The sequence below is a fragment of the Serratia ureilytica genome (genome assembly GCF_013375155.1).
In the GTDB taxonomy this organism is placed as follows: Bacteria; Pseudomonadota; Gammaproteobacteria; order Enterobacterales; family Enterobacteriaceae; genus Serratia; species Serratia ureilytica.
This window is the reverse complement of record NZ_JABXOF010000007.1, coordinates 1-57,134: the sequence shown is the minus strand read 5'-3', so window position 1 is coordinate 57,134 and position 57,134 is coordinate 1. Positions and strand designations below refer to the sequence as shown.

General features: G+C 60.1%; 53 protein-coding genes and 1 tRNA gene. 29 read left to right on the top strand and 25 right to left on the bottom strand.

Annotated features, from left to right (window positions below):
* Positions 1-121: 121 nt before the first annotated feature.
* The 3 genes from gluQRS to folK all read left to right on the top strand — a co-directional run bounded on the left by gluQRS (position 122) and on the right by folK (position 3,142).
* Positions 122-1,033, top strand: coding sequence for a tRNA glutamyl-Q(34) synthetase GluQRS (gene gluQRS, locus HWW83_RS13975; RefSeq protein WP_033644703.1), 912 nt, complete (start codon positions 122-124; stop codon positions 1,031-1,033).
* Between the two features lie 61 nt (positions 1,034-1,094).
* On the top strand, positions 1,095-2,642 hold the full coding sequence (pcnB, locus tag HWW83_RS13970) for a polynucleotide adenylyltransferase PcnB (protein WP_176589398.1): 1,548 nt from the start codon (positions 1,095-1,097) through the stop codon (positions 2,640-2,642).
* Complete coding sequence (folK, locus tag HWW83_RS13965) at positions 2,642-3,142, top strand: 2-amino-4-hydroxy-6-hydroxymethyldihydropteridine diphosphokinase (protein ID WP_060660258.1); 501 nt, start codon at positions 2,642-2,644, stop codon at positions 3,140-3,142. The genes pcnB and folK overlap by 1 nt, the downstream gene beginning before the upstream one ends.
* A gap of 5 nt (positions 3,143-3,147) precedes the next feature.
* Here the strand turns inward: folK and qseC are convergent, their stop codons facing one another.
* Positions 3,148-4,506, bottom strand: a complete 1,359-nt coding sequence (gene qseC / locus HWW83_RS13960) for a quorum sensing histidine kinase QseC (RefSeq protein ID WP_047573704.1) — start codon at positions 4,504-4,506, stop codon at positions 3,148-3,150.
* Positions 4,503-5,165, bottom strand: a complete 663-nt coding sequence (gene qseB, locus HWW83_RS13955) for a quorum sensing response regulator transcription factor QseB (protein WP_033651337.1) — start codon at positions 5,163-5,165, stop codon at positions 4,503-4,505. The genes qseC and qseB overlap by 4 nt, the downstream gene beginning before the upstream one ends.
* A gap of 166 nt (positions 5,166-5,331) precedes the next feature.
* Between qseB and panB the strand changes: the two genes are divergently transcribed.
* From panB to panD, 3 genes are all read left to right on the top strand, one after another.
* Complete coding sequence (gene panB / locus HWW83_RS13950; protein ID WP_004937548.1) at positions 5,332-6,126, top strand: 3-methyl-2-oxobutanoate hydroxymethyltransferase; 795 nt, start codon at positions 5,332-5,334, stop codon at positions 6,124-6,126.
* 23 nt (positions 6,127-6,149) lie between these two features.
* Positions 6,150-7,004, top strand: a complete 855-nt coding sequence (gene panC, locus HWW83_RS13945) for a pantoate--beta-alanine ligase (RefSeq protein WP_046687790.1) — start codon at positions 6,150-6,152, stop codon at positions 7,002-7,004.
* Positions 7,005-7,149: 145 nt separating this feature from the next.
* Positions 7,150-7,530 carry an aspartate 1-decarboxylase gene (gene panD / locus HWW83_RS13940; RefSeq protein ID WP_004937544.1) on the top strand — a complete coding sequence of 127 codons (381 nt, stop codon included), beginning with the start codon at positions 7,150-7,152 and terminating at the stop codon, positions 7,528-7,530.
* Positions 7,531-7,566: 36 nt separating this feature from the next.
* Here the strand turns inward: panD and HWW83_RS13935 are convergent, their stop codons facing one another.
* From HWW83_RS13935 to HWW83_RS13925, 3 genes are all read right to left on the bottom strand, one after another.
* A complete protein-coding gene (locus tag HWW83_RS13935; RefSeq protein ID WP_033644697.1) occupies positions 7,567-8,844 on the bottom strand; it encodes a polysaccharide deacetylase family protein in 1,278 nt (425 codons plus the stop codon).
* A gap of 177 nt (positions 8,845-9,021) precedes the next feature.
* Positions 9,022-9,792, bottom strand: coding sequence for an ABC transporter permease (locus HWW83_RS13930; protein WP_033644696.1), 771 nt, complete (start codon positions 9,790-9,792; stop codon positions 9,022-9,024).
* Positions 9,789-10,712 carry an ABC transporter ATP-binding protein gene (locus tag HWW83_RS13925; RefSeq protein WP_033644695.1) on the bottom strand — a complete coding sequence of 308 codons (924 nt, stop codon included), beginning with the start codon at positions 10,710-10,712 and terminating at the stop codon, positions 9,789-9,791. Before HWW83_RS13925 ends, HWW83_RS13930 begins: the two co-directional genes overlap by 4 nt.
* Before the next feature lie 211 nt (positions 10,713-10,923).
* On the opposite strand from HWW83_RS13925, the gene can reads away from it, so the two are divergent.
* Positions 10,924-11,580 carry a carbonate dehydratase gene (gene can / locus HWW83_RS13920; protein ID WP_015379031.1) on the top strand — a complete coding sequence of 219 codons (657 nt, stop codon included), beginning with the start codon at positions 10,924-10,926 and terminating at the stop codon, positions 11,578-11,580.
* Positions 11,581-11,617: 37 nt separating this feature from the next.
* Here the strand turns inward: can and hpt are convergent, their stop codons facing one another.
* Positions 11,618-12,154, bottom strand: a complete 537-nt coding sequence (hpt, locus tag HWW83_RS13915; RefSeq protein WP_048234659.1) for a hypoxanthine phosphoribosyltransferase — start codon at positions 12,152-12,154, stop codon at positions 11,618-11,620.
* 98 nt (positions 12,155-12,252) lie between these two features.
* Positions 12,253-13,929: a multicopper oxidase CueO gene (gene cueO, locus HWW83_RS13910; RefSeq protein WP_060660254.1), complete on the bottom strand. Its 1,677-nt coding sequence runs from the start codon at positions 13,927-13,929 to the stop codon at positions 12,253-12,255.
* Between the two features lie 219 nt (positions 13,930-14,148).
* Between cueO and HWW83_RS13905 the strand changes: the two genes are divergently transcribed.
* From HWW83_RS13905 to speD, 3 genes are all read left to right on the top strand, one after another.
* On the top strand, positions 14,149-14,496 hold the full coding sequence (locus HWW83_RS13905) for a YacC family pilotin-like protein (protein ID WP_033644927.1): 348 nt from the start codon (positions 14,149-14,151) through the stop codon (positions 14,494-14,496).
* Positions 14,497-14,619: 123 nt separating this feature from the next.
* Positions 14,620-15,483 carry a polyamine aminopropyltransferase gene (speE, locus tag HWW83_RS13900; RefSeq protein ID WP_033651332.1) on the top strand — a complete coding sequence of 288 codons (864 nt, stop codon included), beginning with the start codon at positions 14,620-14,622 and terminating at the stop codon, positions 15,481-15,483.
* A 27-nt stretch (positions 15,484-15,510) separates the two neighbouring features.
* Entirely contained in the window at positions 15,511-16,305 is a 795-nt protein-coding gene (speD, locus tag HWW83_RS13895) for an adenosylmethionine decarboxylase (RefSeq protein ID WP_004937510.1), read from the top strand.
* A gap of 32 nt (positions 16,306-16,337) precedes the next feature.
* Here speD and yacL read toward each other — a convergent pair whose 3' ends face one another.
* The 6 genes from yacL to pdhR form a co-directional block, all read right to left on the bottom strand.
* Positions 16,338-16,700 (bottom strand): protein YacL, encoded by a 363-nt coding sequence (gene yacL, locus HWW83_RS13890; RefSeq protein ID WP_004937507.1) that lies wholly within the window; start codon positions 16,698-16,700, stop codon positions 16,338-16,340.
* 139 nt (positions 16,701-16,839) lie between these two features.
* Positions 16,840-19,437 carry a bifunctional aconitate hydratase 2/2-methylisocitrate dehydratase gene (gene acnB / locus HWW83_RS13885; protein ID WP_033644692.1) on the bottom strand — a complete coding sequence of 866 codons (2,598 nt, stop codon included), beginning with the start codon at positions 19,435-19,437 and terminating at the stop codon, positions 16,840-16,842.
* A gap of 514 nt (positions 19,438-19,951) precedes the next feature.
* Complete coding sequence (lpdA, locus tag HWW83_RS13880; RefSeq protein WP_033644926.1) at positions 19,952-21,376, bottom strand: dihydrolipoyl dehydrogenase; 1,425 nt, start codon at positions 21,374-21,376, stop codon at positions 19,952-19,954.
* Between the two features lie 233 nt (positions 21,377-21,609).
* A complete protein-coding gene (aceF, locus tag HWW83_RS13875; protein ID WP_176589373.1) occupies positions 21,610-23,490 on the bottom strand; it encodes a pyruvate dehydrogenase complex dihydrolipoyllysine-residue acetyltransferase in 1,881 nt (626 codons plus the stop codon).
* 13 nt (positions 23,491-23,503) lie between these two features.
* Complete coding sequence (gene aceE, locus HWW83_RS13870; RefSeq protein WP_033632104.1) at positions 23,504-26,167, bottom strand: pyruvate dehydrogenase (acetyl-transferring), homodimeric type; 2,664 nt, start codon at positions 26,165-26,167, stop codon at positions 23,504-23,506.
* Between the two features lie 165 nt (positions 26,168-26,332).
* Entirely contained in the window at positions 26,333-27,097 is a 765-nt protein-coding gene (gene pdhR, locus HWW83_RS13865) for a pyruvate dehydrogenase complex transcriptional repressor PdhR (RefSeq protein WP_004937490.1), read from the bottom strand.
* A 631-nt stretch (positions 27,098-27,728) separates the two neighbouring features.
* Here pdhR and HWW83_RS13860 point away from each other — a divergent pair.
* Positions 27,729-29,105: an amino acid permease gene (locus tag HWW83_RS13860; RefSeq protein WP_004937488.1), complete on the top strand. Its 1,377-nt coding sequence runs from the start codon at positions 27,729-27,731 to the stop codon at positions 29,103-29,105.
* A gap of 63 nt (positions 29,106-29,168) precedes the next feature.
* Here the strand turns inward: HWW83_RS13860 and HWW83_RS13855 are convergent, their stop codons facing one another.
* Genes HWW83_RS13855 through HWW83_RS13845 form a run of 3 tightly spaced genes read right to left on the bottom strand, consistent with a single transcriptional unit; the run spans position 29,169 to position 33,741 of the window.
* Positions 29,169-30,404, bottom strand: a complete 1,236-nt coding sequence (locus tag HWW83_RS13855; RefSeq protein WP_176589372.1) for a cytochrome c — start codon at positions 30,402-30,404, stop codon at positions 29,169-29,171.
* Complete coding sequence (locus HWW83_RS13850; RefSeq protein WP_163966480.1) at positions 30,401-30,955, bottom strand: (2Fe-2S)-binding protein; 555 nt, start codon at positions 30,953-30,955, stop codon at positions 30,401-30,403. The genes HWW83_RS13855 and HWW83_RS13850 overlap by 4 nt, the downstream gene beginning before the upstream one ends.
* Entirely contained in the window at positions 30,952-33,741 is a 2,790-nt protein-coding gene (locus HWW83_RS13845; RefSeq protein ID WP_176589371.1) for a xanthine dehydrogenase family protein molybdopterin-binding subunit, read from the bottom strand. Before HWW83_RS13845 ends, HWW83_RS13850 begins: the two co-directional genes overlap by 4 nt.
* Positions 33,742-33,949: 208 nt before the next feature.
* Here HWW83_RS13845 and HWW83_RS13840 point away from each other — a divergent pair, with 208 nt between their 5' ends.
* The gene (locus tag HWW83_RS13840; protein ID WP_069100804.1) at positions 33,950-34,534 is read left to right on the top strand and encodes a nucleotidyltransferase family protein; all 585 of its coding nucleotides are present in this window, start codon (positions 33,950-33,952) and stop codon (positions 34,532-34,534) included.
* A gap of 8 nt (positions 34,535-34,542) precedes the next feature.
* Positions 34,543-35,595, top strand: a complete 1,053-nt coding sequence (locus HWW83_RS13835) for an XdhC family protein (RefSeq protein WP_176589370.1) — start codon at positions 34,543-34,545, stop codon at positions 35,593-35,595.
* On the opposite strand, the gene HWW83_RS13830 is transcribed toward HWW83_RS13835, so the two are convergent.
* Together HWW83_RS13830 and fumA are read right to left on the bottom strand one after the other, a co-directional pair.
* A complete protein-coding gene (locus HWW83_RS13830) occupies positions 35,519-36,385 on the bottom strand; it encodes a helix-turn-helix domain-containing protein (protein WP_060660249.1) in 867 nt (288 codons plus the stop codon). The two genes, HWW83_RS13835 and HWW83_RS13830, sit on opposite strands and share 77 nt — an antisense overlap.
* Before the next feature lie 151 nt (positions 36,386-36,536).
* A complete protein-coding gene (fumA, locus tag HWW83_RS13825; protein WP_033644683.1) occupies positions 36,537-38,183 on the bottom strand; it encodes a class I fumarate hydratase FumA in 1,647 nt (548 codons plus the stop codon).
* Positions 38,184-38,532: 349 nt separating this feature from the next.
* Between fumA and HWW83_RS13820 the strand changes: the two genes are divergently transcribed.
* The 6 genes from HWW83_RS13820 to ruvX all read left to right on the top strand — a co-directional run bounded on the left by HWW83_RS13820 (position 38,533) and on the right by ruvX (position 42,736).
* Positions 38,533-39,045 (top strand): SprT family zinc-dependent metalloprotease, encoded by a 513-nt coding sequence (locus tag HWW83_RS13820; protein ID WP_033644682.1) that lies wholly within the window; start codon positions 38,533-38,535, stop codon positions 39,043-39,045.
* Between the two features lie 101 nt (positions 39,046-39,146).
* The gene (gene endA / locus HWW83_RS13815) at positions 39,147-39,842 is read left to right on the top strand and encodes a deoxyribonuclease I (RefSeq protein WP_141966658.1); all 696 of its coding nucleotides are present in this window, start codon (positions 39,147-39,149) and stop codon (positions 39,840-39,842) included.
* Between the two features lie 69 nt (positions 39,843-39,911).
* On the top strand, positions 39,912-40,643 hold the full coding sequence (gene rsmE / locus HWW83_RS13810) for a 16S rRNA (uracil(1498)-N(3))-methyltransferase (protein WP_049194742.1): 732 nt from the start codon (positions 39,912-39,914) through the stop codon (positions 40,641-40,643).
* Between the two features lie 10 nt (positions 40,644-40,653).
* A complete protein-coding gene (gshB, locus tag HWW83_RS13805; RefSeq protein WP_033635939.1) occupies positions 40,654-41,604 on the top strand; it encodes a glutathione synthase in 951 nt (316 codons plus the stop codon).
* Positions 41,605-41,750: 146 nt separating this feature from the next.
* A complete protein-coding gene (locus HWW83_RS13800; RefSeq protein ID WP_033635940.1) occupies positions 41,751-42,314 on the top strand; it encodes a YqgE/AlgH family protein in 564 nt (187 codons plus the stop codon).
* On the top strand, positions 42,314-42,736 hold the full coding sequence (gene ruvX, locus HWW83_RS13795) for a Holliday junction resolvase RuvX (RefSeq protein WP_015379046.1): 423 nt from the start codon (positions 42,314-42,316) through the stop codon (positions 42,734-42,736). Before HWW83_RS13800 ends, ruvX begins: the two co-directional genes overlap by 1 nt.
* On the opposite strand, the gene HWW83_RS13790 is transcribed toward ruvX, so the two are convergent.
* Complete coding sequence (locus HWW83_RS13790; RefSeq protein ID WP_060422659.1) at positions 42,733-43,755, bottom strand: type IV pilus twitching motility protein PilT; 1,023 nt, start codon at positions 43,753-43,755, stop codon at positions 42,733-42,735. The two genes, ruvX and HWW83_RS13790, sit on opposite strands and share 4 nt — an antisense overlap.
* Positions 43,756-43,775: 20 nt before the next feature.
* On the opposite strand from HWW83_RS13790, the gene HWW83_RS13785 reads away from it, so the two are divergent.
* From HWW83_RS13785 to hemW, 6 genes are read left to right on the top strand one after another with little or no spacing between them, the layout of a single operon-like run.
* The gene (locus tag HWW83_RS13785; protein ID WP_060422654.1) at positions 43,776-44,483 is read left to right on the top strand and encodes a YggS family pyridoxal phosphate-dependent enzyme; all 708 of its coding nucleotides are present in this window, start codon (positions 43,776-43,778) and stop codon (positions 44,481-44,483) included.
* 19 nt (positions 44,484-44,502) lie between these two features.
* Entirely contained in the window at positions 44,503-45,324 is an 822-nt protein-coding gene (gene proC / locus HWW83_RS13780) for a pyrroline-5-carboxylate reductase (protein ID WP_060422650.1), read from the top strand.
* Between the two features lie 31 nt (positions 45,325-45,355).
* A complete protein-coding gene (locus HWW83_RS13775; RefSeq protein WP_019456092.1) occupies positions 45,356-45,910 on the top strand; it encodes a YggT family protein in 555 nt (184 codons plus the stop codon).
* Positions 45,907-46,197 (top strand): DUF167 family protein YggU, encoded by a 291-nt coding sequence (yggU, locus tag HWW83_RS13770; protein ID WP_033649585.1) that lies wholly within the window; start codon positions 45,907-45,909, stop codon positions 46,195-46,197. Before HWW83_RS13775 ends, yggU begins: the two co-directional genes overlap by 4 nt.
* A 17-nt stretch (positions 46,198-46,214) precedes the next feature.
* A complete protein-coding gene (locus HWW83_RS13765; protein ID WP_042785371.1) occupies positions 46,215-46,808 on the top strand; it encodes an XTP/dITP diphosphatase in 594 nt (197 codons plus the stop codon).
* The gene (gene hemW, locus HWW83_RS13760; RefSeq protein WP_176589369.1) at positions 46,801-47,943 is read left to right on the top strand and encodes a radical SAM family heme chaperone HemW; all 1,143 of its coding nucleotides are present in this window, start codon (positions 46,801-46,803) and stop codon (positions 47,941-47,943) included. The genes HWW83_RS13765 and hemW overlap by 8 nt, the downstream gene beginning before the upstream one ends.
* A gap of 38 nt (positions 47,944-47,981) precedes the next feature.
* Here hemW and HWW83_RS13755 read toward each other — a convergent pair whose 3' ends face one another.
* The 5 genes from HWW83_RS13755 to trmB all read right to left on the bottom strand — a co-directional run bounded on the left by HWW83_RS13755 (position 47,982) and on the right by trmB (position 51,454).
* The gene (locus HWW83_RS13755; RefSeq protein WP_176589368.1) at positions 47,982-48,416 is read right to left on the bottom strand and encodes a DUF29 domain-containing protein; all 435 of its coding nucleotides are present in this window, start codon (positions 48,414-48,416) and stop codon (positions 47,982-47,984) included.
* 100 nt (positions 48,417-48,516) lie between these two features.
* Complete coding sequence (locus HWW83_RS13750) at positions 48,517-49,239, bottom strand: YggN family protein (protein WP_087762575.1); 723 nt, start codon at positions 49,237-49,239, stop codon at positions 48,517-48,519.
* Between the two features lie 30 nt (positions 49,240-49,269).
* Positions 49,270-50,193 carry a glutaminase B gene (glsB, locus tag HWW83_RS13745; protein WP_060660870.1) on the bottom strand — a complete coding sequence of 308 codons (924 nt, stop codon included), beginning with the start codon at positions 50,191-50,193 and terminating at the stop codon, positions 49,270-49,272.
* A gap of 215 nt (positions 50,194-50,408) precedes the next feature.
* Positions 50,409-50,735, bottom strand: a complete 327-nt coding sequence (locus tag HWW83_RS13740) for a YggL family protein (protein ID WP_004937412.1) — start codon at positions 50,733-50,735, stop codon at positions 50,409-50,411.
* The gene (gene trmB / locus HWW83_RS13735) at positions 50,735-51,454 is read right to left on the bottom strand and encodes a tRNA (guanosine(46)-N7)-methyltransferase TrmB (RefSeq protein ID WP_004937410.1); all 720 of its coding nucleotides are present in this window, start codon (positions 51,452-51,454) and stop codon (positions 50,735-50,737) included. Before trmB ends, HWW83_RS13740 begins: the two co-directional genes overlap by 1 nt.
* A gap of 175 nt (positions 51,455-51,629) precedes the next feature.
* On the opposite strand from trmB, the gene mutY reads away from it, so the two are divergent.
* The 3 genes from mutY to mltC all read left to right on the top strand — a co-directional run bounded on the left by mutY (position 51,630) and on the right by mltC (position 54,139).
* Positions 51,630-52,730: an A/G-specific adenine glycosylase gene (gene mutY / locus HWW83_RS13730; protein WP_004937408.1), complete on the top strand. Its 1,101-nt coding sequence runs from the start codon at positions 51,630-51,632 to the stop codon at positions 52,728-52,730.
* Positions 52,727-52,999 carry an oxidative damage protection protein gene (locus tag HWW83_RS13725; protein WP_004937404.1) on the top strand — a complete coding sequence of 91 codons (273 nt, stop codon included), beginning with the start codon at positions 52,727-52,729 and terminating at the stop codon, positions 52,997-52,999. Before mutY ends, HWW83_RS13725 begins: the two co-directional genes overlap by 4 nt.
* Positions 53,000-53,062: 63 nt before the next feature.
* Entirely contained in the window at positions 53,063-54,139 is a 1,077-nt protein-coding gene (gene mltC, locus HWW83_RS13720; RefSeq protein ID WP_033644661.1) for a membrane-bound lytic murein transglycosylase MltC, read from the top strand.
* A 48-nt stretch (positions 54,140-54,187) separates the two neighbouring features.
* Here the strand turns inward: mltC and speF are convergent, their stop codons facing one another.
* A complete protein-coding gene (gene speF, locus HWW83_RS13715; protein ID WP_176589397.1) occupies positions 54,188-56,353 on the bottom strand; it encodes an ornithine decarboxylase SpeF in 2,166 nt (721 codons plus the stop codon).
* A 705-nt stretch (positions 56,354-57,058) separates the two neighbouring features.
* On the opposite strand from speF, the gene HWW83_RS13710 reads away from it, so the two are divergent.
* Positions 57,059-57,134 (top strand) — tRNA-Phe (locus HWW83_RS13710).

The window sequence follows — 57,134 nt, the reverse complement described above, 5'->3', positions numbered from 1 at the left end:
TGATTCGGGTAAGCAGGCGCAGCTAACACAGATGCAGTTTCAAGCATAACGAGTATGTTACCGCTGCGGCGTGCGCATCCGCGTGCGCCGCACAGAGAAAAGGGAACCCCTCCCCTCTGATATGCAAGAAAGTCATTATGTGGGGCGCTTTGCCCCATCGCCTTCCGGGGATCTGCATTTCGGCTCGCTGATTGCCGCTCTGGGAAGCTACCTTCAGGCTCGCGCCCAACGCGGGCAGTGGCTGGTTCGCATCGAAGATATCGACCCGCCGCGCGAAGTCCCCGGCGCCGCCGCTCGCATCCTGTCCGCGCTGGAACATTATGGTCTCCACTGGGACGGCCAGGTCATCTATCAATCCCAACGTCACGACGCCTATCGCGCCGCGCTGGATCTGTTGCAGCGCCAGGGGCTCAGCTATTACTGCACCTGCACCCGCAGCCGCATCCAGCAAATCGGCGGATTGTACGACGGCCACTGCCGCGATTTGCAGCTCGGCCCGCAGGGCGCCGCCATCCGCTTGCGTCAGACCGCCCCCGTTTACCGGTTCCACGATCGCCTGCAGGGAGAATTGCACGCCGATCCGGCGCTGGCGGGAGAAGACTTTATCATTCGCCGCCGCGACGGGCTGTTCGCTTACAACCTGGCGGTGGTGATCGACGACCATTTTCAGGGCGTGACCGAGATTGTCCGCGGCGCCGATCTGATCGAACCGACGGTGCGCCAAATTGCCCTTTATCGCCAGCTGCAGGCGCCGGTGCCCGCCTATGTGCATCTGCCGCTGGCGCTGGGTGCCAACGGCATCAAACTGTCGAAGCAAAACCATGCGCCGGCGTTGCCCGCTGGCGATCCGCGGCCGGTGCTGATCGCCGCGCTGAAATTTCTGCGCCAACCGCTGCCGGAAAGCTGGCAAGATCTTGACCTGCCATTATTATTGAGCTGGGCGATCGAACACTGGCGGTTGGAAAACGTGCCGCGTCAGGAGGCTATCCCTCTGGATGAAAACACGCCGGCATTCTCAAAGGAGCCATGGTGAGCTATGATTAGCCGCTATTTTTTGTTAGCTCCATTTTTATCAGTCACTATCGAGGTGTACCATTTTTACCCGAGTAGCCAACTTCTGTCGTAAGGTACTGACCCGCGATGACAAGCTGCCCCGCGACGACGCGGCGGCCGGCGATAAAAACGTAGTCCGCGAAGAGCGTGCCGCGGCGCCAAGCCGCCCTGGGCCGCAGCCGCGCGCCGCCGATAACGGCAGCAACGCCCCTGCCCGCCGCTCAACGCCGCGCAAGCGTCCGCCTTTCCCCCTCGCCGAGAGCAACGACTCGATGACCGTGATCCCGCGCGAACAGCACTCGATTTCGCGCAAAGACATCAGCGAGAATGCGCTGAAAGTGCTTTATCGCCTGAACAAGTCAGGCTACGAGGCTTATCTGGTCGGCGGCGGGGTGCGCGATCTGTTGCTCGGCAAAAAGCCGAAAGACTTCGACATCACCACCAACGCCACGCCGGAGCAAGTGCGCAAGCTGTTCCGCAACTGCCGCCTGGTCGGCCGCCGCTTCCGTCTGGCGCACGTGATGTTCGGGCCGGAGATCATCGAAGTGGCCACCTTCCGCGGTCACCACGAACAGAATCAGGAATCCGACAAGAATTCCTCCCAGCAGGCGCAAAACGGCATGCTGCTGCGCGACAACATCTTCGGTTCGATCGAGGAAGACGCCCAGCGCCGTGATTTCACCATCAACAGCCTGTACTACGGCGTGGCGGATTTCACCCTGCGCGATTACGTCGGCGGCCTGAACGATCTGAAACAAGGCGTGATCCGCCTGATCGGCGATCCGGAAACCCGTTACCGCGAAGATCCGGTGCGCATGCTGCGCGCGGTGCGCTTCGCCGCCAAGCTGGATATGCGCATCAGTGAAGAGACCGCCGAGCCGATCCCGCGTCTGGCTTCGCTGCTGCATGAGATCCCACCGGCGCGTCTGTTCGAAGAATCCCTCAAGCTGCTGCAGGCGGGTTACGGTTTCCAGACCTACCTGAAGCTATGCGAATATCAGCTGTTCCAACCGCTATTCCCGCTGATCGCCCGCAACTTCACGCCGAACCACGATACGCCGATGGAGCGCATTCTGGTGCAGGTGCTGAAGAACACCGATCATCGCCTGCAGAACGACATGCGCGTCAATCCGGCCTTCCTGTTTGCCGCCATGCTGTGGTACCCGCTGCTGGAGCACGCGCAGAAACTGGCGCAGGAAAGCGGCCTGGCGTACTACGACGCCTTCGCGCTGGCGATGAACGATGTGCTCGACGAGCAGTGCCGCTCGCTGGCGATCCCGAAACGCATTACCACGCTGGTGCGCGATATCTGGCAGCTTCAGCTGCGCCTGTCTCGTCGTCAGGGCAAACGCGCGCACAAACTGATGGAACATCCGAAATTCCGCGCCGCCTATGATTTGCTGGCGCTGCGTGCGGAAGTGGAAGACAATCAGGAGATGCTGCGTCTGGCCGAGTGGTGGGGTGAGTTCCAGGACGCCACGCCGGCGCGGCAGAAAGCCATGCTGAGCACCCTGGGTGACGATCCGGCGCCGCGTCGCGCACGTCAACGCCGTCCTCGTCGCCGGGCACCGCGTAAAGAAGGGGCATAATGATCCGCGTTTATATCGCGCTGGGCAGCAACCTGGCGCAGCCGCTGCAACAGGTTAACGCCGCGCTGGAGGCGCTGGAGCATCTCCCGCGCACCCGGCTGGTCACCTGTTCTTCGTTTTACCGCACCAAGCCGCTGGGGCCGCAAAACCAGCCGGACTTTCTCAACGCGGTGGTGGCGCTGGATACCCTGTTGCCGCCCGAACAGCTGCTCGACCATACCCAGGCGATAGAACGCAATCAGGGGCGCGTGCGCAAGGATGAACGTTGGGGGCCGCGCACGCTCGATTTAGACATCATGCTGTACGGTGACAAGGTGATCCATACCGATCGCCTGACCGTACCGCATTACGGCCTGAAAGAGCGCGAATTCATGCTCTACCCGCTGGCGGAAATCGCCCCCGATCTGATTTTCCCCGATGGCGAACCGCTCGCCAGCTGCCTCAAGCGCGTGCCGGAAAACGGCATGGCGCTGTGGCACTCGTCAAAACCGAAATCCTGACCCGCCTACAGCGCCAGCCGCGCGACGAACCCGCCTGTCGGGCGATTGGCGAAACTGACCTGTAAACCATGCAAGCCGGCGATACGCTGCACGATCGATAACCCCAGCCCGCTGCCGGTTTGCTCCTGTCCCGGCGGGCGATAGAAGCGTTCCCCCAACCGCGCCAGATGCTCTGTCGTCACCCCCGGCCCCTCATCCTCTACCGTCAGCGAGCGCTCGCTCAACGTCACGGTGACCGCGCCGCCCTGCGGGGTGTAACGCACCGCGTTGTCCAGCAAGTTGCGCAATAACAGTGACAGCAGCAGAGTCTGCCCCTGACGCACCGGCGGCGTTCCCTGCTGTTCATAACGCAGCGTCACGCCCGCCGCATGAGCCAGCCGATCCTGTTCCGCCAGGGTCATCATCACCAGTTCGTTCCAGTCAATGGGCGCCAGCTCGGCCAGATCCGACAGCGAATCCAGCCGCGACAACGTCAACAGCTGATCCACCAGCCGGGTGGCGCGATCGATGCCGACCGTCAGATTGTCCAGCGCGTGCTCGCGCATCGGCGCATCCTCCCCCGCCAACTGTACCACTTCGGTCTGCACCCGCAATGCCGCCAGCGGGCTGCGCAATTCGTGCGCGGCATCGGAGGTGAAACGCCGCTCCCGCACCAGCAACGCATTGATGCGGGCGAACAGCGCGTTGAGCGCATCCACCAGCGGGCGCACCTCGGTTGGCACCTGGCGCGCATCCAGCGGCGTGGCGTCATCGGGTGCGCGCCGACGCAAACCGGCGGCCACCGCACGCAGCGGCCGCAGCTCGCGCCCGACCATCAGCGCAATCAGCAACATCAGCACCGGCAGCGTCGCCAGCCAGGGCACCAATTGGCCGGTCACCATGCCCAGCGCCATATCGCGCCGGTAATCCCACTCCTGGCCGACCACGATGCGGTAGCGCCCGTCCGGGCTGGTCAACCATACCAGGCGCCAACTGTCGTCATCGCCTTTGCGTTCGCCGTCGGTAAAACCTTCACGCTCCCCGTCAAACAGGAAGTCGGCACCGTTCTCGCCGTCGTTGAGCAGCATCTTGCCTTGGCGATCGAAGATGGCGAACGCCAGCGCGTCATCATCTTGCTCGCCCCGTTTGCCATGATGCACCAGCTTCTTGGTTTTCGGCAGGCTGCGCGCGCTTTCATCGGCCAGCAGATCGCCGAGGTTGGCGGTCGCCAGCCGCTTGGCGAACAGCATCTGCTGGGTGTCGAACACTTCGTTGATGGTATTGCGCGACATCACCCAGGCCACCACGCTGGCAGTGCACCAGGTCAGCAGCGCCAACAGGCTGAAAATCAGGATCAGACGCAGCCGCAGGCTGAGGCGCTTCACGGGGCATCCCCCAGCGTATAGCCCACACCGTGGATAGTACGAATGAAGCCGTTGCCCAGCTTGCGCCGCAGGTGGTGAATATGCACCTCCACCGCGTTGCTGCTCACCTCGTCGTCCCAGTTGTACAGCTTCTCCTGGATCAACGGCCGCGCCAACACGCGCCCTTTGTTGTGCAGAAACAGCTCCAGCACCGCCAATTCGCGCGGCGTCAGCGTCACCGGTTCGCCGTTGCAACTCACGCTGCGGGTGGCGCTGTCGAACACCACGTTGCCGTGCGTCAGCTGTGGCATCAGTTGGCCGTGACGACGGCGGATCAGCGCCTGCAGGCGCGCCGCCACTTCGGCCAGCGCGAACGGTTTGCACAGATAGTCGTCGGCGCCGCTTTGCAACCCGCTGACCCGTTGCTCCAACGCATCGCGGGCGGTAAGGATCAGCACCGGCACATCCTGCCCGGCCTGGCGCCACTGGCGCAGGAGATCCAGTCCATCGAGGCCCGGCAGGCTGAGATCGAGGATCACCGCGTCATACGGCGCGCTGCCCAGGGCGTTTTTACCAACCGCGCCGTCGGTGAACCAGTCCAGATTGAAGCCGAGTTTGGTCAGCCCGGCCTTGATGCCGTCCCCGATCAGTTTGTCATCTTCGATCAGCAGAATTCGCATGAGTATCCCTTTTGAGTCATGACGCCATTGCACCACAAGGTTCTTAAGAACCGCTTAAGCATGGCGATCCGCGCTACCCACCCCGATCGGGTTACAGTAGAATGGCTGCACTTTTTTGCAGCCTGGGCCTGCGTAAGCCGCACGGCCCGTTTCAGGAGACGTTGTGATGAAACCCACCACCGTGACCCATTTGCGCCAGTGGAAACAGGAGCAACGCAAGTTTGCTACCCTTACCGCCTACGATGCCAGCTTTGCCAAGCTGTTTGAAGAGCAAGGCATTAAAGTCCTGTTGGTGGGCGATTCGCTGGGCATGACGCTGCAGGGCCACGACTCCACGCTGCCGGTCACCGTCGCCGACGTCGCCTATCACACGCGCGCCGTGCGCCGCGGCGCGCCGGCCTGCCTGTTGCTGGCCGATTTGCCGTTCATGAGTTACGCCACCCCGGAACAGACCTTCGCCAACGCCGCCGAGCTGATGCGCGCCGGCGCCAACATGGTGAAACTGGAAGGCGGCAGCTGGCTGTGCGACACGGTGAAAATGCTCGCCGAACGCGCGGTGCCGGTATGCGGCCACCTGGGGCTGACGCCGCAGTCGGTCAACGTGTTCGGCGGTTATAAGGTGCAAGGGCGCGACGAACTGGCCGCCAAACAGCTGCTGCAGGATGCGCAGAATCTGGAGCTGGCCGGCATTCAGCTGCTGGTGCTGGAGTGCGTGCCGACCGAGCTGGCACGCCAGATCACCGAAGCGCTCTCCATTCCGGTCATCGGCATCGGCGCCGGCAACGGCACCGACGGCCAAATCCTGGTGATGCACGACGCCTTCGGCATCACCGGCGGCCACACGCCGAAATTCGCCAAGAACTTCCTGGCGCAAAGCGGCGATATCCGCACGGCGGTGCAACACTACATTCAGGAAGTAGAGCAAGGCCTCTATCCGGCGGCTGAACACTCTTTTAACTAAGCGATGGTTCCAGGAGTCACCCAATGATTATTATCGAAACCCTGCCGCTGCTGCGTCAGCAGATCCGCCGCTGGCGCCAGGACGGCAAGCGCATCGCACTGGTGCCGACCATGGGCAACCTGCACGACGGCCATATGACGCTGGTCGATGAAGCGCGCGCCCGCGCCGACGTGGTGGTGGTGAGCGTCTTCGTCAACCCGATGCAGTTCGATCGCCCGGACGATCTGGCGCGCTACCCGCGCACGCTGCAGGAAGACAGCGAGAAGCTGACCCGCCGCGGCGTCGATCTGGTGTTCGCGCCGGCCCCGGCCGCGGTCTATCCGCAGGGGCTGGAGCAGCAAACCTATGTCGACGTGCCGGGCATCTCCACCATTCTGGAAGGCGCAAGCCGGCCGGGCCACTTCCGCGGCGTTTCCACCATCGTCAGCAAGCTGTTCAACCTGGTGCAGCCTGATTTGGCCTGTTTCGGCGAGAAGGACTACCAACAATTGGCGCTGATCCGCAAAATGGTGGCGGACATGGGTTACGACATCGACATCGTCGGCGTGCCGACCGTGCGCGCCAAAGACGGCCTGGCCCTCAGTTCACGCAACGGTTACCTGACCGCCGAGGAACGCAAGGTTGCGCCGCAGCTGAGCAAAATCATGAACGCGCTGGCGCAGCAGCTGGCCAATGGCGAGCGCCATGTCGAAACGCTGTTGGAACAGACCGCCGAGCAACTGCGCGCCGCCGGCTTTACGCCGGATGAGCTGTTTATTCGCGATGCCGACAGCCTGCAGCCGCTGACGGTGGACAGCCAACGGGCGGTGGTGCTGATGGCCGCCTGGCTGGGCAAAGCGCGGCTTATCGACAACCAGCAGGTTGACCTGACGCTGTAAGTCATTTTTTATACTGTCGTCATCCTGCCGCCCTGACCATAGGTAGACAATGGCGGAACGATCGGTGACGATAGAGATTGCAGGGATGCAGGAGAGATGTTCAACCCCAACGCCTGTGAAGGCCGATATTCAGTTAGGTAAAGCTATGATACGTACTATGCTGCAAGGCAAGCTGCATCGCGTCAAAGTCACTCAGGCTGACTTGCACTATGAAGGATCCTGCGCCATCGATCAGGATTTCCTGGAAGCGGCCGGCATTCTGGAATATGAAGCGATCGATATCTACAACGTGGATAACGGCCAGCGCTTCTCCACCTACGCCATCGCCGCCGAGCGCGGTTCGCGCATCATTTCGGTCAACGGCGCCGCCGCGCGCTGCGCCTGCGTGGGCGACAAACTGATCATCTGCTCCTATGTGCAAATGACCGACGCCGACGCCCGCCAACATCACCCGAAGGTCGCCTATTTCGAGGGTGACAACAACCTGCAGCGCAAGGCGAAAGCCGTGCCGGTTCAGGTCGCCTGACGGTAAAACGGGCGCCTCGCGCGCCCGTTCTTTTCCTTACTGCACCACCGTGCCCGGCTTGTTGGCTATCCGATCCGCCATGGTCTGGATCGAGTCGGTGCGCAGAATATACAGCCGCTTCAACGTATAGGGATTATCCCCCGGCTTCACCTTGCCCTGCACTGTGGTCACCGCCAGATGGAAACCGGCGTCCTGTGCCGCCTGGATAGCCCGCTGGTTATAGCCGCCGAACGGGTAGGACAGATACAGCACGTGCGGGTTGAACTGCGACAGCGCGCGGCGCGAGCGCTCAAAATCGAACTCGATATTATGCAGCGAACGGCTCAGCAAAATCGGCTGGCGATTGCCGTCGGTGCGATGCAGGAAGTGGGTGTGCGACTGCACGTCGAACACGTCCTGAATCTGCTTAAGCTCCGAGACGCTCATAAACTGCAGCGAGTCCGGGTTCCATTTCTGCGGATGACGCTTGATGCGCGAAGAGATGATGAACGCCGTCGCGCGGAAACCGTAATCCTTCAATACCGGGTAAGCGTAGCGATAAACCGATTTCAGCCCGTCGTCGAAGGTCAGCACGATCGCCTTGCCCGGCAGGTTGATCTGATTCTTCAGGTAGGCTTCCAGCTGATACAGCGAAATGGTGTCGTAGCCCGCCTGCTTGAGGTAGGTCATCTGGTTGCTGAACGCCACGTCTGAGGTGGTGGTCGAAGTATGGCGGAAGCGCTTGTTCTCTTCGTTTTTCAGCAGGTGATGGTAAGTCAGCACCGGTATGCCGTTATCGATCTCGCAGTCCAGCTCATTGACGAACCCCAGCCGATCGCCGATGTTGACCTCGTACCAGGTATTGTTCAGCCGATCCTTCAGCTTGCCGATGATCGGATAACGCAGATTGCCTTCCAGCGTGCCGAAGACCTCGCTGTCCTTGTCCGCCGCGGTGTATACGTCGATCGCCTTTTGGGTGATCAGATTCTGGTTGGTCAGCGGCTTGTTCAGCTCGCCCAGATCGTCTTGCACCTTGCGCGACTTCTTCAGCTCGCGCACGTCGTCTTTATCGATAAAGCCGGTGCCGTGCCCGAATTTGAATTCGTAGTATTCCGCATCCGCCGGGAACACCTGGATCAGCTGCCCGCGCTTCACTTCCCCTACCGGGATCACATGCTCGCCCACCAGCGAATAGACTTCGCTGTCGCGCTGCGCTTCCATGTATTCAGATTTAACCGCGCCGTCTTCCGACAGCAGATTCGCCAGGCTCACAGGGGAAACCAACGACATCAGAATGCCGAGTAACCCAGTCGCCAACTTGTATTGAGGCCGCATGATGATGTTCTGCTTACGAGTGCGTAATGACAAAAATGAAGGAAATGTGGAGCGCCAGCATAGCACGATTTGAACAGCGGGGAACTAGCGGTTATTTGAGCGATTCTATTGATTTACGCGCCGCCTGCGCCAAATCGGGAAAAGCGCCCCCGCCGGGAAAACGAGGGCGCATCAGGATCAGCTGCGCAGGCCGCGGCCGCGTTCGATCAGGTACCAGGACAGCAGGTAGAACACCGTGATAAACGCCACCAGCACCGCCATGGTGAACGCCAGCGGCACGTCGTTGATGCCGAGGAAACCGTAGCGGAAACCGCTGATCATATAGACGATCGGGTTCAGCTTTGACACCGCCTGCCAGAACGGCGGCAGCAGCGACAGCGAGTAGAACACCCCGCCCAGGTAGGTGAGCGGCGTCAACACGAAGGTCGGGATCAGGCTGATGTCGTCGAAAGTGGTGGCGAACACCGCGTTGATCAGCCCCGCCAGCGAGAACAGGATCGCCGTCAGCAACAGCGTCAGCGCAATCACCCACCAGGCGTGCACCTGCAGCGGCACGAAGAACAGCGAGATGATGGTCACCAGCACGCCGACGCAGATACCGCGCGCCACGCCGCCGCCGACATAACCGGCGATCACCACGTGGGTCGGCACCGGCGCCACCAGCAGTTCCTCAATGTTGCGCTGGAATTTGGCGCTGAAGAACGACGACGCGACGTTGGCGTAGGAGTTGGTGATCACCGCCATCATGATAAGGCCGGGCACGATGAACTGCATGTAGCTGAAGCCGTGCATATCGCCGATGCGTGACCCGATCAGGTTGCCGAAGATGATGAAGTACAGCGTCATGGTGATCACCGGCGGCACCAGGGTCTGGATCCAGATGCGCGCGAAGCGGTTCACCTCTTTGGCCCAGATGCTCTGTAAGGCCACCCAATACAAACGCGTCATGCTTTCTCTCCATTGCCGTTAACCAGGGTGACAAACAGCTCTTCCAGGCGGTTCGCCTTGTTGCGCATGCTCAGCACCTGCACGCCCTGCGCGCTCAGCTGGGCGAACAGGCCGTTCAGCCCCTGTTCACGCATCACCTCCACTTCCAGCGTCGAGGTATCCGTCAGGCGGCTGCGGTAACCGTCCAGCTTCGGCAGCGGGCTTTTCGCCGCCAGATCGAGGATAAAGGTTTCCGACTTGAGCTTGGCCAGCAGCCCCTTCATCGAGGTGTTTTCCACCAGCTCCCCGTTCTGGATGATGCCGATGTTGCGGCACAGCATCTCCGCCTCTTCCAAATAGTGGGTGGTGAGGATGATGGTGGTGCCCTGGGCGTTCAGCTCTTTCAGGAAGCCCCACATCGAGCGGCGCAGCTCGATATCCACCCCGGCGGTCGGTTCATCGAGGATCAGCAGCTTTGGTTGGTGCATCAACGCGCGGGCGATCATCAGACGGCGCTTCATGCCGCCGGACAGCATGCGAGCACGCTCGTTGCGCTTGCCCCACAAGTCCAGCTGATTGAGGTACTTTTCGGCGCGCGCCATCGCTTCACGCCGCGTGACGCCATAGTAACCCGCCTGGTTCACCACGATCTGCAATACGGTCTCAAACGGGTTGAAGTTGAACTCCTGCGGCACCAGGCCAAGCTGGCGCTTGGCGTTGACGATGTCTTTATCGATGTCGTAACCGAACACCCGCACGCTGCCGGCGGTTTTATTCACCAGCGAGCTGATGATGCCGATGGTGGTGGACTTTCCGGCGCCGTTTGGCCCCAGCAGGGCATAAAAATCCCCCGCCTCGACGCTCAGGTCGATGCCGCGCAGCGCCTTGACGCCACCGGCGTAAGTCTTGGTCAGCTGCGCTAATTCCAGTGCATAATTCATATGTAAAATAGTACCTTATAACGATGAGTATGCCGCCGCGCCCCCTGTTTGCGAGGCTTGAAACAATAACAATAATCCTAGCATCGACGGCGTTTTCACTGCGTCGAATCCGTGCGGTAAATGAGGTTGCACCACTGTTCCGATTTCCAAATTGTGACGCTTACCCTATATTACCCCAACGCAATCTGTTCGTTACGGGTCAATCACCTCCATGAAAGAAATCGAAGAGCTTATCGCCAACAACCAGGCCTGGTCGGCCAATATCAGTCAGGAAGACCCGGATTTTTTTGAACGTTTAGCCCAGGCGCAAAAGCCCCGCTTCTTATGGATTGGTTGCTCTGACAGCCGCGTTCCCGCAGAACGCCTGACCGGCCTCGAGCCGGGTGAACTGTTCGTCCATCGCAACGTGGCGAACCTCGTTATCCACACCGATCTTAACTGCCTGTCGGTGGTGCAGTATGCGGTAGATGTGCTGGAGGTCGAACACATCATCATCTGCGGCCACCTGGGCTGCGGCGGCGTGCAGGCCGCGGTGGAAAACCCGGAGCTGGGGCTGATCGACAACTGGCTGCTGCACATTCGCGATCTGTGGTACAAGCACAGTTCGCTGCTGGGCGAGCTGCCACCGGAACAGCGTTTCGACATGCTGTGCGAGATCAACGTCATTGAGCAGGTATACAACCTGGGCCACTCCACCATCATGCAATCGGCCTGGAAACGCGGCCAGAAGGTGATGATCCACGGCTGGGTGTACGGCATTCAGGACGGCCGTCTGCGCGATATGGAAGTGCTGGCGACCAGCCGCGAGAGCCTGGAGATGGGCTACCGCAAAGCGATAGCCAAACTGAAGCAGGATAAAGGCGTATAATCCCGCCGCGGGCGCGGCAGGCCGCGCCCCACATCAATTACTCGTCCAGCAGCACCACTTTGCCGACGTACGGCAGGTGACGGTAGCGCTGGGCGTAGTCGATGCCATACCCCACCACGAACTCATCCGGGATCGAGAAGCCGACATATTCGACCGGCACCTGCACTTCACGGCGCTCAGGCTTGTCCAGCAAGGTGCAAATCGCCAGCGATTTCGGCCCACGCAGCGCCAAAATCTCGCGCACTTTGTTCAGCGTGTTGCCGGAATCGATGATGTCTTCCACGATCAGCACGTCTTTGCCGCGAATGTCTTCGTCCAGATCCTTGAGGATCTTCACGTCGCGAGTGGTGGACATGCCGCTGCCGTAGCTGGAAGCCGTCATGAAGTCGACTTCATGCGGCACGTCAATCGCGCGGCACAGATCGGCCATGAACATGAAGGAGCCGCGCAGCAGCCCGACCAGCACCATGTCACTGCCGCTGTCGCGGTAATGTTCGGTGATCTGGCGGCCAAGTTCGGCGATACGGGTCTTAACTTCCTGCTCGGAAATCATTACGTCTACAGTGTGTTTCATAGTATTCAGGTCAGTTGCCGGAAGAAAGGCGCAGAGTTTAGCATAGCCTTTCGCCGGTGGCGACGCGAGCGCACCGCCACCTGAGCGATAGGCCGCGATCAATCGGCGACGGTAAAGCCCATCATCATGCCGGTATCTTCGTGTTCCAACAGGTGGCAGTGGGCCATATACGCATGTTCGCTGCTTGCCGGATGATCGAAACGCACCAGCACTTCGCTGCGCCAACCTTCGACGCGCACCGTGTCCTTCCAGCCGCTGCGATGCGCCGCCGGCGGTTTGCCGTTTTCCGACAGGATACGGAACTGGGTGCCGTGAATGTGGAACGGGTGCAGCATCATGTCGCCCTCGCCGGAAATGGTCCATTTTTCATACTGGCCCCGTTTGGCGGCAAACATCGGTTTGTTCATGTCGAAGGCCTTGCCGTTGATCATGTTGCCGTGGCTGAAGTCGAACGGTTTGGCGTTGCCCTGCGCGCCGCCATGATCCATCCCGGCCATCTTGCCATGATCCATGCCTTTCATGCTGCTCATGTCGCCGTGGTCCATGCCCTGCATGCCGCCCTTCTCCATGCCCTTCATGTTACCGTGATCCATGCCTTTCATGTCTCCAGCGCCCGTCGCGCCATGATTCATGCTCATGCCGGCCATCGCCTGATGACCATAACGATCCATCAGCGCCTGCATGCCGAGCATATCCAGCTGCGGATCCATCATCAGCTGCAGCCAACGCTCCTGGATGCCGGCGGTGGCAGGCAATGTCGGCAGCTTCACCAGGCTGTCCGGCATGGTTTTGATGCCCTGCGCCAACGACGGCTGAATGCGCAACACCGGCAGCGGCCGATCGAACGGCGCCAGCGTCATGCCCATCTGTTTCACCGGCAACGTCACGATGTCGAACGCTTTCCCGTCGGAGGCATCGACCAGCACTTCAAAGCGCTCGCCCATCAGCATCGGCAGCTCGGTCAGCTTCACCGGTTCCGCCAGGAAACCGCCGTCGCTGGCGATGACGTACAGCGGACGGTTGTCACTGGCCGCCAGATTCAGCGAGCGGGCGTTGCAACCGTTGAGGAAACGCAAACGCAGCCAACCGCGCGGCGCCAGATGTTGCGGGTACTGCGCGCCGTTGGTAAACATGCGATCGCCAAACCAACCCACCGCAGCGCTCATCACGTCCAGGCGATATTCGATCTGGGCATCTTTGCCCAAGCGCTTATCCTGCAGGATCACCGGAACGTCATCCTGCCCCCAGGTTTTCGGCAGCGGCAGTTTGGCGCTTTCATCGTCTTCCAGCAGCACCAGCCCCGCCAGCCCCATCATCACCTGGCTGCCGGTTTTACCGTGGGTATGCGGGTGGAACCAGCAGGTGGCCGCCGGTTGATCGACGGTGAAATTCACCGTGCGCGTTGCGCCGGGATGGATCAACGCCTGCGGGCCGCCATCGACGTCGCCGGGGATTTCCAGGCCGTGCCAGTGGACGGTACTGGCTTCCGCCAGGCTGTTTTTGATATCGACCGTCACCGGCTGACCCCGCTGCAGCTTCACCGCCGGCCCGAGCAGCGCGCCGTTGAATCCCCAGGTTTTGGTGGCGGCGCCGGGCAACCAGCGGGTTTCCCCCGCCTGCAGCGCCAGCGCAATCTTTCCCTGCGCGTCGGGCGTTAACAACGGGGGCACCGGCAGGGCCGGCCGCTCGGCCGCTAAGGCGGCCCGGCTCCATAACGGCAATGCGCTCGCGGCGCCCAATGCAGCGGTCAATTTAATAAAATCACGGCGTAACATCGCTGACTCCCTTTTCTCAGTGACATAACTCAACGCAGCCAGCCTAAACCTTCCCCCAGGCGGAAGGTCAAGCCTTTCCTGGCGGTATTTTAAGCTATGCCTCACAATCAAGAGCGCGCCGTGGGTGAGCGCTATGGCAGCGCCCGTCAGCAATAAAATTTGGTGCCTTTACAGACAAGTGTGGTAACGTCTGCAGACGACAAACAGGCCTATTTCATGATGAAAAAAACAACGTTAACGATGCTGTTGCTGGCGATGCTGGGCTTCTCCAACGCCAGTCTGGCGCTGAATGAATCCGAGGCGGAAGATCTGGCCGATCTGACGGCGGTATTTATTTATTTGAAAAATGATTGCGGCTACAACGATTTGCCAAATGCGCAAATCAAGCGCGCCATCGTCTATTTCGCGCAACAAAACCGCTGGGATTTGAGCAACTACAACAGCTTTAACATGAAGGCGCTGGGCGAAGACAGCTATCGCGATCTGAGCGGCATCGCCATTCCAACGCCCAAGAAGTGCAAATCGCTGGCGCGCGACTCCCTGAGCCTGCTGGCCTACGCCAATTAATCTTCCCCCTCGCCCGTCCGCCCTCCGCTCTCTCTGTCTGAAATTCAACCGTGCATCGCCAGGCAGAGTTAGCTATGATGTTGCGCCGATTTTTCATGGCTGTTATTACGGAGTTTCCCGCACATGACCCAGAAAGAAATTTGGTACGAAACGCTGCATACGGGCTTCGGCCAGTACTTTTCGGTAGAGAAGGTGCTGTACCGCGAGAAGACCGATCATCAGGATCTGGTGATCTTCGAGAACCCGGTGCTGGGGCGCGTGATGGCGCTCGACGGCGTGGTGCAAACCACCGAGCGTGACGAGTTCATCTATCACGAAATGCTGACCCACGTGCCGCTGTTGGCGCACGGCCAGGCGAAGAAAGTGCTGATCATCGGCGGCGGCGACGGCGGTATGCTGCGCGAAGTCAGCCGGCATCCTGGCGTTGAGCAGATCACCATGGTCGAAATCGACGCCGGCGTCGTCGAGTTCTGCCGCCAATACCTGCCCAACCACAGCGCCGGCGCCTATGACGATCCGCGCTTCAAGCTGGTGATCGACGACGGCGTCAACTTCGTGAATCAAACCGACGAAACGTTCGATGTGATCATCTCCGACTGCACCGATCCGATCGGCCCCGGCGAAAGCCTGTTCACCTCGGCGTTTTATGAAGGCTGCGCCCGCTGCCTGAATGAGGGCGGCATTTTCGTTGCGCAAAACGGCGTCTGTTTCCTGCAGCAGGACGAGGCGGTCAACAGCCACGCCAAACTGAGCCGCTACTTTACCGACGTCAGCTTCTATCAGGCGGCGATCCCGACCTATTACGGCGGCATCATGACCTTTGCCTGGGCGAGCCAGAACCCGGCGCTGCGCCAGCGCGATCTGCCAACCCTGCAACAGCGCTTTAACCAAAGCGGCCTACACTGCCGTTATTACAACCCGGCAATTCACGTCGGCAGCTTTGCCCTGCCGCAATATTTGCTCAATGCCCTGAACGTAACACGTTAAGCGAGAAGATAAAGGAGGTGGCCCAAATTGCATAAGCTAAAACTGCACGGCTTCAACAACCTGACCAAGAGCCTGAGTTTTTGTATTTACGATATTTGTTACGCCAAAACCGCGGACGATCGCGACGGCTATATCGCCTACATAGACGAACAATATAACGCCAACCGGCTGACCGAGATCCTGAGCGAAACCTGCTCGATCATCGGCGCCAATATTCTGAACATCGCGCGTCAGGACTACGAGCCGCAGGGCGCCAGCGTCACCATCCTGGTCAGCGAAGAGCCGATCGATCCGAAAGACGTCGATACGTCGGAACACCCCGGTCCGCTGCCGAATACGGTCGTCGCGCACCTGGACAAGAGCCATATCTGCGTGCACACCTACCCGGAAAGCCATCCGGAAGGCGGGCTGTGCACCTTCCGCGCCGATATCGAGGTCTCGACCTGCGGCGTCATTTCGCCCCTCAAGGCGCTGAACTACTTAATTCACCAGCTGGAATCCGACATCGTCACCATGGACTATCGCGTGCGCGGTTTTACCCGCGACGTGAACGGCGTGAAACATTACATCGATCATGAGATCAATTCGATCCAGAACTTTATGTCGGAAGACATCAAGGCGCTGTACCACATGATGGACGTGAACGTTTACCAGGAAAATATCTTCCATACCAAGATGTTGCTGAAGGATTTCGATCTGAAGCACTACCTGTTTAACGCGGAGCCGGAGGCGTTGAGCGCAGCCGAACGCAAGCAGATCACCGATCTGTTATGGAAAGAGATGCAGGAAATCTATTACGGCCGCAATATTCCGCATCTGTGATGGAAAGGGCGCGGCGCGCCGCGCCCTGATGCTTAGTACTTCAGCATGAAAGAACGATAGGCCTTCAACACCAGCAGGAAATCCTCAACGCCGCAGAATGAGAGGCTTTCTTCGTCGTAGTAGTTCATCCCCTCTTCCATTTCGTCGCCCTCGAACTCCAGCTGATTGGCGCGGATCATCACTTCTTCACCATCCATCAGCAGCGTATATTCATGGCCTTCCAGCTGCCATTGGCGCTCGCTGCCTTTGACCTCGGCCGCGCCGGCTTCAATGCGGTCCAGCAGGTTGAAATCGCCTTTGACTTCTTCGTTGATCCAGTGGCCAATCGCTTCATGCCCCATCGAAAATCTGACGATCACCTGACCGGTGACGTCACGCAGAAATTCGTAATCCATAGCATGCCCTCCTGAGCCCTTTTTCTTAGTGTAAACATAAATGGCGGACTAACTCAGTGAGCGCTCGCAAAGTTGGCAACTGAGCAAAATAAAACGGGAGGCCAAGGCCTCCCGTTAAACAGTTGCGCAATATAGCGGCTTACACGGCGGTTTGGAAGATCACGCCGTCGGCTTTTTCGGTGTACTGGCCCAGCTGGTCAAAGTTCAGGTAGCGGTAGGTATCCGCCGCCGTCTTATCGACCTGCGCCATATAGGTCTGGTACTCGTCCGGCGTCGGCAGGCGGCCCAGCAGGGACGCTACCGCGGCCAGTTCGGCAGACGCCAGATAGACGTTGGCGCCGGTGCCCAGACGGTTCGGGAAGTTACGGGTCGAGGTGGAGACCACCGTCGCGCCGTCCGCCACGCGCGCCTGGTTGCCCATGCACAGCGAGCAGCCCGGGATCTCGATACGCGCGCCGCTCTTGCCGAAGACGCTGTAGTAGCCTTCTTCGGTCAGCTGAGCCGCATCCATCTTGGTTGGCGGCGCCACCCACAGACGAGTCGGCAGCTGGCCCTTGTGCTGATCCAGCAGCTTGCCCGCCGCGCGGAAATGGCCGATGTTGGTCATGCAAGAACCGATGAACACTTCATCGATTTTGCTGTTGGCCACGTCAGACAGCAGGCGCGCATCGTCAGGATCGTTCGGCGCACACAGGATCGGCTCTTTGATCTCGTTCAGATCGATGTCGATCACCGCTGCGTATTCCGCATCCGCATCGCCTTCCAGCAGTTGCGGATCCGCCAGCCATTTTTCCATGCCCTGAATACGGCGCTCCAGCGTACGGCGATCGCCGTAGCCTTCGGAGATCATCCACTTCAGCAGCACGATGTTGGAGTTCAGGTACTCTTCAATCGGCGCCTTGTCCAGCTTGATGGTACAACCGGCGGCGGAACGTTCGGCGGACGCATCGGTCAGCTCAAACGCCTGCTCGACCTTCAGATCCGGCAGGCCTTCGATCTCCAGAATGCGGCCGGAGAAGATGTTTTTCTTGCCCTTCTTCTCGACGGTCAGCAGACCCTGCTGGATCGCGTAGTAAGGGATGGCGTGCACCAGATCGCGCAGGGTGATGCCCGGCTGCATTTTGCCTTTGAAGCGCACCAGCACCGACTCAGGCATATCCAGCGGCATCACGCCGGTCGCGGCGGCAAACGCCACCAGGCCGGAACCGGCCGGGAAGGAGATGCCGATCGGGAAGCGGGTGTGGGAATCGCCGCCGGTGCCGACGGTGTCAGGCAGCAGCATGCGGTTCAGCCAGGAGTGGATCACGCCGTCGCCCGGGCGCAGCGAGACGCCGCCGCGGTTCATGATGAAGTCAGGCAGCGTGTGGTGCGTGGTCACGTCGACCGGTTTCGGGTACGCGGCGGTGTGGCAGAACGACTGCATGACCAGGTCGGCGGAGAAGCCGAGGCAGGCCAGGTCTTTCAGCTCATCGCGGGTCATCGGGCCGGTGGTGTCCTGAGAGCCGACGGAGGTCATCTTCGGCTCGCAGTATTCGCCAGGGCGAATGCCGGCGACGCCGCAGGCGCGGCCGACCATTTTCTGCGCCAGCGAGAAGCCTTTGTTGCTGGCGGCTACCGGTTTGGCGATGCGGAACACGTCGCTGTGCGGCAGACCCAGCGCTTCGCGCGCCTTGGTGGTCAGGCCGCGGCCGATGATCAGCGGGATACGGCCGCCGGCGCGCACTTCATCCAGCAGCACGTCGGTTTTCAGCTCGAAGTTGGCGATCAGCGCGCCGGTTTCGTGGTTGCGCACTTCACCTTTGTACGGGTAAACGTCGATCACGTCGCCCATGTTCAGCTCGGACACGTCCACTTCGATCGGCAAGGCGCCGGCATCTTCCATGGTGTTGAAGAAGATAGGCGCAATCTTGCCGCCCAGCACCACGCCACCGCCGCGCTTGTTCGGCACGTGCGGGATGTCGTCGCCCATGAACCACAGCACCGAGTTGGTGGCGGATTTACGGGAGGAACCGGTGCCGACCACGTCGCCGACGTAGGCCAGCGGGAAGCCTTTCTTGTTCAGCAGCTCGATCTGTTTGATCGGGCCGACGCTGCCCGGCTGATCCGGCACGATGCCTTCACGTTCGTTTTTCAGCATCGCCAGCGCGTGCAGCGGGATATCCGGGCGCGACCAGGCGTCCGGCGCCGGGGACAGGTCATCGGTGTTGGTTTCGCCGGTCACTTTGAACACGGTGACGGTGATCTTTTCCGCCAGCTCCGGGCGCGACAGGTACCATTCGGCATCGGCCCAGGACTGCATGATCTGCTTGGCGTGCGCGTTGCCGGCTTTCGCCTTCTCTTCTACATCGTAGAAGTTGTCGAACATCAGCAGCGTGTGGGACAGCGCTTTGGCGGCGATCGGCGCCAGCTTTTCGTTGTCCAGGGCTTCGATCAGCGGATGAATGTTATAGCCGCCCTGCATGGTGCCTAACAGTTCAATGGCTTTCTCGGGGGTAACCAGGGGGGATGTCGCTTCACCTTTGGCGATGGCCGCCAGGAAACCTGCTTTGACGTAGGCGGCTTCGTCGACGCCCGGTGGAACACGGTTAATCAGCAGGTCTAACAGGAATTCTTCTTCGCCTTTTGGCGGATTCTTCAGTAGTTCGACCAGCGCGGCCATTTGGGTGGCGTCTAGCGGCTTAGGGGCGATGCCCTCAGCAGCACGCTCGGCTACGTGCTTACGGTATTCTTCTAGCACGACGTTCTCCTCGCTCTCATTGTCATTTATTGTGCCTGGCGTATATGCAAACCGGGTTTATACCCTTTGGGTTTCACTCTGTGGCTAGGCGATCGGCCCGTAAAGGCCCCGAAACGGTGATTGGGGCAAACAAGCACGGTCAAACAGCGTTACAGCATGAAAGACTGATGGGTAGAGCGCACGGCGATATTGATGCCATCTATCCTGACGGGGCACTGCTGTCGATGTCCTGGACTGTAAGGTACAGTGCCCGGTTCCGCTCAGCCAGCATATCAGGATTTGAAACGGTTGTTAATTCGTTCACATAAAAGCAACATTAAATCTTTGCTGAATCGTTGAGCGCAGCGTAATCGGCTGCCGGACAAACAGGGCATTATATCCACACAATTAAAACTGATATAAGCATGAGGATCGGAATTTGGCGCAGCGGCCACAAAAAACCGCGTTCTGCATCTGAGCAAAAAAAAACGGCCCCTTCTCAGGAGCCGCTTGTTAACCGGTCAAACCAGCAGAATTACTTCTTCTTGGCTTTCGGGTTAGGCAGGTCGGTGATGCTGCCTTCGTAGATTTCCGCCGCCAGGCCCACGGATTCGTGCAGGGTCGGGTGAGCGTGGATGGTCAGCGCGATGTCTTCCGCGTCGCAGCCCATCTCGATAGCCAGACCTATTTCACCCAGCAGCTCGCCGCCGTTGGTGCCGACAATCGCGCCACCGATGATGCGGTGAGTTTCTTTGTCGAAGATCAGTTTGGTCATGCCGTCTGCACAGTCGGAAGCGATCGCACGGCCGGAAGCCGCCCACGGGAAGGTGGAGGTTTCGTAGCTGATGCCTTTCTCTTTCGCTTCTTTCTCGGTCAGACCCACCCATGCCACTTCCGGCTCGGTGTAAGCGATGGATGGGATCACTTTCGGATCGAAGTAGTGCTTCATGCCGGCGATAACTTCTGCGGCAACGTGGCCTTCGTGCACGCCTTTGTGCGCCAGCATCGGCTGACCGACGATGTCGCCGATGGCGAAGATGTGCGGCACGTTGGTGCGCAGCTGTTTGTCGACGTTGATGAAGCCACGCTCGTCAACTTCAACACCGGCTTTGCCGGCATCCAGCAGTTTGCCGTTCGGCACGCGGCCGATCGCCACCAGCACCGCGTCGTAACGCTGTGGTTCTGCCGGCGCTTTTTTACCTTCCATCGTGACGTAGATGCCGTCTTCTTTGGCTTCTACCGCGGTCACTTTGGTTTCCAGCATCAGGTTGAACTGCTTGCTGATACGTTTGGTGAAGACTTTCACCACGTCTTTATCTGCCGCCGGGATAACCTGATCGAACATTTCAACGACGTCGATCTGTGAACCCAGCGCATGGTATACGGTGCCCATTTCCAGGCCGATGATGCCGCCGCCCATAACCAGCAGACGCTCTGGGACGGTTTTCAGCGCCAGCGCATCGGTAGAATCCCACACGCGTGGATCTTCATGAGGAATGAATGGCAGTTGGATCGGACGAGAACCTGCAGCGATGATGGCGTTGTCGAAGTTGATGGTGGTTGGGCCGTTTTCGCCTTCAACAACCAGGGTGTTAGCGCCGGTGAACTTGCCCAGGCCGTTGACCACTTTCACTTTACGGCCTTTCGCCATGCCAGCCAGACCGCCGGTCAGCTGAGTGATGACTTTTTCTTTCCAGACGCGCACTTTGTCGATGTCGGTTTTCGGCTCGCCGAAAACGATGCCGTGTTCGGCCAACGCTTTGGCTTCTTCGATCACTTTGGCAACGTGCAGCAGTGCTTTGGAAGGGATACATCCCACGTTCAGGCAAACCCCGCCCAGAGTGGAATAACGTTCAACCAGAACGGTTTCAAGACCTAAGTCAGCGCAACGAAAGGCTGCAGAGTAACCTGCCGGGCCCGCCCCAAGTACCACGACCTGAGTTTTAATTTCAGTACTCATCATGACCTCTTAATTGATTGTCCGGCGGGTCAGACGTCATTTTTATTGCTAATCGATCTCATAACGCCCTTCATCCACCGGGACGCTTACACCGCGAGCAGTTTACAGAATTGTTAATAATCTGCAAAGCGTGTTCGAGTGACCCGTGTCTCAACAATTTTGTCGAGTTATGCAAAATCCGACAAAACTGCTACAGAATCGTCAGGGGCGCAGCATGCTGCGCCCCTTTTGCATTACATCACCAGACGGCGAATGTCGGACAACATGTTGTTGATGATGGTGATGAAGCGCGCACCATCGGCACCGTCGATAACGCGGTGGTCGAAGGACAGCGACATCGGCATCATCAGGCGCGGCATGAACTCTTTACCGTTCCAGACCGGCTCCATCGCAGACTTGGAGACGCCCAGGATAGCCACTTCCGGCGCGTTGACGATCGGCGCGAAGTGAGTTGTCCCGATGCCGCCCAGGCTGGAGATGGTGAAGCAGCCGCCCTGCATCTCGCCCGCGGTCAGCTTGCCGTCGCGCGCTTTCTTGGAGATGGTCATCAGCTCGCGAGACAGCTCGGTGATGCTCTTCTTGTTCACGTCCTTGAACACCGGAACCACCAGGCCGTTCGGGGTATCTACCGCCACGCCGATGTTGATGTATTTCTTCAGCGTCAGCTTCTGGCCATCTTCGGACAGCGAGCTGTTGAAGCGCGGCATCTGCTCCAGAGCGGCAGCGACGGCTTTCATGATGAACACGACAGGCGTGAACTTCACGTCCAGCTTGCGCTTGGCCGCTTCTTCGTTCTGCTGCTTGCGGAACGCTTCCAGATCGGTGATGTCGGTTTTGTCGAAGTGAGTCACGTGCGGGATCATCACCCAGTTACGGCTCAGGTTCGCACCAGAGATCTTCTGGATGCGGCCCATTTCGACTTCTTCGATCTCGCCGAACTTGCTGAAGTCCACTTTCGGCCATGGCAGCATGCCTGGCAGACCGCCGCCGGCAGCAGCCGGGGCCGCTTCAGCGCGTTTCACCGCGTCTTTCACGTAAGCCTGAACGTCTTCGCGCAGGATGCGGCCTTTACGACCGGTACCTTTCACTTTCGCCAGGTTAACGCCGAATTCACGCGCCAGACGACGAATGACCGGAGTCGCGTGCACGTAGGCCGCGTTCTCGGCGAACTCGCCTTTGTCTTCAGCTTTCGCAGCCGGAGCGGCGGCTTTAGCGGCGGCCGGAGCCGGCGCAGCGTCCGCTTTAGCGGCTGGAGCGGCAGCAGCGGCAGGCGCAGCGCCTTCCACTTCGAACACCATGATCAGGGAGCCGGTTTTCACTTTGTCGCCGGTCGCGATCTTGATCTCTTTCACGGTACCCGCGAACGGTGCAGGCACTTCCATGGAGGCCTTGTCGCCTTCCACGGTGATCAGAGACTGCTCGGCGGCAACCTTGTCGCCCACCTTGACCATCACCTCGGTCACTTCGACTTCGTCACCGCCGATATCCGGCACGGCGACGTCTTTGGCCGCAGAGGCCGCAGGCGCTGCAGCGGCAGCCGGTGCTTCAGCCGCAGCCGGGGCCGCAGCGGAAGCGGCGCCGGCCACTTCGAACACCATGATCAGGGAACCGGTTTTCACTTTGTCGCCGGTCGCGATCTTGATCTCTTTCACGGTGCCCGCGAACGGCGCAGGGACTTCCATGGAAGCCTTGTCGCCTTCCACAGTGATCAGGGACTGCTCGGCTTCCACCTTGTCGCCCACTTTCACCAGGATCTCGGTCACTTCGACTTCGTCGGCGCCGATATCCGGCACGGCAACGTCTTTGGCCGCAGCGGTAGCCGGGGCAGCTGCTGCCGCCGGTTTTTCTTCCGCTTTCGCCGCCGGTGCAGCTTCCGCTGCACCTGCCGCTTCGAAGATCATGATCAGTTTGCCGGTTTCGGTTTTATCGCCGACCGCCACTTTGATCTCTTTCACCACGCCCGCCTGCGGGGAGGGCACTTCCATGGAGGCCTTGTCGCCTTCCACGGTGATCAGCGATTGTTCCGCTTCAACTTTATCGCCGACCTTCACCAGAATCTCGGTGATTTCGACTTCATCTGCACCGATGTCCGGTACGTTGATTTCGATAGACATTATTCAGTACCTCTTAGGCCAGACGCGGGTTAACTTTTTCCGGGTTGATGTCGAATTTCTTGATTGCATCAGCAACCACAGAAGCTTCGATCTCACCGCGTTTAGCCAGTTCACCCAGAGCAGCAACCACCACGTAGGACGCATCGACTTCGAAGTGGTGACGCAGGTTTTCGCGGCTGTCCGAACGACCGAAGCCGTCGGTGCCCAGTACGCGATAATCGCTGGCCGGCACATAAGTACGAACCTGTTCGGCGAACAGTTTCATGTAGTCGGTAGAGGCTACCGCCGGCGCGTCGTTCATCACCTGAGCGATGTAAGGCACGCGTGGCGCTTCGGTTGGGTGCAGCATGTTCCAACGCTCGCAATCCTGGCCGTCGCGCGCCAGTTCGGTGAACGAGGTCACGCTGTAGGTGTCGGAACCCACGCCGTAGTCCTTCGCCAGGATCTGCGCAGCTTCGCGCACGTGGCGCAGGATGGCGCCGGAGCCCAGCAGCTGCACCTTGCCTTTGCTGCCTTCCAGCGTTTCCAGCTTGTAGATACCCTTGCGGATACCTTCTTCCGCACCCTGCGGCATCGCAGGCATGTGGTAGTTTTCGTTCAGCGTGGTCAGGTAGTAGTACACGTTTTCCGGGTTGTCGCCATACATGCGCACCAGACCGTCGTGCATGATCACCGCCACTTCGTACGCGTAAGCCGGATCGTAAGAGATGCAGTTAGGGATGGTCAGAGACTGAATGTGGCTGTGGCCATCTTCGTGCTGCAGACCTTCGCCGTTCAGGGTAGTACGGCCCGAGGTCCCGCCGATCAGGAAGCCGCGCGCCTGTTGGTCGCCCGCTGCCCAGCACAGGTCGCCGATACGTTGGAAACCGAACATCGAGTAGTAGATGTAGAACGGAATCATCGGCAGATCGTTGGTGCTGTAGGAGGTCGCTGCGGCCAGCCAGGAAGAGGCTGCGCCCAGTTCGTTGATGCCTTCCTGCAGGATTTGGCCTTTCTCGTCTTCTTTGTAGTAAGCAACCTGCTCACGGTCCTGCGGGGTGTACTGCTGGCCGTTCGGGCTGTAGATACCGATCTGACGGAACAGACCTTCCATACCGAAGGTACGCGCTTCGTCGGCGATGATTGGCACCAGGCGATCTTTGATCGACTTGTTCTTCAGCATCACGTTCAGGGCACGCACGAAAGCGATAGTGGTGGAGATCTCTTTGTTCTGCTCTTCCAGCAGCGAGCTGAAATCTTCCAGCGCCGGCATTTCCAGCTTCTGGGTGAACTCCGGCAGACGGGTAGGCACATAGCCTTTCAGAGCCTGGCGACGTTCGTGCAGGTATTTGTACTCTTCGGAATCTTTCTCGAAGGTGATGTACGGCAGTTTTTCGATGTCAGCATCGGCAACCGGCACGTTGAAACGATCGCGGAAGTGGTGAACCCCTTCCATGTTCATTTTTTTCACCTGGTGAGCGATGTTTTTACCTTCCGCGGTTTCACCCATGCCGTAACCTTTGATGGTGTGAGCCAGGATAACGGTCGGTTTGCCTTTGGTGTCCTGCGCTTTTTTCAGTGCAGCGAAGATTTTCTTCGGATCGTGACCACCACGGTTCAGCGCCCAGATTTCGTCGTCGGTCATGTCTTTGACCAGCGCCGCGGTTTCCGGGTAACGGCCGAAGAAGTGCTCGCGCACGTAAGCGCCGTCTTTGGATTTGAAGGTCTGGTAGTCGCCGTCCAGGGTCTCGTTCATCAGCTGAACCAGTTTACCGCTGGTGTCTTTGCGCAGCAGCTCGTCCCAACGGCCGCCCCAGATCACTTTCAGCACCTGCCAGCCTGCGCCGGAGAAGATGCCTTCCAGTTCGTTGATGATCTTGCCGTTACCGGTGACCGGGCCGTCCAGGCGCTGCAGGTTGCAGTTGATGACGAACACCAGGTTGTCCAGCTTCTCGCGGGTGGCGATGGTGATGGCGCCTTTGGATTCCGGCTCATCCATCTCACCGTCGCCCAGGAAGGCGTAAACGGTCTGCTCAGAGGTGTCTTTCAGGCCGCGGTGTTCCAGGTATTTCAGGAACTTCGCCTGATAGATGGCGCTGATTGGGCCCAGGCCCATGGATACGGTCGGGAACTGCCAGAATTCCGGCATCAACTTAGGATGCGGGTAAGAGGACAGGCCGTTGCCGTGCACTTCCTGACGGAAGTTGTTCATCTGTTCTTCGGTCAGGCGGCCTTCAAGGAAGGCGCGCGCGTAAACGCCCGGAGAGATGTGGCCCTGGAAGTAGACCAGGTCGCCGCCGTCTTTCTCGTTGCGTGCGCGGAAGAAGTGGTTAAAGCAGACTTCATAGAAGGTCGCGGAAGACTGGAAGGAAGCCATGTGGCCGCCCAGCTCCAGGTCTTTCTTGGATGCGCGCAGAACGGTCATGATCGCGTTCCAACGGATCGCAGAGCGAATGCGGCGTTCCAGATCCAGGTTGCCTGGGTAAGCCGGTTCGTCTTCTACCGCGATGGTGTTGACGTAGTTGTGCGCTGCAGCACCGGCCGCAACGTTAACGCCGCCTTTGCGGGCTTCTCCCAATACCTGATCAATCAGAAACTGAGCTCGCTCAACACCCTCTTCACGGATGACCGATTCGATCGCCTGCAGCCAGTCGCGGGTTTCGATCGGATCCACGTCATTGTTTAAACGTTCTGACATGGTGGTATTCCTTATCTGTCTAATGGTTTGTTTGGAGCCTGTCTTCCTGTGCTCTGTGAAAAAACACACGAAGACAGGCCCATCAGTTTAGTTGCCGCTTAAGTACTTAACTAAGTACCTCGAACTTAACCCCCGCAGGCTGGTGTACCCTGAAGAGGACAGCTCTTAATCCTTGCGTTGCTGGAGACGCCGCAGCGATCTCTCGCGCCGAGTATGCTCCCGGCTGAGATCCAGCAAGATTTCCTCGATAAACGCCAAGTGGCGATGCGAGGCTTCACGGGCCTTTTCCGGCTCGCGTGCCACAATCGCCTCAAAAATTCCGGCGCGGTGGCTGCTCACTTTTGCCAACATCTCACGGCGCGAGTAGAGCAATTCAAAGTTCTGACGCACGTTCTGTTCCAGCATCGGCCCCATGCAGCGTAGCAGGTGAAGTAACACAACGTTGTGAGCGGCTTCAGTCACGGCGATTTGATACTGCATGACCGCATCGGCTTCGGCGTCGAGATCGCCGCTGTCTTGAGCCTGTTGAATCACGATGTGGCAGTCGCGGATGCGCGCCAGATCTTCATCGGTGCCGCGCAGCGCCGCGTAATAGGCGGCAATGCCTTCCAGCGCGTGACGGGTTTCCAGCAGATCGAACTGTGATTCGGGATGGTCGGCCAGCAGCTCGGCCAGCGGATCGCTGAAGCTCTGCCACAGATTAGTTTGCACGAAGGTGCCGCCGCCCTGACGGCGCAGGAGCAGCCCTTTCGCTTCAAGGCGCTGAATGGCCTCTCTCAGAGAAGGACGGGAGACATCAAATTGTTTCGCCAGCTCGCGCTCCGGAGGCAGTTTTTCGCCTGGGCGCAGTGTCCCCTCGAGGATCAGGTATTCGAGCTGTTGCTCGATAACATCTGACAACTTGGGTTGGCGGATTTTGCTGTAGGCCATGAGTGAATTCTTCTCTGCGAATGGCGCGGAGTCAATTGGTAATACCAATTTCAAAAACGTGACGGTAAAGTAACAAAGTATTCACCTCCTGTCCATACGGGCCTTGATCGAAATCAGGTTACCCGCACATTTTAACACCCCGCTGAAAACCCCGCTGCAAACCGGTAACGCCGTGATGGTATTACCATTTACGCAGCGGGTTGGGGATTTAACTTTTACCAAACCTTACGCAAGGCAGAGTGCAAACTTTTTGCCCGAGTTTTATTGCATGGTTATTACGCTTTAATGAATGGCTATTTGGCGAACAGCGCAACGGCGGTTCGTTCATTATTTGAACGCGGCCCACCGTTCAGATCTACGTTATTTTTGCGCATTATGTGATTTGTTGCTTATTTCATGCACTGAATCCCCCCTGCCGTCACACAACCCGCATTTTGTTTCCTAAACTGCTGCAATCTTAATCACTCACACGACAAAGCAGGTGCAAACCGACGCGCATAACATTATTCTCTGCCAAACGGTAGCGGCGCCGTGGAATTAATAGCTATAACGCCGTAAATAAAACAAAACACACATCGTAACCACTGCTTTACAGGCAGGTGGGCATTCACAACGACAGAGGGTTAGATTGATGGATGGTCAACAGCATGGTGACCAGCTGAAGCGCGGCCTGAAAAACCGCCATATTCAGCTCATCGCCTTAGGTGGCGCAATCGGCACCGGGTTATTTCTCGGTATCGCTCAAACAATAAAAATGGCCGGCCCGTCAGTGCTCCTCGGCTACGCCATCGGCGGCTTCATCGCGTTTCTGATCATGCGCCAGCTGGGGGAAATGGTGGTGGAAGAGCCGGTCGCCGGCTCCTTCAGCCACTTCGCCTACAAATACTGGGGCAACTTCGCCGGCTTCGCCTCCGGCTGGAACTACTGGGTGCTGTATGTCCTGGTGGCGATGGCGGAGCTGACCGCGGTCGGCATCTACGTGCAGTACTGGTGGCCGGAGATCCCCACCTGGGTTTCCGCCGCGGTATTCTTCCTGGCGATCAACGCCATCAACCTGGCCAACGTCAAAGTTTACGGCGAGATGGAGTTCTGGTTCGCCATCATCAAAGTGGTGGCGATTATCGGCATGATCGTGTTCGGCGCCTACCTGCTGTTCAGCGGCATGGGCGGCCCGGAAGCCACCGTCACCAACCTGTGGGCGCAGGGCGGGTTCTTCCCGAACGGCGTCATGGGCCTGGTGATGGCGATGGCGGTGATCATGTTCTCCTTCGGCGGCCTCGAGCTGGTCGGCATCACCGCCGCTGAAGCCGACAACCCGCAAAAAAGCATTCCGAAAGCCACCAATCAGGTGATCTACCGCATCCTGATCTTCTATATCGGTTCACTGGCCATTCTGCTGTCGCTGTACCCGTGGGGCAAAGTGGTTGAAGGCGGCAGCCCGTTCGTGCTGATCTTCCACGCGCTGAACAGCAACCTGGTGGCGACCGTGCTGAACATCGTGGTGCTCACCGCCGCGCTGTCGGTCTACAACAGCTGCGTCTACTGCAACAGCCGCATGCTGTACGGCTTGGCGCAGCAGGGCAACGGCCCGAAAAGCCTGCTGAAGGTCGACGGCCGCGGCGTGCCGGTGGTGGCCATCGGCATTTCCGCCCTCGCCACCGCGCTGTGCGTGCTGATTAACTACCTGATCCCGGGCCGCGCCTTCGAACTGCTGATGGCGTTAGTGGTATCGGCGCTGGTGATCAACTGGGCTATGATCAGCCTGGCGCACCTGAAATTCCGCGCCGCCAAAAACCGCGAAGGCGTGGTGCCGAAGTTTAAAGCGTTCTGGTACCCGTTCAGCAACTACCTGTGCCTGCTGTTCATGGCCGGCATCCTGGTGATCATGTACCTGACGCCGGGCATTCAAATCTCGGTGCTGCTGATCCCGGTATGGGTGGCGATCCTGGCCGTCGGTTACGCCATCAAACAGCGCAGCCAACGTGTCGACGGCGTCACCAGCCGTTGAATCCCGTGACCGTGCAATAAAATGGCCCGCATCTGCGGGCCATTTTTTTCGTCTGTACGCCGCTTACTTGCGCAGCGCTTTCACCTGCTCGGCGGTGACGTCCGCCGGCAAACCGCCCCAGGTCACCCGCAGGTAGTTTACCAGTTCCGCCACGTCGGCATCGCTCAGACGCTCGCCGAAGCCCGGCATGCTCTGCATGCTTTCACCGTTCGGGAACTGCTGGGCCGGCAGGCCGTCCAGCACCGACACGATCAGGTTCTTGCCGTCCGCCTGGCGCAGCGTGGCGTTATCGCGCATCGCCGGCGCGACGTGCGGTTTGCCTTCGCCTTCGCGCGCATGGCAGCCGGCGCACTGATCCAGATAGGTCATGCGCCCGGCATCGCTGCCCTGGCCCATTTTCACCGGCACCGCCGCCGGCGGCTGCTCGCCCATCAGATACAGCGCCAGCGCCTGATGATCTTCCGGCGTCAAATGACGGGTGCTGAGATCCACCACCATATGCATCTCACTGAAGGCCGAACCCTGCGGCGCGAGGCCAGTGCCGAGGAAGCGGCTGACGTCCTGCGGCGTCCAGCCGCGCTGCGCCAAGCCGTGCGGCGTAATGTCCGGCGCCATGAAGCGGCCGAGATCGCCGCCCTGCATCGGCTTGCCGAGATCCATCTGCCCCAGCGCGCCGCGCGGCGTGTGGCATTCGCCACAGTGGCCCAGCACGTCGGCCAGATAGCGGCCGCGCTGCCATTGCGGCGAGCTGCCCTGCGAACTGGCCGGCAGCGGATCCTGGCTGCGGAACAGCAGATTCCAGCCGATCAGCGCCATGCGCTGGTTGAACGGGAACGGCATGTCGTTGGCCGGAATGGCCACGTCCACCGCCGGGCGCGTCATCAGGTAAGCGTAGATGTCATCGGCGTCCTGACGCGAAATGCCCTTGTACGAGGTGTAAGGCATCGCCGGGTACAGGTGCCGCCCGCCCGGCGCCACGCCCTGCGTCAGCGCCAGGAAGAAGTCGTCCTTGCTCCAGCGCCCGATGCCGTGGTCGGCCGACGGCGTCAGGTTGCTGCCGTAAATCGTGCCGAACGGCGTTTCCAGCGGATAGCCGCCGGCCAACGGCGCCCCGCCGCTGGCGGTATGGCAGGCGGCGCAGTCGGCGGCCTGCGCCAGATAGCGGCCGCGCGCGATCTGTTCGGCGCTGGCGGTCACCTGCTGCACCGGGCCGTCGTAACGGCGGTTTTCCCGCCACCACAACAGCGCAATCACCACGATCGCCACCAGCACAATCAACATTGCGAGACGTTTTTTCATTGCGCCGTCTCCTTCAGCAGGCCCGGCGTTTTCAGCACCACGTCGCGCACCGCTTCGTAGTAGCGCACGTAGCCGGTGCAGCGGCAGATGTGGCTGTCCAGCGCCTGTTCGATGGCGCTTTCCAGCTGATCGCGGGCGATCGGCTCACGCTTGAGCTTTTCCACGAAGATGGTGGCGGCGTTGACGAAGCCTGGCGTGCAGTAGCCGCACTGGAAGCTGTAGTGCTCCAGAAACGCCTGCTGGATCGGCGACAGCTCAACCACCTCCCCCTGTTCGTCCACCCTGGCGTGGCCTTCGACGGTGCGCACTTTCTTGCCGTTGAAGAAATGCGCGCCGGTGATGCAGGTGCGCACCTCTTCGCTGGTGCCGCTCGGGTGATCGACAATAGCCACGCAGGCGTGGCAAATGCCCTGCCCGCAGCCGAGGCGCGAACCGGTCAAATCGAGATACTCGTGCAGGAAATCGATCATCATCAAGCCTTCCGGCACCTCGATCGGGCCGTACTGTTTCTCGTTGATGGTCAGGGAAATCGGCTGGGTTTTAATGCTCATTGTAATACCTCACGAATATTTTCTGCACGAACGGGCAAATCACGGAAACGGTGGCCGGTGGCGTCGGCAATGGCGTTGACCAGTGCGGCCACGATCGGGATCATCACCACTTCCGCCATGCCTTTCGGCGGATCGGTTTCCGACAGCGCCGGCAGGATGTCGCCGCTCTGTTTCCATACCGCCACGTCGCTGGCGCGCGGCAGGTGGTAACGGTTGAAGTTCCAGGTGCCGTTGCCCGGGCCGTCTTCGTACAGCGGTAAATATTCGTGCAGCGCATGGCCGATGCCCATCGCCAGCCCGCCCTGCAGTTGGCCGGAAACCAGTTCCGGCACGATCAGGTTGCCACACTCCATGATTGAGTGGTGATTCAGCAACTCCACCTGGCCGGTGGCGATATCCACCGCCACTTCCGCCAGCGTGCCGACGGCGCTGTAGTAGGTCACCGCCGCATTGTTGCGCTGGGTCGGCGGGTAGTAGACCTGCCCGCGCGCCAGCGGTTTGAATTCGCCGCCGGCGTTGCGCAGCGCCATGCCGTCGATCGGCAGGCGTTCGCTTTTGCCGTTCAACGTGAAATCGGCCTCCGCCCACTGCCAGCGGTTGAACACATGCACCGCCGCGCCGGTGACGCCGCCCATCTTATATGCCGTCTTGGCCAGCAGCTCGAGGCTCAGCACCGACATGCCCGCCGCCGTCAGGCCGCCTTCGACCCAACGCGCATCTTCGCGCCGCACCACCAGCGGCGCCGCCTGGCCGCCGCCGATACCGGCCTGCCACAGCGCCATCGCCGCCGGCCACAGGCCGTGATCGAAGATCAGGCGCGCCGCTTCGCGAGTGCTGTGCGAGAAGTAATAGGCCGAGTTGCTGGCGCTGGACGGCGAACAATAGCTCGGCGTCCAGTTGGGGTTGGTTTGCAGCTTGTCCTGCTCTTCCTGGGACATCAGGTAAGGATCGCCGCTGGTGACCATCGGCAGCACCGACCAGTCGGTGACCGAGAAGTGCGCTTCGTCGGCCGGTTTGCCCAGCCACTGCGCGCACAATACCGACTGCGAGGTCGACATGCCGGTGCCCATCTCCGCGCCACTGTGATGCAGGGTGATGCGGCCGTCTTCGCTCAGCTCCACCCGGGCGAACGAGGTTTCCGCCCCGGTGCCGAAGTCTTTCTGCACGCAGCCGAAGCCGACGCCATAGCGCTTGCCGGGATGGCGGCTCTCAAACTCGGCCTTGCGTTCGGCGCGCTTAAGCCATATCTCATGCTTCGCCGCCTTTTCCAGTACTTCATCGGCGCGGATCGCACCGGCCGGGATCGCCCCCTGGGTGTTTTTCATGCCGGATTTCAGCACGTTGCGCAGGCGGAACTCGATCGGGTCAATCTTCAGCTCGGCGGCCAACTCATCCACCATCATCTCGGTGGCGGCCATGCTCTGCAGCGTGCCGTAACCGCGCGCCGAACCGGCGTCGATGGCGCGTGAAGCCAGCCCGACCGACGACAGATCGCTTTTCGGGAAGTAGTAAATCGACTGGGCGGCGGTTGCGCCGACCATCACCACTGAAGGGGTAAAGTTGCTGCGGCCGCCGCCGTCCGCGGTCATGTCACCGAGGAACGACTGCATGACGCCGGTCTGCTTATTCACCGCGATGCGGTAGTTCATGTCGAACGCGTGGCGCTTCAACGCCGTCTGGAACTGTTCGAAGCGATCATTGGCCAGGCGCACCGGGTGACCGTCGCCGTACATCGCCGCCACCGCGCCGTAATACGGGAAGTTGTAGTGGTCTTTCGAGCCGTAGCCCACGGTGTAGCACGGGTGCAGGATCAGCTGTTTCACCGGCGGATTGCGCTTGGCCAGCATGCGCGGCATCTCGTCGGCCACTTCCTGCGGCGACTGCGTCGGCACCACCAGATGCAGGGTTTGCGTCTGCGCGTCGAACCAGCCGTTGGCGTTGTCCGGCTCCAGCGCCGAGGTGTCTATCGACTGCGTGGTGTAGCGGCGCGACATTACCAGCCAGTCGGCCGGCGGATTCGCCAACTCGTCGGCGATCATCCCTGCATAGCGCATGCCCTCCTGATCCAGCTTGCCGCCCTCGCGCCCTTCCGGCCACACCGGCAGGTGTTTTTTCATCGACACCGGGAAGATCGGCGTGTCCTTCAGGCTGGAGAAGCGATCGTCGTCGAACGGCTGTTCTCCTCCCACCCGCACATAGCGGAAGCTGCCCCAGGGATCGCGCTCGAGCGGGCCGGTCACCGCGCCGTATTTGATGGTTTCTTCGCGGAATTTCAGCTTGTCCTTGGCGAAGCGGAAACGGGCGAAGTCGTGATAGATCAGGATCGCCACCGCCTGGCCGAGGTAGGCCGGGGTTTTGCCGCTCGGCAGCAGCATGTCATCACCGTAGAACGCCGGAAAGGCCAGGCCGTCGCGCGCCAGATCTTCCGCCGTCACCAGGCGATCCGGCTGCAGATCGTCCCCCAACAGCGACAGATCGACCCCTTCGAACAACCGGTCGGCCTTGGTCACGCGCAGAATGAAGGCGTGCGCCTGTTTCTGCGGCCAGTGCGGCATGTCCACCGCGCGGATATCGCGCGCGAACACCTTCTGCCCCATGACCTTGGCGCGGCCGTCGATACGGAAACGCACGCGCTTGGCCTGCGGATCCCAATTGGGCGACTGGAGGATTTTTTGCTCGAACAGCGCGGCGTAGGCGCGGCTGTACAGGGGCGCGAGGTACACGGATACCCCCGCAATCACGGCGCTTTTGATAAAGCGACGCCGCGACGGGTTGAAATTGCTCATAAATAAGTCCTTCACGTCTTTCTTGTAATTGGTTTTTGTTCGCGGTGTTGTTGCGCAAACGCTGACGACCTTGCCGTAGACGTCATAAGCATATGCTTATAACTAAAATTATGTGATGATTAACAGGCTGTTTTCAACAAAAAAACATTTGCAAAACACATAAGGTTTGTACGCTAATAAATAATTTGCGCAAACGCGGGCTTGAACCATGATCACGGGCATCATTATTACCGCCGCCGGACGCGGGGAGCGCTTTATTCGGGCCGGCGGCCAGGGCAACAAACTGAACGCCGGGTTTGCCGATGCGGTGGGCGAGCGGCGTTCGCTGTTCGAACACACCCTGCGCCAGGCGCTGGCTTCCGAGCTGCCGGTGCAGGTGGTGACCCGTCCGGATAATCTGCCGGTGCTGGCAGCCTGCGCCGCCAATCAGGTGCCGGTTACCCTGCTCGCCAGCGCGGGCCTCGGCGACTCGATCGCCGCAGGCGTTGCGGCCACGCCGCACTGGCAAGGCTGGCTGATCCATCTGGCCGATATGCCGTTCGTCGGCGCCGACGTTTTCCGGCAGGTGGCGAGCGCCTTACGGCAACACGCGATCGTACGCCCCAGCTATGCGCAACAGCCCGGTCACCCGGTCGGCTTTTCCGCCCTATTGCGCAAACAACTTTGCCAACTGCGCGGCGATAATGGCGCCCGTGGGCTGTTGCAAGGCGCAGCGGTGCACCTGTTGCCACTTGAACACCCCGGCGTCGTGCAGGATATTGATCTTCCATCGCAACTTCCGGCCAGCGAGTAAATTCACCTATGCAACATCTTGATGTCACCGTGGTCAGCCAGGCGATAAGCTGGCTGCAACACCAGTCGGTCTGGTTATGCACCGTCCTCAGCACCTATGGTTCTTCGCCGCGCTCGCCGGGCGCGCTGATGGCGGCTACCCGCGACGGCCGCTACAGCGGTTCGTTGTCGGGCGGGTGCGTGGAGGAGGACTTTCTGCGCCGCGTGGCCGCCGGGGAGTATCAGGCGGCCAGCCAGGTGATCCGTTACGGCGAAGGCGGTATGACGCCCAACGTGGCGCTGCCGTGCGGCGGCGTGCTGGACGTGCTGATCGAGTATCTGCCGGCGGGAGAAGCCAGCGTCGCTTACCTGCGACGCATCGCCGGCGCGCTGGAAGGGCATCACGCGTTGCTCAAACGCCTGACGCTGCCCCACGCCTGCCACAGCCTCGAGCAGAGTCATTTCACCAGCGCCACCCAGGTGGAACGCCGGCTCGAACAGATTACCCTGCATATCGCGGCCGCGCCGCGCCTGCTGATCGCCGGGCTGTCCAGCGTGGCGCTGTACTGCGCCGATTTCGCCGTGGCGCTGGGGTTTGAGGTGCTGGTGTGCGAGAATCGCCCGGAGGCGCTGGATAACTTCGCCGCCGAGTTAAAACCGGGCGTGACGCTGCTGCGCCAGTTTCCGGCCAAGTTCATTGAGGACGGCGGTTGCCACGCCAATACCGCCGTCGTGGCGCTGACCCACGATCCGCGTATGGACGATCTGACGTTGATGGAAGCGATCCACACTCCGGCGTTTTACATCGGCGCCATGGGATCGCTGAGAAACAGCGCGCGGCGGCGCCAGCGGTTGCAGCAGATTGCCGAATTCACGCCGCAGGAGTTGGAACGCATCCATGCGCCGATCGGCCTGCCGCTGGGCAGCAAAACGCCGGCGGAGATCGCCCTGGCGGTGATGGCGGCGATCGTGCAGCAGAAAAACCGGCGGCCGGCCGCCGACGGGATCAGTGCAGCGGCACCACCGGCACCAGATGCTGCAGCTCCAGATGCAGCTCCTCTTTCCCGCTCAGCGAATAGCTGAACACCGTCATGTCCGGCCCGTCACCGCGGGCCAGCCCCATTTCGGGCAGCACCTGCGTGTAAATTTTAATGATGTGATCATTGAGCGCCACCGGCTTGCCGGAATAGCGAAAACGGCAAAACTCGCCGTGGATCTCCGGCAGCGGCTCCAGCGTCACGCCTTCACGCAGCGGATAGTCCGTCGTCACGCCCAGGGTATAGTCGACCCTGACCCGCTCGCCGTCCGGCACCAGTTGGGTAAACGAATAGGTTTGCGTCGGGCGCTCGCCCAACAAGGTGTAAAACTGCGCCCGCAGCGCGCTGCGCTGCGGCAGATGCGACTTATCCAACCTCTCTATGTCCAGGTGGTAAGCGTACTGCTTGCCGTGAAAAGCGTATTGCCCTCTGGCGATGCTGACGCGTTCAACCTCAATATCGCCGGGCTGGCTGGCCGCGAGTGAACGCACCAGATTGCTGAAGTCCTGTTTGCGGGCATGACGATAAACGCTGGGCGACTCGGCGAAGTGTTTCTTGAAACAGCGCGAGAACGTCTGCTGATTATCGAATTGATATTCAACCGAAATGTCCAGAATGCTCTTCTGCGTGAAGCGCAAGGCGAAGGCGGCGAGGTAGAGGCGACGAGCGCGGATGTAGGAGGCTAACGACAATCCGGTCTGCTTCTTGAACATGCGCTGCAGGTACCATTTCGTATAGCCTGACTTGGCGGAAACGATATCCAACGACAGCGGATTGGTCAGGTTATCTTCAATCCAGACCAGCAATTCCCTGATGTGACTTTCCTGCGTACCCATGTGCTTGCCGAACCTTATGTTACCGATATTCCATTAGTCGAATTTTAGTGCTATCCGCGTAGGGTATACAGGTTAAAACTCGCCGTCCAGCAAGCTACAGGACTTTACACAGTCCCCCTTCACCGCCCGCGAGCGGCGAAGGGGGCAACGCTTATTTCAGGCAGCTGGCGCATTGGCCGGCCTGGATCTTCTGGAAGAAGTCATTGCCTTTGTCATCCACCAGGATAAACGCTGGGAAATCTTCCACTTCGATTTTCCAGATCGCTTCCATGCCCAATTCAGGGTACTCCACGCACTCCAGGCTCTTGATGCTCTGCTGCGCCAGCACCGCCGCCGGGCCGCCGATGCTGCCGAGGTAGAAGCCGCCGTGCTTGTGGCAGGCATCCGTCACCTGCTGGCTGCGGTTGCCTTTCGCCAGCATGATCATGCTGCCGCCGTGAGATTGCAGCAGATCGACGTAGGAATCCATACGCCCGGCGGTGGTCGGCCCCAAGGAACCGGACGCATAGCCTTCCGGCGTTTTAGCCGGGCCGGCGTAGTAGATCGGGTGATCCTTGACGTACTGCGGCAGGCCCTCACCGCGATCCAGGCGCTCTTTCAGCTTGGCGTGCGCGATATCGCGGCCAACGATGATGGTACCGCTCAGCGACAGGCGGGTGGAAACCGGGTACTGTGACAGCTGTTTGAGGATCTCGGCCATCGGACGGTTGAGATCGACCTTGATCGCCTCGCCTTCCCCGGCCTGGCGCAGCTCCTGAGGAATGAATTTACCCGGATTGTGCTCCAGTTTTTCCAGCCAGATGCCGTCGCGGTTAATCTTGCCTTTGATGTTGCGGTCCGCCGAACAGGAAACGCCCATGCCGACCGGGCAGGAGGCGCCGTGGCGCGGCAGACGCACGACGCGGATATCATGCGCGAAGTATTTGCCGCCGAACTGTGCGCCCAGCCCCAGGTTCTGCGCTTCTTGCAGCAGTTCCGCTTCGAGTTCCAGATCGCGGAACGCCTGGCCATGCTCGTTGCCTTCGGTCGGCAGGCCATCGTAATACTTGGTCGAGGCCAGTTTGACGGTTTTCAGCGTCGCTTCCGCCGAGGTGCCGCCGATGACGAACGCCACGTGGTACGGCGGGCAGGCCGCAGTGCCCAGCGTGCGCATCTTGTCGACCAGGTAGTTTTTCAGCTTGCCCGGCGACAGCAGCGCCTTGGTTTCCTGATACAGATAGGTTTTGTTGGCTGAACCGCCGCCCTTGGCGATGCACAGGAACTTGTACTCTTCGCCGTCCACGCTGTAGAGATCGATCTGCGCCGGCAGGTTGCTGCCGGTATTGACCTCTTTGTACATATCCAGCGCGGCGTTCTGCGAATAGCGCAGGTTCTCTTCGATGTAGGTGTTGTACACCCCACGCGACAACGCTTCTTCATCGCCGCCGCCGGTCCAGACGCGCTGGCCCTTTTTGCCGACGATGATCGCCGTGCCGGTGTCCTGGCAGGTCGGTAAAATACCCTTGGCGGCGATTTCTGAGTTACGCAGAAATTGCAGCGCAACGTACTTGTCGTTTTCGCTGGCGTCCGGATCTTTGAGGATATCGGCCACCTGCTGTTGGTGCGCCGGGCGCAGCATGAACGACGCGTCGTGGAACGCATGCTGGGCAAGCAGGGTTAACGCTTCAGGGGCAACTTTCAGTATTTCCTGGCCTTCAAACTCGCTCACGGAAACGTGGTCGCGGCTCAGCAGGTAATATTCGGTATCGTCTTTCTTCAGCGGGAACGGATCTTGATAGTGGAACGGTTTATTCGACATTGATCTCTCACTTGCAACATCAGCTGCGTTAAATTCACACTTGCGGCGCGCGAGGCGGCGCCTTGTCAAAAAACTGCCTTCACCTTACGTATTTTTAATCAGTCAGTTATTGCGCCAAATCGCAAAATAACCGCTCTTTGCGTAAGGGATTGCCACAGGCGGCGTTTCAACCTTGCTCGGTGAGAACTGCGGGTACAGGCTCATCATGCACGCTTTATTATCCCGCAGTTAACACATTGATTACAATCCATCGGTGGCGATCGCTTTATCAATGTGGCGAAAAAGCGCCGGATGCGATTTGCGCCGGTGCGTATTGTCAGCCGCCGCGCCATTGCTTAAGCTAGCCGCAATGAACAAACCGAGAATCCCCATCGCGCTGCAACAAGCGGTGATGCGCTGCCTGCGAGAAAAGCTGCAGTTGGCCCGCCGGCATTTTGCCGTCGAGTTCCCCGAACCCAGCATCGTCTATCAGCAACGCGGCACCAGCGCGGGCACCGCCTGGCTGCAAAGCTGGGAAATCCGCCTGAACCCGGTGCTGCTGCTGGAAAACCAACAGCCGTTTATCGATGAAGTGGTGCCGCACGAACTGGCGCACCTGCTGGTGTTTCGCCAATTCGGCCGGGTGGCGCCGCACGGCCGCGAATGGCGCTGGATGATGGAAAGCGTGCTGCTGACGCCCGCCAGCCGCACTCACCGTTTCGAAACCGCCTCGGTGCAAAGCAAGACCTTCCCCTACCGCTGCGCCTGTGGGCAGCACCAGCTCACCATTCGCCGCCATAACCGCGTGCTGCGCGGCGAAAGCGAATACCGCTGCCGCCGGTGCGGCGAAAAACTGAAATTTCTTGCTAGCGAGAACCTTTAGTTAAACGATTTATACGTTAAAACAAGCAAATATCGCCATTTGCCACTGCCGGCAAGTTCCGTTACCCTGCCTGCTTTTCCAATTTTGAGCTGTTTTGGAATATGCTTCGCAGAATTTTGTTTATCGCGGTTTTCGCCGCAGGCGCCGTACAGGCGCACGGCATCAATAACTTTTCTCAGGCCAAGGCGGCGGCGGCCAAGATTAATCAGGATGCGCCGGGCAGTTTTTACTGCGGCTGCCGCATCGACTGGCAAGGCAAGAAGGGCATCCCGGATCTCGCCGGCTGCGGCTATCAGGTGCGTAAAAACGCCCAGCGCGCGCAGCGCATCGAGTGGGAACACGTGGTGCCGGCCTGGCAGTTCGGCCACCAGCTGCAGTGCTGGCAGGACGGCGGGCGCAAGAACTGCAACAAAGACGCCACCTATCGCCAGATAGAAACCGATCTGCACAACCTGCAACCGGCGATTGGTGAGGTGAACGGCGATCGCAATAACTTCATGTACAGCCAATGGAACGGCGGCGAAGGCCAATACGGGCAATGCCCGATGAAGGTGGACTTCAAGAATAAACAGGCAGAGCCGCCCGCCCGCGCACGCGGCGCCATTGCCCGCACCTACTTCTACATGCGCGATCGCTACCAGCTGCGGCTGTCACGCCAGCAAACCCAGCTGTTCGAGGTGTGGAACCGGCAATATCCGGTGAGCCAATGGGAATGTCAGCGTGAAGCACGTATCGCCAAGGTGCAGGGCAACCACAACCCCTATATTCAACAGGCTTGTCAGCAGCGGAAAAGCTAACCTACTATAGCCTTTATCTTTCATGGCGCCGCCAACCCGCGGCGCCGTTTCGTCAGGATCAGACAACCCATGCGCATACCCCGCATTTACCATCCACAGCCGTTGACCGATCGGGCGGAGATCGCCCTCAGCGAGGACGCCGCCAACCACGTCGGCCGCGTGCTGCGCATGAGCGCCGGCCAGGCGCTGCAGCTGTTCGACGGCAGCAACCAGGTGTTCGACGCCGAGATAGTTCGGGTGGACAAAAAGAGCGTGCTGGTGCGCCTCGGCGACGGCCGCGTGGATGACATCGAATCGCCGCTCAACCTGCATCTGGGCCAGGTGATCTCGCGCGGCGAGAAGATGGAGTTCACCATTCAGAAATCCATAGAGCTGGGCGTCAACGTCATTACCCCGCTATTTTCCGAGCGCTGCGGCGTCAAACTGGACGGCGAGCGTCTGGCGAAGAAAATCCAGCAATGGCAAAAGATCGCCATCGCCGCCTGCGAACAGTGCGGCCGCAACCGCATTCCCGAAATCCGCGAGGCGATGTCGCTGGAGGCCTGGTGCGCCGAGCAGGACGGCAGCCTGAAGCTCAACCTGCATCCGCGCGCCAGCCACAGCATCAACACGCTGCCGCAGCCAGTAGACCGCGTCCGCCTGCTGATCGGCCCAGAAGGCGGTTTGTCCGCCGACGAAATCGCCATGACCACCGACCACGGATTTACTGATATTCTGTTGGGACCACGCGTTCTGCGTACCGAAACCACAGCGCTCACCGCCATTACCGCTCTGCAGGTCCGCTTCGGCGACCTGGGTTAAAGGAGAAAAGATGATTAAGCTCGGCATCGTGATGGACCCTATCGATTCCATCAACATCAAGAAAGACACCAGCTTCGCCATGCTGCTCGAAGCGCAGCGCCGCGGTTACGAATTGCACTACATGGAGATGAACGATCTCTATCTGCACGCCGGTGACGGGCGCGCCCGCACCCGCCTGCTGAGCGTGAAGGAAGACAAGGAGAACTGGTTCAGCTTCGGCAGCGAGCAGGATCTGGCGCTGCACGATCTGGACGTGATCCTGATGCGCAAGGATCCGCCGTTCGATACCGAATACATCTACGCGACCTACATTTTGGAGCGCGCCGAAGTCAAAGGCACGCTGGTGGTCAACAAGCCGCAAAGCCTGCGCGACTGCAACGAGAAGCTGTTCACCGCCTGGTTCCCTGAGCTGACGCCGGATACGCTGGTCAGCCGCAGCGCCGCGCACATCCGCAAATTCCACCAGCAGCACGGCGACATCATCCTGAAACCGCTGGACGGCATGGGCGGCGCGTCTATCTTCCGCGTGAAGCAGGACGATCCCAACCTGTCGGTGATCATCGAAACCCTGACCGAACACGGCAGCCGTTTCTGCATGGCGCAGAACTTCCTGCCGGCGATCAAGGACGGCGACAAACGCATCCTGGTGGTGGACGGCGAGCCGGTGCCTTACTGCCTGGCGCGCATTCCGGCGCAGGGCGAGACCCGCGGCAATCTGGCGGCCGGCGGCCGTGGCGAAGCGCGTCCGCTGAGCGAGAGCGACTGGAAAATCGCCCGCACCGTCGCCCCGACGCTGAAAGAGAAAGGGCTAATCTTCGTCGGCCTGGACGTGATCGGCGATCGCCTGACCGAGATCAACGTGACCAGCCCAACCTGCGCACGCGAAATTGAGGCGGCATTCCCGATCTCGATTACCGGCATGCTGATGGACGCGATTGAAAAGCGCCTGGCGGCGAAGTAATGCGTCATGCGGGCGGCCTGCCGCCCGCTAACCTGCATCGCGCCCGCCAAAGCGCGCCTTTCGGCAACGGCTTGAAAGGCGGCGGGTATAGCCGCATACTGGCGGCTGTTTATTTTCTCACCCATTGATTACCTTATACTAACGCCATGAATTTACAGCACCATTTTCTGATCGCCATGCCCACCCTGCAGGATCCTCGCTTCAAGCGCTCGGTGATTTACGTCTGCGAGCACAACGAAGAAGGCGCCATGGGTTTGGTGATCAATAAACCGGTGGAGCAGTTCACGGTAGCCACGGTATTGAGCAAGCTGAAGATCATGCCGCCTGCGCGCGATCCGGCCATCAGCCTGGACAAGCCGGTGTTCGCCGGCGGCCCCCTGGCGGACGATCGTGGGTTTATCCTGCATACGCCGCGCCACGGCTTCGGCGCCAGCATTCAAATTTCGCCCAACACCATGATCACCACCTCGAAAGACGTGCTGGAAACGCTCGGCACGCCGGAGCAACCGGACGACGTGCTGGTGGCGCTGGGTTATGCGGGTTGGGAAAAGGGCCAGTTGGAGCAGGAAGTATTGGAAAATGCCTGGCTGACCATCGAAGCCAACACCGACATTCTGTTCCGCACGCCGATCGCCAGCCGTTGGCGTGAGGCGGGGAACCTTTTGGGTATCGACATTCGCAGCATCGCCAACCACGCAGGACACGCCTGATGAGCAACCGCACCATTATCGCCTTCGACTTCGGCACCAAAAGCATCGGCGCGGCCGTCGGCCAGGAGTTGACCGGCAGCGCTCGCGCCCTGCCGGCCTTCAAAGCACAGGACGGCTCGCCGGACTGGCTGAAAATCGAAAAGCTGCTGAAGGAGTGGCAGCCGGATCTGGTGGTGGTCGGCCTGCCGCTGAACATGGACGGCACCGAACAACCGGTGACCGCCCAGGCGCGCAAGTTCGCCAACCGCCTGCACGGCCGCTTCGGCATCCAGATCGATCTGCATGACGAGCGCCTGAGCACCGTGGAAGCGCGCGCCAACCTGTTCGATCGCGGCGGCTTCCGCGCGCTCGACAAAGGCAGCGTGGATTCCGCCTCTGCGGTGGTGATCCTCGAAAGCTGGTTCGAACGGCAGCTGGGTTAACTCCCCGCCCCTTCGCCAACACAATCCCCCAACACGCCGGCGTCGATCCGCTGCTGCAAACCTTGCTCAAAGGTTTGCATGCCGGACTGCGCGCCGGTTTGCAACACGCTCGCCAACTGATGGGTTTTCCCTTCGCGGATCAGGTTGCTGACCGCCGCCGTCGCCGTCAGCACCTCAAAGATCGCCACTCGCCCGCCGCCGGGCCGCCGCATCAGCTTTTGCGCGATCACCGCCTGCAGGCTGCCGGCCAGCTGGGCGCGCACATAGGGTTTCTCTTCCGCCGGAAACACGTCCACCAGCCGTTCCACCGCCTGCGGCGCGCTGCGGGTGTGCAGCGTCGCCAGCACCAGATGGCCGGTCTCCGCCGCGGTGAGCGCCAGCCGAATGGTGGCTACATCGCGCAGCTCGCCCAGCAGGATCACATCCGGATCTTCGCGCAGCGCAGCGCGCAACGCCGTATCGAAGCTGTGACTGTCGCGGCCGATCTCCCGCTGCTGAATCAGCGATCGCCGGCTGCGGTGCAGGAATTCGATCGGATCCTCCAGCGTTAAAATGTGCCGCGGCTGGTGCCGGTTGATCTCGTCGATCATCGCCGCCAGCGTGGTGGACTTGCCGCTGCCGGTGGCGCCGGTGACCAGGAGAAGCCCGTCGTCGCGCCGCAGCAGTGCCGGGACGATGGCCGGGGCCGCCAGCTCGGCAAGCGAAGGCGCCTGCCCGGCGATGCGCCGCAATGCGAGAGACATCCCCGCGCGTTGCTGAAAAACGTTGGCTCGCAGCCGCTCCCCACCCGGCCTGTGCAGCGCCAGATCGATCTGCCCCAGCCGCCGCAGGCTCTCGCGCTGCTGCGCATTCAGCAATCCGTCGCAGAGGGCCTGCACGCCTTGCGCCGTCAGCGTTGGCGCCGCCGCCAGCGGCTGCAGTTCACCGTCGATGCGCAACATCGGCGGATGACCGGCACAAAGGTGCAGATCGGAAGCATTATGCTTTACACTAAGGGCCACGAATTCATCGATATCCATATCACTCTCCCGGGTCAATAATGAGCACTATCCAACAGAACCTGCAGGATGTCAGAAACCGCATCGCGGCCGCCGCGCAAAACTGCGCGCGGGCGCCAGAAGAAGTTGCTCTGCTTGCAGTCAGCAAAACCAAACCTGTGGCGGCGATCGAAGAAGCCATCGCCGCCGGCCAGCGCGCCTTCGGCGAGAACTACGTGCAGGAAGGGGTAGACAAGATCCGGCATTTCGCCGAGTCGCCGCAGAGCGGCGAGTTGGTGTGGCACTTTATCGGCCCGCTGCAATCCAATAAGAGTCGGCTGGTGGCGGAACACTTCGCCTGGTGTCATACCGTAGACCGGCTGCGTATCGCCCAGCGCCTGAGCGATCAGCGCCCGGCCGGTATGCCGCCACTCAACGTGCTGATTCAAATCAACATCAGCGATGAGCAGAGTAAATCCGGCATCGCGCTGGCCGAGCTGCCGGCGTTGGCCGAAGCGATCGCCGCACTGCCGAACCTGACGCTGCGCGGCCTGATGGCCATCCCGGCGCCGGAAGCGGATTACCAGCGGCAGCTGGCGGTATTCAGCCGGATGAACGATGCCTTTCTCGCCCTGCGCCAGCGTTATCCGCAGGCCGATACGCTGTCGATGGGCATGACGGACGACATGGCGGCGGCGATCGCCGCTGGCAGCACCCTGGTGCGCATCGGCACCGCAATTTTTGGCGCCCGCGACTACTCGCAGGCCTGACAAACAGACGAGGGATTTGATGCAACATCGCAAGATTACCTTTATCGGCGCCGGCAACATGGCGCGTGCAATCATCGCCGGCCTGGTGGCGGGCGGCTATCCAGCCAAATCCATCAGCGTCTGCGCCCCTTCGGCGAAAAACCGTGACGCGCTGGCGGCAGACTACGGCATCGTCAGCAGCGGCGACAACGTCGCCTGCGCGCGCGCGGCCGACGTGGTGGTGCTGGCGGTCAAACCGCAGCTGATGGCCGACGTTTGCCAGCCGCTGCGCGAGCAGGTCGATTTCAGAGGCAAGCTGGTGCTGTCGATCGCCGCCGGTATTCAGGTCAGCCGTTTCTATCAGCTGCTCGGCGACAAGCTGAACATCGTGCGCATCATGCCCAACACCCCGTCGCTGGTCGGCAAGGGCATGAGCGGGCTGTACGCACCGGAGCAGGTCAGCCGGCAGGATCGCGACTACACCGGCGATTTAATGGCGTCGGTCGGTAAAGTTTGCTGGGTCGATGACGAAAATGGCATCAACGGCGTGATCGCCGCCGCGGGCAGCGCCCCGGCCTATTTCTTCCTGTTTATGGAGGCGATGCAAAAAGAGGCCGAACGCATGGGCTTCGACAGCCAGACCGCGCGCGATCTGGTGCAGCAGGCCGCTTCCGGCGCCGCCGCGCTGGTGGAAGCCAACCCGGATACGCCGCTGGGCACGCTGCGCGAGCAGGTGACCTCCAAAGGCGGCACCACCGCCGAAGCGCTGCGGGTGTTCAACGAACGCCAACTGCCGGAAACCGTGGCGCAAGCGATGCAGGCCGCCGTTTCCCGTGCGCAAGAGATGGAAAAATTATTTTAAATAACCGCGAGTTAAGGAGAAGGACCACTTCATGCTAACGCTGACTTTCCTGGTCAAGACCGTTGTTGATCTGTACGTGATGGTGCTGTTGCTGCGCATTTGGATGCAGTGGGCGCGCACCGATTTTTACAACCCGTTCTCGCAGTTTGTGGTGAAGATCACCCAACCCGTGGTCGGCCCGCTGCGCCGCATCCTCCCGTCGCTGGGGCCTATCGACAGCGCTTCGCTGCTGCTGGCGTTCCTGCTGATGACTATCAAGTACCCGTTGCTGCTGCTGATCCAGGACGGCGCGATCTCGCTCAGCCCCTATAACCTGCTGTTCGGCCTGATCTCGCTGGTGAAGTCCGTCGGCTACCTGATCTTCTGGGTAATGATCATTCGTGCGCTGATGAGCTGGGTAAGCCAGGGCCGCAGCCCGATCGACTACGTGATGTACCAGCTGACCGAACCCTTGATGGCGCCGATCCGTCGCATCATCCCGGCGATGGGCGGCATCGACTTTTCCGCCATGGTGGTAATCCTGATCCTCTATCTGCTCAACTACCTGGGCATGGATCTGTTCCCCCAACTTTGGTTCCTGCTGTGAGTGCAGTCACTCCGGTGCTGGACGGGCTGGCGATCAGGCTATATATTCAGCCGAAAGCCAGCCGCGACCAAATTATCGGCTTGCATGGCGACGAACTGAAAGTCGCCATCACCGCTCCGCCGGTCGACGGCCAAGCCAACGCCCATTTGATCAAGTTTATCGCCAAGCAGTTCAAAGTGGCGAAAAGCAGCGTCACCATCGAGAAAGGCGAACTGGGGCGGCATAAACAGTTACGCATCGTGAATCCGCAACAGATCCCCGCCGTGGTCGCGGCGCTCATCGAATAATTTTCAAGGTAGTCATTATGCAAAAAGTCGTTCTTGCCACCGGTAACCCGGGCAAAGTGCGCGAACTCGCCGACCTGTTGGCCGATTTCGGCCTGGACGTGGTCGCGCAAACCGATCTGGGCGTGGAGTCCGCCGAAGAAACCGGCCTGACGTTTATCGAAAACGCCATTCTGAAAGCGCGCCATGCAGCACAGGTCACCGGCCTGCCGGCGATCGCCGACGACTCCGGTCTGGCGGTAGATGCGCTGGGCGGCGCGCCGGGCATCTACTCCGCGCGCTACGCCGGTGAAGACGCCGACGATCGGCAGAACCTCGACAAGCTGCTGGCGGCGATGAAAGACGTGGCGCCGGGCCGGCGCGGCGCGCAATTTCACTGCGTGCTGGTCTATCTGCGCCATGCGCAAGATCCGACGCCGCTGGTGTTTCACGGCAGCTGGGCCGGTGAAATCACCGAACAGGCCGCCGGTGAAGGCGGTTTCGGTTACGATCCTATCTTTTACGTGCCGGAGCTGGGCCGCACCGCCGCCGAGCTGAGCCGCGACGAGAAGCGGGCGATTTCGCACCGCGGCAAGGCGCTGAAGCTGATGTTGGAAGCCATGCGCAATGCTTAAGCTGCCCCCGCTGAGTCTCTACATCCACATCCCGTGGTGCGTGCAGAAATGCCCGTACTGCGACTTCAACTCCCATGCGCTGAAGGGTGACGTGCCGCATCAGGAGTATGTCGATCATCTGTTGGCGGATCTGGATGCCGACCTGCCGCTGGCCGGCGGCCGGGAAATCAGCACTATCTTTATCGGCGGCGGCACCCCCAGCCTGCTGAGCGCCGAGGCGATGCAAGCCTTGCTGGACGGCGTGCGGGCGCGCATTCGCGTCGCCGACGACGCCGAAATCACCATGGAAGCCAATCCCGGCACCGTGGAGGCCGATCGCTTCAGCGGCTACCAGCGCGCCGGCGTCAACCGCATCTCCATCGGGGTGCAAAGCTTCAGCGCCGAGAAGCTGAACCGTCTGGGGCGCATCCACGGCCCGGAAGAAGCCAAACGCGCGGCGACGCTGGCGACCGGCCTCGGCCTGCGCAGCTTCAACCTCGATCTGATGCACGGCCTCCCGGATCAGTCGCTGGAAGAGGCGCTGGACGATCTGCGCCAGGCTATCGCCCTCAATCCGCCGCACCTGTCGTGGTATCAGCTGACCATCGAGCCGAACACCCTGTTCAGCTCGCGCCCGCCGGTTTTGCCGGACGACGATGCGCTGTGGGACATCTTCGAGCGCGGCCACCAGTTGCTGAGCGCCGCCGGCTATCAGCAGTATGAAACCTCGGCCTACGCCAAGCCGGGCTACCAATGCCAGCACAATCTCAACTACTGGCGCTTCGGCGACTATCTGGGGATCGGCTGCGGCGCGCACGGCAAGGTGACCTTCAGCGACGGACGCATCCTGCGCACCGCCAAGACCAAGCACCCGCGCGGCTTTATGCGCGGCGACTACATGGACAAGCAGCATGAGGTGGCGGCGGCGGATCGGCCGTTCGAATTCTTCATGAACCGCTTCCGCTTGCTGGAAGCCGCGCCGCGCGCCGACTTCGCCAACTACACCGGACTGGCGGAAAACGTCATTCGCCCGCAGTTGGACGAAGCGCTGGCCAAAGGCTATCTGGAAGAAACCGCGGAGCACTGGCAGATCACCGAGAAGGGCAAACTGTTCCTCAACTCGCTGCTGGAACTGTTCTTGGCGGACGACGAGTAAAAAAAAAGCGCTGAATGATCAGCGCTTTTTTATTGGTGTTAATCCGGGTAAAGCGTCTGAGACAGAATCTGCTGAGTTTCCCAGATGCCGTTTTCCGGATACACATCCAGCCCGGTTTCGGCCGTGGCGAGCGCAACGGCCTTCGACCAGACGACATCCAGCCAATCGGCATCGCTCAGTTTACCTTTTAGGCTGGGCGACTCTTTCAAGCTGTAAAGCACCTCTTTGCGCTGCGCTTTAATCGTTCTTTCCCAGCTGATTCCGCGCCTGGCCGGCTGATATTTCCATTTAAGCAAATGTGCAATCAGCACCGTCATCCGGCTAGCAAGTTCCCTTTGCTCGCTCTTCCCCACGTCCTCAATCTCCTCGGCGATCTTTTCAATATCGATCTCAGACAATTTTCCGGAGCGCAAAAGAGCGGCCTGTTCATTTGCCCAGGCAACAACATCGGTTTCGTAACGTGTATGGCTCATAGCGTCCTCCGTAAACATCCATAAATCTGTACGTAGTTTGACCAGTCTGTCAGATAAGCTTAAGAAGGTCAAAAAACATACTGCCGAGAAGGTTCTTGAATCACTTCAACGCCTTCAGCAGATCCTTGCGCTGGGTTTCCAGTGCGGTGACGCGGTTGCAAACGTCGCGACCGAAGTTCTGGAAGTCCTGCTCCTGGTTGTTCCACTCGTTCTGGATCGCCTTCTGCAAGCCGCCCAGGTTGCCCATGATCGCCTGCAGCGGATTGCCGCCGCTGTTGGCAGCCTGTTTGACGCCCATCTCGTTCAGGCTGTCCTGCAGCACGCCGCCCATGCTCTGCTGCACGATGTTGCGGCCATCCTGTTCCACTTGGTCAATCGCCTTGTGGTGGAAGGTCAGGCCGTCGCTGCGGTGCTCGATGATGCGGTTCATCTGCTGTTTCAGCTGGCCATTCAGGGTGGTCAGCCGGTTGCGCACGTTGCTGTTGCTGCCCAGCTCTTTGACGATCACCTTATCCAGCGCTGCGCGGGCTTTCTCCAGGTGTTTCTGCGCGCCGTCGTCGATCCACGGCAGCTGCTTGCGCAGCGCGCTCTGGTAACTGAAGGCTTTCTGCCGCTGGCTGTCGCTCAGGCTCAGCGCCTGACCGTTGCGGATCACGTCACCATCCGGCGAAATTTGCAGGTCGCCGCTGGCGCCTTTCACCTGCACGCTCTGCGGGCTGATGATCACATCGTCCTGGGGTTTAACGCTGCACTGGTACTCGGCGTGGGCCTGCGCGGCAGTCGCCGCCAGCAGCAGTAAGGCTAACCCGGTTTTCTTCAACATAGCTTCTCCTGACTCCCATCCAGATTGGGATTAAAAAATCGAACGACCGATACGTTGAGACAACAGTTCCAGCGCCGCAGTTCCCGCCAGCGAGTTGCCGGAAGCATCCAGCTCCGGCGACCAGACGACGATCGACAGCTCGCCCGGCACAATGGCCACGATGCCGCCGCCCACGCCGGACTTGCCCGGCATCCCCACCCGATAGGCGAATTCGCCGGCGCCGTCGTACATGCCGCTGGTCATCATCAGGGCGTTGATCTGCCGGGCCTGCAGCGGGCTGATCACCGTCTCGCCGTTGAGATCGCGGCCGTGATTGGCCAGATAGACGAAGCTGCGCGCCAGCTCCACGCAGCTCATGCGCAGCGCGCAGTAGTGGAAATAGGTTTGCAGCACGGTGATGACGTCGTTTTCGAAGTTGCCGAACGATTTCATTAGATAGGCGATGGCCGCATTGCGATCGGAGTGTTCGAACTCGGAGCGCGCCACCCGCAGATCATAGGCCAGGTCGTCTTCACCGGCCAACTGACGCACCACCTCCAGCATACGCTGTTTGGGGGCGCTGAGCCGGGTTTGCAGCATGTCGCACACCACCAGCGCGCCGGGGTTGATAAACGGATTGCGCGGTTTGCCCTGCTCCATCTCCAGCTGCAGCAGCGAATTGAACGGCAGGCCGGAAGGCTCTTTGCCGACGCGCCGCCAGATCTCATGCTCCTGATAGCGCGTCAGCGCCAGCGTCAGGCTCAGCACTTTGGAGATCGACTGGATGGAGAAGCGCTCCGCGGCGTCGCCGGCCTGGAACAGTTCGCCATCCACCGTACACACGGCGATCGCCAGCCGATCGGCGGGCACTTCCGCCAACGCCGGGATGTAGTCGGCCACTTTTCCCTGGCCAATCAGCGGGCGCACCTGTTGCAGGATCTCTTCCAGCAACGCGTTATCCAATGTTGTTACCACCTCGGTCACACTCCGGGCAAAACAAAGGCGCCGTTAAGGCACCTTAAATCCATCCCCGTCATACTTGAATCCGCATCTGTGTTGGCTGCGAGCGCTCACCCCAGTCACTTACTGAAGTAAGCTCCTGGGGACTCACCCTCTTGCCGCCGTGATGCGAATCCAATTATTTAGGGGGAAATAAGCGGCGCGAAGCCGCGCTCATCGGGCAAGCGCGATCAATCCCACCAGATATCGAACAGATCGCTGACCTTAACGTCGGTCAGTTTGCGCGCTTCCAGCCAGTTTTTCACCAGTTCGCGATGCTCGTCGGTGCAGTGGCCGATCTTCTGCAGGCAGATCAAACCTTCCCACTGCAGGTAGCCGCTGCCGTCAAACGCCAGACCGTTCGGCTCGATCACTTCATCGATGAAGGTATCCAGCGTGCTGTCGATATCTTCCACCGACGTGCCTTCGGCGAAGCGCCAGGCTACGGAGAAACCCAACTCCTGAAATTCTTCAATGTGCAACTTTTTACGTAAACGACGACTGCGGTTCTTAGCCATTATTCTTTCCTCTCAAACATCAAGTCCCAAACGCCATGTCCCAGGCGCTGGCCGCGTAATTCAAATTTCGTCAGTGGGCGCGAATCCGGACGCGGCACATAATCATTATCGCTGGAAAGATTACGGTAGCCTGCGACCCCGTTCATAACCTCTAACATATGTTCCGCATAAGGTTGCCAATCGGTGGCCATGTGGAAGACGCCGCCGGTCTTCAGCTTGCGCAGCACCAGTTCGACAAACGGCGTTTGCACGATGCGGCGCTTGTTGTGGCGCGCCTTGTGCCACGGATCGGGGAAGAACAGCTGCACCATGTCCAGCGAGCCGTCCGGGATCATGTTTTCCAGCACTTCAACCGCATCGTGGCACATTACGCGCAGGTTGCTCAGCTTCGCCTCATGGGCGTCGGCCAGGCAGGCGCCCACGCCCGGCGAGTGTACTTCGATCCCTAAAAAGTTCTGCTGCGGGTTGTTGCCCGCCATGGTCACCAGCGAGGCGCCCATGCCAAAACCGATCTCCAGCACCGTCGGCGCTTCGCGGCCGAACAGCGCGGCGAGATCGACAGCGTCAGCTTGATACTCCACGCCCATCACCGGCCAATAGTTCTCCAGCGCGTGCTGCTGGCCTTTGGTCAGCCGCCCCTGGCGGCGGACAAAACTGCGGATACGGCGCATCGCGCGGCCGTTCTCATCAAATTCCGGGGAGATGACGTCATTAATCATAGTGCTTTCTGTCTGTTTGGCTGCCAATTAGGGAAACGCGCATTATGCAAAGATACATTGGTTTAGCAAGTGTTCATCTTCTGTACCCGCCGTGCGGCGTCGGAAAGTTCCGGTTTACAGCATCATGACTCTATGCTGCAATCTCGCTTCATTTTCTGCCGGATAACGACTCTTCATGATGCAAGCACAACAATTCGCACAGGTGGTGCTTGACTGGTACCAGCGCTACGGCCGCAAAACCCTGCCATGGCAGCTGGAGAAAACCGCCTATCAAGTATGGCTCTCCGAAGTGATGTTGCAACAGACCCAGGTTGCCACCGTCATTCCTTATTTTCAGCGCTTTATGGCCCGTTTTCCCAACGTGCGCGCGCTGGCGGAGGCCCCGCTGGACGAAGTGCTGCATCTGTGGACCGGCCTCGGCTATTACGCCCGCGCCCGCAACCTGCACAAAGCGGCGCAGACCATTGTCGCACAGCACGGCGGCGAGTTCCCGACAACCTTCGCAGAAATCGCCGATTTACCGGGCGTCGGCCGTTCCACCGCCGGCGCGGTGCTGTCGTTGGCGCTGGGCCAACACTATCCGATCCTCGACGGCAACGTGAAGCGCGTGCTGGCTCGCTGCTACGCGGTGGAAGGCTGGCCGGGCAAAAAAGAGGTCGAAAATCGGCTGTGGAAAATCAGCGAAGAAGTCACCCCGGCCCAGGGCGTCGGCCAGTTCAACCAGGCGATGATGGATCTGGGCGCCATGGTCTGCACCCGCTCCAAGCCCAAGTGTGAACTCTGCCCGCTCAACGTCGGCTGCCTGTCTTACGCCAACCACAGCTGGGCCAACTACCCCGGCAAGAAGCCCAAGCAGACCCTGCCGGAAAAAACCGCCTACTTCTTATTGCTGCAGCACGGCGACCGCGTGTGGCTGGAGCAGCGCCCGGCGGTAGGCCTGTGGGGCGGCCTGTTCTGCTTCCCGCAGTTCAGCGCGCGCGTGGATTTGGAACTCTGGCTGCAGCAGCGCGGTCTGAAAGGCAAGCGCCTGGAACAGCTGACCGCGTTTCGCCACACGTTCAGCCATTTCCATCTCGATATCGTGCCGATGTGGCTGTCGCTCGACGCGGCGGGCAGCGGCATGGATGAGGGCGCGGGTCTCTGGTATAACTTAGCGCAGCCGCCGTCGGTCGGGCTGGCAGCGCCGGTGGACCGCCTGTTGCAACAGCTGGCGAAGCAGCCCCCGATCCAACAAAACTTATATGGCGATAGCGCCATCGATGAGGAATTAGCATGAGCCGCACCATTTTTTGTACTTTCCTTCAACGCGACGCCGAAGGCCAGGACTTCCAGCTTTATCCCGGCGACGTCGGCAAACGCATCTACAACGAGATCTCCAAGGAAGCCTGGGGCGAGTGGATGAAGAAGCAGACCATGCTGATCAACGAGAAGAAGCTGAACATGATGAACGTGGATGACCGCAAACTGCTGGAAGAGGAAATGATCAAATTCCTGTTCGAAGGGCACGACGTGCACATCGAAGGCTATACGCCGCCGAGCGAATAACGCTGTTGGGGCCAGGCGCTGGCCCGCTTCAATCCTCTTATACTTCTTCCAAACGGCTTTAAGATGAAGAAAATTTTAGCTTTGCTCGTAATAGCGCCTTTGCTGATCTCCTGTTCCGGCAAAAAAAGTGAAGAAATCAACGAAGCCTGGATCAAAGACACCAACGGCTTCGACATTCTGATGGGCCAATTCGCCCACAACATCGAGAACATCTGGGGTCTGAACGAAGTTCTGATCGCCGGGCCGAAAGACTACGTCAAGTACACCGACCAATACCAAACCCGCAGCCACATCAACTTCGACACCGGCGCCATCACCGTCGAGACCATCGCCACCACCGATCCGGCCGCGCACCTGCGCCAGGCGATCATCAGCACGCTGCTGATGGGTGACGATCCGGGTTCGATCGACCTCTATTCCGACGCCAACGATATCCAGATCAGCAAAGAGCCGTTCCTGTACGGCCAGGTGCTGGATAACAAAGGGGCGCCGATCCGCTGGGAATGGCGCGCGGCGCACTTCGCCGATTACCTGCTGCAAACCAAGCTGCAAAAACGCACCTCCGGCCTGCACGTCATCTACTCGGTCACCATCCAACTGGTGCCGAACCACCTGGACAAACGTGCGCATAAATATCTGCCGATGGTGCGCAAGGCGTCGGAAAAATATGGCGTGGACGAGTCGCTGATCCTGGCTATCATGCAGACCGAATCGAGCTTCAACCCGTATGCGGTGAGCGGTTCGGACGCGCTGGGCCTGATGCAGGTGGTGCAGCACACCGCCGGTAAGGATGTGTTCCAGATGCGCGGCAAATGGGGCACCCCGAGCCGCAGCTACCTGTTCGATCCGGAGAACAACATCGATACCGGCACCGCCTACCTGGCGATCCTGCAGAACAACTACCTGGGCGGCATTCAGAACCCGACCTCGCGCCGCTATGCGGTGATCACCGCTTACAACGGCGGCGCCGGCAGCGTGCTGCGGGTGTTCTCCAGCGACAGAACGCGCGCGGTGGGCATCATCAACGGCATGCAGCCGGGCGACGTGTACCAAACGCTGACCACCAAGCACCCGGCAGCCGAGTCGCGCCGCTATCTGGTGAAAGTGAATACCGCGCAGAAGAGCTACCGCAGAAAGTAGCGCTTCCCGCGTGGATAGAAGAAGGGCCGGTGCGAACCGGCCCTTTTTTCATGGCTTGATCATATAGCCGAAGATGCGCTTCCAGCCGTGATCTTTTTTCTCGATGTAGACCCCCTGCAGCTCCGGCGAGAAGCCCGGCAGGCGGTTGATGCCCTCCTCGAGCGCCAGGAAGTAGCGCTGCACCGCGCCGCCCCACACTTCGCCCGGCACCACGCACAGCACGCCCGGCGGATACGGCAGGGCCCCTTCCGCCGCGATGCGCCCTTCCGCCTGGCCGATCGGCACCAGCTCGACGTTGTCGCGGATAAACTCCACGTTGGCGTCCTGCGGGTTCATCACCACCGGCGGGAAATGATCCTGACGGAACATCTCCTTTTGCAGCTGCTTAACGTCAAAGCTGACGTACAGATCGTGCATCTCCTGGCACAGCCGGCGAATGCTGTAGCCGCGGTAACGCTGCTCGTTCTTGCGGTACACCGTCGGCAGCACCACGCTCAGCGGCGCATCCTCTTCGACATAGCGTTCGAACTGCGCCAGCATCTCCACCAGCTGTTCCATCTTGGCCGGGTTCTCCGCCGGGGTCAGCAGGAACAGGATCGAGTTGAGATCGCACTTCTCCGGCACGATGCCGTTCTCGCGCAGGAAGTTGGCCAGAATGGTGGCCGGCACGCCGAACTCGGTGTATTGGCCGGTCGCGGCGTCAATCCCCGGCGTGGTCAGCAGCAGCTTGCACGGATCGACCAAATACTGATCCTGGGCGTAACCTTCGAAGCCGTGCCACGTCTCCCCCGGTACGAAGGTGAAGAAGCGCGCGTCGTTGGCGATCAGATCGGTATCGTAATCCTGCCAGTCCTTGCCCGCCACCCGCAGCGGAATAAACGGCTTCAGCTGCGAGCAGCGCGTGAGCAGCTGTTTGCGCGTCTCGATGCCCAGCTTGACGCAGTCCATCCACATGCGGCGCCCGGCGGGGCCGGCGTGCATCTTGGCGTTGACGTCCAGCGCGGCGAACAGCGGATAGAACGGGCTGGTCGACGCATGCAGCATGAACGCGTTGTTCAGGTGCTTGTGGTTGCAGTGGCGCTTTTGCCCTTTGATATGGTCGTCTTTCTTATGGATCTGCGAGGTCTGCGAGAACCCCGCCTGCTGTTTATGCACCGACTGGGTGACGAAGATGCCCGGATCGTGTTCGTCCAGCTCCAGCAGCAGCGGCGAACACTCTTTCAGCATCGGGATAAAACCTTCGTAGCCCACCCAGGCGGAGTCGAACAGGATGTAATCGCACAGGTGGCCGATGGTGTCGATCACCTGGCGAGCGTTGTAAATCGTGCCGTCGTAGGTGCCAAGCTGAATGATCGCCAGCCGGAACGGCCGCGCCGCCGTGGCCTTCTCCGGCGCTACCTCGCGGATCTGCTCGCGCAGGTAGCGCTCGTCGAAGCAGCGCGCATCGATGCCGCCGATAAAGCCGAACGGGTTGCGGGCGGTTTCCAGATACACCGGCGTGGCGCCGGCCTGGATCAGCGCCCCGTGGTGATTGGATTTGTGGTTGTTGCGATCGAACAGCACCAGATCGCCACGGGTCAGCAGCGCGTTGGTCACCACCTTGTTGGCCGCCGAGGTGCCGTTGAGCACAAAGTAGGTTTTATCGGCGTTGAACACCCGCGCCGCATGCTTTTGCGCATCCTTGGCCGAGCCTTCGTGGATCAGCAGATCGCCCAGCTTGACGTCGGCGTTGCACATGTCGGAACGGAAAAGAGTTTCACCGTAGAAATCGAAAAACTGCCGGCCGGCCGGGTGCTTGCGGAAGAACTCGCCGCCCTGATGTCCTGGACACGCAAAGGTCGAATTCTCCATCTCGACGTAGGTCTTCAGCGTTTTGAAGAACGGCGGCAGCAGCGCCTGCTCGTAGGCGTCGGCAGCGGCCTCCAGCTGCGCCATGTAGAATGGCTTGCTGGCGCCGGCCAGTAGCGCAAAGACCCCGCTGACAAACGGCAGATAATCCGGGGAAAGATGCTCGTCCCCTTCCACCGCCACGAAGGTCGGAATATCGAACCCCGTCGCCTGCAAGCGCGCCAGAATGCCGGCATCCACGTCGGCGACCGACACCACCACTGCCGCCACGTCGGTGTAGTCCGTCTGCTCTACGCGCACGATCTGGCGCAGCGTCTCAATGGTGGCGACCAGGCTGGCGCTGGTTGCGATTTTCAATTCTTTCATCATGCTGACTCTCAAACGGTGAAGGATGAGGGTGTGCCACCGGCACGGTAATGAGATAACGCGGTTATCCCGGTAAAAGCGATACCCGGGCACGGCAGCATAAGCGGCGTGCGTGACCGCCTCATGATCGGGGACCATCAGGCAGCTATCGGGGGAACTGGTCTTGGCAGCGTCCGACAGGCATCAGTAAAATCAGGGCCGCAGCGCTGGCTTTACGCATGCCTAACAGCGAGCATCAGGCGGCCTTACCGCATGATCGGCAGGCGTATTCGGACGGATGGCGTTCGGAGCAAGCAAAGACGGAACGGTGGCGGCGTCAGAGGTCTGGTGCGCGACAGCGCTTGAGCGACAAAACCAGTCATGCCAATAACCCTCTGACTTATAAGAAGCGGGAACACCGTCAGGGAACGGAGAGTGCTAAAATTTGCGCAATGATTGCATGATTCGTTACGAGGTTCAAGCGAGAATCATCTGGGTTGAGCTTGCGTTAACGCAAGCATAACTTATTGTTACTTAACAATAAACATGAAAAACAACATTGATAAAGTGGTATAAATACACGTTTTTTATGCATATTTATTGGGTGCCGATATCGCCACAGGCTCTAGCGCCTCGGGTTCGCTGCCTGAAAATAGAGCAACCGATCGGCTTTGTGACAGAAAGCGATTGACGCCATCCGGCCAATACGGTTTAATGCGCCCCGTTGCCCGGATAGCTCAGTCGGTAGAGCAGGGGATTGAAAATCCCCGTGTCCTTGGTTCGATTCCGAGTCCGGGCACCA

Bases quoted from the DNA above. Each gene is read 5' to 3' on its own strand.
- gluQRS (WP_033644703.1), top strand. From the start codon at position 122: ATGCAAGAAAGTCATTATGTGGGGCGCTTTGCCCCATCGCCTTCCGGG.
- folK (WP_060660258.1), top strand. From the start codon at position 2,642: ATGATCCGCGTTTATATCGCGCTGGGCAGCAACCTGGCGCAGCCGCTG.
- qseB (WP_033651337.1), bottom strand. From the start codon at position 5,165: ATGCGAATTCTGCTGATCGAAGATGACAAACTGATCGGGGACGGCATC.
- panB (WP_004937548.1), top strand. From the start codon at position 5,332: ATGAAACCCACCACCGTGACCCATTTGCGCCAGTGGAAACAGGAGCAA.
- panC (WP_046687790.1), top strand. From the start codon at position 6,150: ATGATTATTATCGAAACCCTGCCGCTGCTGCGTCAGCAGATCCGCCGC.
- panD (WP_004937544.1), top strand. From the start codon at position 7,150: ATGATACGTACTATGCTGCAAGGCAAGCTGCATCGCGTCAAAGTCACT.
- HWW83_RS13935 (WP_033644697.1), bottom strand. From the start codon at position 8,844: ATGCGGCCTCAATACAAGTTGGCGACTGGGTTACTCGGCATTCTGATG.
- HWW83_RS13930 (WP_033644696.1), bottom strand. From the start codon at position 9,792: ATGACGCGTTTGTATTGGGTGGCCTTACAGAGCATCTGGGCCAAAGAG.
- HWW83_RS13925 (WP_033644695.1), bottom strand. From the start codon at position 10,712: ATGAATTATGCACTGGAATTAGCGCAGCTGACCAAGACTTACGCCGGT.
- can (WP_015379031.1), top strand. From the start codon at position 10,924: ATGAAAGAAATCGAAGAGCTTATCGCCAACAACCAGGCCTGGTCGGCC.
- hpt (WP_048234659.1), bottom strand. From the start codon at position 12,154: ATGAAACACACTGTAGACGTAATGATTTCCGAGCAGGAAGTTAAGACC.
- cueO (WP_060660254.1), bottom strand. From the start codon at position 13,929: ATGTTACGCCGTGATTTTATTAAATTGACCGCTGCATTGGGCGCCGCG.
- HWW83_RS13905 (WP_033644927.1), top strand. From the start codon at position 14,149: ATGAAAAAAACAACGTTAACGATGCTGTTGCTGGCGATGCTGGGCTTC.
- speE (WP_033651332.1), top strand. From the start codon at position 14,620: ATGACCCAGAAAGAAATTTGGTACGAAACGCTGCATACGGGCTTCGGC.
- yacL (WP_004937507.1), bottom strand. From the start codon at position 16,700: ATGGATTACGAATTTCTGCGTGACGTCACCGGTCAGGTGATCGTCAGA.
- lpdA (WP_033644926.1), bottom strand. From the start codon at position 21,376: ATGAGTACTGAAATTAAAACTCAGGTCGTGGTACTTGGGGCGGGCCCG.
- aceF (WP_176589373.1), bottom strand. From the start codon at position 23,490: ATGTCTATCGAAATCAACGTACCGGACATCGGTGCAGATGAAGTCGAA.
- aceE (WP_033632104.1), bottom strand. From the start codon at position 26,167: ATGTCAGAACGTTTAAACAATGACGTGGATCCGATCGAAACCCGCGAC.
- pdhR (WP_004937490.1), bottom strand. From the start codon at position 27,097: ATGGCCTACAGCAAAATCCGCCAACCCAAGTTGTCAGATGTTATCGAG.
- HWW83_RS13860 (WP_004937488.1), top strand. From the start codon at position 27,729: ATGGATGGTCAACAGCATGGTGACCAGCTGAAGCGCGGCCTGAAAAAC.
- HWW83_RS13855 (WP_176589372.1), bottom strand. From the start codon at position 30,404: ATGAAAAAACGTCTCGCAATGTTGATTGTGCTGGTGGCGATCGTGGTG.
- HWW83_RS13850 (WP_163966480.1), bottom strand. From the start codon at position 30,955: ATGAGCATTAAAACCCAGCCGATTTCCCTGACCATCAACGAGAAACAG.
- HWW83_RS13845 (WP_176589371.1), bottom strand. From the start codon at position 33,741: ATGAGCAATTTCAACCCGTCGCGGCGTCGCTTTATCAAAAGCGCCGTG.
- HWW83_RS13840 (WP_069100804.1), top strand. From the start codon at position 33,950: ATGATCACGGGCATCATTATTACCGCCGCCGGACGCGGGGAGCGCTTT.
- HWW83_RS13835 (WP_176589370.1), top strand. From the start codon at position 34,543: ATGCAACATCTTGATGTCACCGTGGTCAGCCAGGCGATAAGCTGGCTG.
- HWW83_RS13830 (WP_060660249.1), bottom strand. From the start codon at position 36,385: ATGGGTACGCAGGAAAGTCACATCAGGGAATTGCTGGTCTGGATTGAA.
- fumA (WP_033644683.1), bottom strand. From the start codon at position 38,183: ATGTCGAATAAACCGTTCCACTATCAAGATCCGTTCCCGCTGAAGAAA.
- HWW83_RS13820 (WP_033644682.1), top strand. From the start codon at position 38,533: ATGAACAAACCGAGAATCCCCATCGCGCTGCAACAAGCGGTGATGCGC.
- endA (WP_141966658.1), top strand. From the start codon at position 39,147: ATGCTTCGCAGAATTTTGTTTATCGCGGTTTTCGCCGCAGGCGCCGTA.
- rsmE (WP_049194742.1), top strand. From the start codon at position 39,912: ATGCGCATACCCCGCATTTACCATCCACAGCCGTTGACCGATCGGGCG.
- gshB (WP_033635939.1), top strand. From the start codon at position 40,654: ATGATTAAGCTCGGCATCGTGATGGACCCTATCGATTCCATCAACATC.
- HWW83_RS13800 (WP_033635940.1), top strand. From the start codon at position 41,751: ATGAATTTACAGCACCATTTTCTGATCGCCATGCCCACCCTGCAGGAT.
- ruvX (WP_015379046.1), top strand. From the start codon at position 42,314: ATGAGCAACCGCACCATTATCGCCTTCGACTTCGGCACCAAAAGCATC.
- HWW83_RS13790 (WP_060422659.1), bottom strand. From the start codon at position 43,755: ATGGATATCGATGAATTCGTGGCCCTTAGTGTAAAGCATAATGCTTCC.
- HWW83_RS13785 (WP_060422654.1), top strand. From the start codon at position 43,776: ATGAGCACTATCCAACAGAACCTGCAGGATGTCAGAAACCGCATCGCG.
- proC (WP_060422650.1), top strand. From the start codon at position 44,503: ATGCAACATCGCAAGATTACCTTTATCGGCGCCGGCAACATGGCGCGT.
- HWW83_RS13775 (WP_019456092.1), top strand. From the start codon at position 45,356: ATGCTAACGCTGACTTTCCTGGTCAAGACCGTTGTTGATCTGTACGTG.
- HWW83_RS13765 (WP_042785371.1), top strand. From the start codon at position 46,215: ATGCAAAAAGTCGTTCTTGCCACCGGTAACCCGGGCAAAGTGCGCGAA.
- hemW (WP_176589369.1), top strand. From the start codon at position 46,801: ATGCTTAAGCTGCCCCCGCTGAGTCTCTACATCCACATCCCGTGGTGC.
- HWW83_RS13755 (WP_176589368.1), bottom strand. From the start codon at position 48,416: ATGAGCCATACACGTTACGAAACCGATGTTGTTGCCTGGGCAAATGAA.
- HWW83_RS13750 (WP_087762575.1), bottom strand. From the start codon at position 49,239: ATGTTGAAGAAAACCGGGTTAGCCTTACTGCTGCTGGCGGCGACTGCC.
- HWW83_RS13740 (WP_004937412.1), bottom strand. From the start codon at position 50,735: ATGGCTAAGAACCGCAGTCGTCGTTTACGTAAAAAGTTGCACATTGAA.
- trmB (WP_004937410.1), bottom strand. From the start codon at position 51,454: ATGATTAATGACGTCATCTCCCCGGAATTTGATGAGAACGGCCGCGCG.
- mutY (WP_004937408.1), top strand. From the start codon at position 51,630: ATGATGCAAGCACAACAATTCGCACAGGTGGTGCTTGACTGGTACCAG.
- HWW83_RS13725 (WP_004937404.1), top strand. From the start codon at position 52,727: ATGAGCCGCACCATTTTTTGTACTTTCCTTCAACGCGACGCCGAAGGC.
- mltC (WP_033644661.1), top strand. From the start codon at position 53,063: ATGAAGAAAATTTTAGCTTTGCTCGTAATAGCGCCTTTGCTGATCTCC.
- speF (WP_176589397.1), bottom strand. From the start codon at position 56,353: ATGAAAGAATTGAAAATCGCAACCAGCGCCAGCCTGGTCGCCACCATT.